The sequence below is a fragment of the Lacticaseibacillus thailandensis DSM 22698 = JCM 13996 genome (assembly GCF_001312865.1).
Taxonomy (GTDB): domain Bacteria; phylum Bacillota; class Bacilli; order Lactobacillales; family Lactobacillaceae; genus Lacticaseibacillus; species Lacticaseibacillus thailandensis.
The window spans coordinates 1-57671 of the sequence record NZ_BBER01000002.1 but is presented as its reverse complement, the minus strand read 5'-3'; the positions used below and the strand labels follow the sequence as shown (position 1 = coordinate 57671).

The following is a 57671-nucleotide window of genomic DNA, read 5'->3' as shown; positions in this document are numbered from 1 at the left end:
CGTATAAGTCACTTCACCCCAAAGGCCAAAACCCGGCCTTTCGGGTAAAGCGCCTTATACTATCGCTTTTACCCGCGCGGCTCCACTCTCTTCTATTCTATCCTCATTTTGTCCCCAAACTATGCCTGAGTGCTTAAGAAGCGGTAACATTCTCCTCGCCTGCACGCGGGTGTACTCCCCACGTGTTCAACAGCGCATCCACTGCCGCCCGCGCCTGGTCCCAATCATCGTTCACCACCACGTGCGCCTTGCCTACTAATTCTGGCGGCAAGGCCAAATCACGTTCAAACTCCGCGCTTGCAATGCGCTGATTGATCATCTGCACGTCATCACCACGTTGCTGTAGCCGCCTTGCCAGCACCGATGGGTCCGTAATCGTCATGAAAATCGGTTCCACCCGGTACTTACGGACGCGCTGGACGTACGTAATCGCGCCCGCCGTATCCAACACAATTGAGGCTACATCGGCTTGTGCAAAAGCACGGTCCAAGCCTTCAAAGGAAGAACCGTATTGATACCCCGCGTAGTGCACGTGTTCAATGAAATGGTTCTGCCCAAAACTCGCGTCATCTTCAAAGTAATAGTCACGCCCATCAACCTCACCGGTCCGTTGTGGCCGCGTGGTGTGCGTAATGATGCGGTCAATACCGTACCGCGCCCGCAAATAGTGCTGGACGGACGTCTTACCGGTCCCCGTTGCTCCTGTGATAACTAGTAAGCGTTTGGTTGTCGCCATTATTTCTGTACCTCCACGTCTGTTACACACAATCATACCACAGGCACCGCGGCGCTTGACCGGCAGTTCTGTGGGACCTGACCACGCGCAACCAGGTCTGGCGCCCGGGGTTCGCTACACGCAAAAATAGCGTTGTGTAACCGACAATTGGTTACGCAACGCTATTTGCCGTGACAACTACCGTGAACTCTCGATAGCCGTATAGTTTGAAGAAGATTCTCAATTACAATATTTGTTGCCGCCTAGATGCGACGACCAAAGCTTGGCCGGAAAGCACTGATGCTCGTGTACTTGACCGACTGGCCTTCAGTAGGTGCGTGGATGAACATCCCGTTACCAACGTAGATACCCACGTGGTAAGCAGAACCAACACCACCCCAGAATACCAGGTCGCCAGCCTGCAGGTTAGATACACTGACGTAGGTACCAACCGTGCTCTGTGCCTGCGAAGTCCGTGGCAGGCTGATACCTGCCTCAGCGGCAGCGTACTGAACCAAGCCGGAGCAGTCAAACCCTGCTGGTGAGGAACCGCCCCAGACGTATGGCGTGCCTAGGTAACGAGCCGCGTTGCTGATCAAGCTACCACCACTAACGGATGGCGTGGATGAAGTTGTAGCGGCCGTGCTGGTACTGGATGAGCTCGATGCGCTGCTGCTGGACTTGGTATCCGTTGTTGCATCGCTGCTGGTGCTGTTGCTACTGCTAGTAGTCTTAGCAACGGTAGCCGTTGCCTTGCTGTCCTTGGAGTCGCTGGCCTTAGCGGCGGTAGCAACGGCCTTCGCCGTAGCCTTAGCCCCGGACTTCGCCGCGTCGGCTTCAAGACTAGCCAAAGCGGACTGGTTATCCTTCAGTTCGGTGTTCAAACTGTCGGCAGCCTTTTGGGCACTGTCCTTCAAGGTCGTCAGGTTCTTCTGGTCTGCAACCAACTTATCCTTGGTTGCTTCCAACGTCGCCTTCTTGTTCTGCTGTTCCTGCTTCAGGTTAGCCAGGTTGCTTTCAGCATTCTTAACGTCGTTCATAGCATCGGCGTTAGCCTTGCTCAACTTGCCCACCGTCAAACCACGGTCGATCAAGTCGGAAATGCTGTCACTGTTCAGGATGAAGTCGGCGTAGACGTTACCAGTGACGGTGTCGCCGGATTCCTTCTGCAGTGACTTCAACTGGGCCCGCATCGTCGCTTTACGTGCAGCGACTTCCTTCTGTGCGGTCGCAATCTTGGTGTCGTAACTCTTGATTGCGTTGGTGGTATCAGTAATCTTGTTGTTGGCATCCTTGATGGCCACGGTCTTGTTGGCCACCTGGTTGTCTAAACTAGCTACTTTAGACTGTGCTGACTGTAACTCAGCCAGCAGCTTGGCGTTACTGGACTTCTTGGCGGTAATATCGGCGCTATCCGCAGCATGAACATTGGATGCTTCCCCAAAAGCAGTAGTTGCTAGCAGGAACGCCGCAGCGATTGTTGCAATTGTAATTGACTTCTTCAAACCAGTTCACTCCGTCCCTAATGTCTTCTTCTTCTTTAAGAATCTGTAATGAAGTATAGGCTCAAAGTATTACAGGGTTGTTACGAACGTGCAATATCCACGTTACGATTCGTTACCATCTGCAACATTTCAAGGAAGTAACCGCTTACGGGTTGAACGCTTGTTCCCCACTTTTGGTCCGTTTTCGTCATACCGGCTTAATGTTTTCTTAGCCCAATCACCACAAATCCATCACACTCACTCGTTATAGTATTAACCATCAGCACGAGGCACTAGAGCAGTGGCGTAGCTTGAAGGCCATACCATTCGCCGTTCTCATTGCTGAGTAACCGGTGACCGGCAACCGTACCAATCAACCACTCACCGGTTTGAATTAACGCTAATCGAAGATGACAAAGCAAAGGGGCCACACGCCGTCGCGTGTTGCCCCTATTTGTTACGTAACATTACTGTGTCCACTAATCACCAATGTGGACGAGGAAGTATTTGCGCTTGCCCCGCCGGATGATGACGAACCGCCCATCAAAGTGCGCAGCCGGATCCACCGTGAAGTCCACATCCTGGATGCGGTCCCCATTGACGTAGATGGCCCCGTTGTTAATATCCTCACGTGCTTGGCGCCGCGACTTTTCAATGTGGGTCACGTCGACCAGGAACTCCACCAGGTTGGTGGGGGTGGCTGGTGCCGTCGCACTTGGCATGTGCTCAAAGCCCTGCGCGATTTCGTCAGCGGTTAAGTCTGCCACGTCACCGGAGAATAGTGCCCGGGAAATGTTCTCGGCTTCAACCACGGCGTCGTGGCCGTGGACAAATTCCGTGACCTCTTCCGCCAACCGCCGCTGGGCTGCCCGCTTTTCTGGGTGGTCCTTAGTGGCCTGGACTAGGTCAGCAATTTCGTCTTTGGACAAGAAGGTGAAGAACTTGAGGAACTTCTCCACGTCGGCGTCATCCTGGTTGAACCAAAACTGGTAGAACTCGTATGGCGACGTCTTCTTCGGGTCGAGCCAAACGGCACCGCCGGCCGACTTACCAAACTTCGTCCCGTCACTCTTGAGCATCAGTGGGTTGGTCAGACCAAACGCCTTGGCATCCTGGCCTTCCAGCCGGTGAATCAAGTCGATCCCGGCCGTAATGTTTCCCCACTGGTCGGCACCACCAATTTGCAGGTGCACACCGTGATCACGGTACAAAGTCAGGAAGTCCACGGACTGCAAAATTTGGTACGTGAACTCAGTGTAGCTAATGCCGCTTTCGAGCCGGCTGGCCACCACCTCTTTGTTCAGCATGTTGTTGACGCTGAATAGCTTGCCATAATCACGCAGAAAGTCGAGCAGGGAAATTTTGCTCAGCCAATCGTAGTTATTCACGATGGTGAAGTTCTCCGTTCCAAACAGTTTGACCATCTGGGCGGTCAATTTCTTTTCGTTTTCGTGGATCACGTCCATCGTCTGCAGTACGCGCTCACTGTTACGCCCGGACGGGTCCCCAATGGCGCCAGTCCCGCCACCAATAACGATGACGGGGTGGTGTCCAAATTGCTGGAACCGCTTCAGAATCATGAACGGAATCAGGTGGCCCACGTGGAGCGAATCCCCCGTGGGGTCGGTGCCGCAATAAACCCCGATGTGTTCGTGCGCGGTAATTTCACGCAGTCCCTGCTCATCAGTCATCTGGTTCAGCGCCCCGCGCCAAGCCAACTCATCAATAATGTTATCTGCATCTGCCATGCTCTTATTTCCTCCCTAACCTGATGACGACCATGTACCTAGTCCCCGCGCAGTGAGCTCTATCACAACGAGATTCTCCCCACAACAGCTACCGCGTATACCACTTGCACCAAAGGCCGAACCCCCGGCTTGTAGCTCAAGTACCTCATGCGTACCTTTAACCGGGGGGTTGCACTCCCGACAAAAAAAAGTCCCGCAGCGCTCTTCACGCTACGGGACGGACATGCCGCGGTACCACCCAGCTTGTACGGTCTTCACCGTACCTCTCTGCAGTGATAATGGTCTGCGCCACGGACACTGATTGTGAGTGTAATTCGTCATCACGGTCGCACCGGCTCGCAGCCCCCGCCGGCTTTCTGAAGGTTATCCGTGACCACTACTAGGTTCACTGGTCGTCATTTATTGGGCCCATTGTAACACACCGCTACTGGACCGTCTACGCTATTGGTGCCGCCACGCACATACCACGTTAGCGGGTCACCACGCGCACCGTGCGGATATTGTCGTTTGCAGAAATATCATCGATCAAGTCCACGTAATTGGCTTTGCGTGGAATCTCGATACGGTAGATGTTCTTGTAAACCGCCTCACCGTTTGTGCGTTCGGTGCTGAACGCCGTCGCCAGCACGTTGACTTTGTGCTCGCTAAAGTAAGACTTCACGAACTCCTGCGTCTCGGCCTTATTGACATACTTCACTTCCAGCCGCCGAATGGGCGGGGTAATGCGGAACGCGCGCTTGAGGAAGGCCAGGACAACAATCACAAAGACAGCACTAATCACCGCGATCGTGTAGTAACCCATCCCGATGGCAATCCCGAGTCCCGCAACGGCCCACAGAGATGCCGCGGTGGTCAGACCCGAAATGTTATGCCGCGTGACGATGATGGTCCCAGCACCCAGGAACCCGATCCCACTAACGACCTGGCAAACCAACCGTGCCGGGTCGGCCCGGATGACTGAAAAAAATGTCCTTGTTGTGCAGGGCAAAGTTGATGGCTTGAGCAGCAATCTCCTGCTGGATCATGGCAATCACGCAGGCCCCTAAACAAACCAAAATGTGCGTCCGGATCCCGGCCGGGTGACTATTGTGCTCCCGGTTGGACCCGATAATTCCGGCAACGACCGTGGCCATGGCCAACCGGATAATGATCCGGGTAATATCAACTGAATATGCAGACATAATGTCCTCCTCAAAAATTTTAATCTATGTCTTGAAACGTCTTACTCGACAGTTGCAGAAGTTCCCCCAGCAACTGGTTAAAACGGGTTAGTTCGGCCGGCGTGTAATGGCTCGCCACTTGTAAAGCCGCCTGGTGCAACCGCTCGTCCAGCAAGCCTTTCAAACGCGCCAACTCCGCCCCGTTGGTGGTGAGACGCAATTGCCACTCCTTGGCATTATCGGGCATGCGTTCACGAATCAACAGCTCGTTGTCAGCTAACCGTGAAACTGCCCGACTCGCCGTGGCTTGCGACGTCCCCACTAGCATCGGCAACTTTTTTTTGCGGTAGCGGTTGGTGCTGGCCGACCGCCGCCACGATACGAATATCACGTGTCCGTAAGTGCGGTAACAGCGCTTGTACCGCCGCGTTATGTGTTTGCTGCGCGACCCACCGCCGTTCCAGGTCGTCGGTGCCATCGCGCGCAATAAATTGGTTCAAATAGTCCAAAATGTCATCGATCAAGGATACCCCTCCATTTTAATGCACGTGAATAAATATTGACAAACCGTTTACACGGTATATACTACAATTTGTATTCAGGTGAATCAATATCAAAAAAACAGTCAATCCCACGTTAGTGGAGGTAAATGTTCGTGACTAAAAAAAATTGCTATTATCAGTGGCTCCAACCGACCGGGACGCGTTGCCCCCGCCGCCTCCGCGTGGTTGCAACAACAGTTGGCCACAGCGCACGTGGCAGCCGACATTATCGACTTGGCCCAGGTCAACCTGCCCTTTTTACCCGAGGCTGAGCCCCCAGCAGAGGGTCATTACACGCACGCCAGTACGCGTAATTTTGCCCACCTCATCGACCAGTACGCCGGCTTCGTGCTCGTCTTTGGCCAGTACAACTGGGGTTACCCAGCCGTCCTGAAAAACGCGCTGGACACCGTCTATGCGGAATGGCGGGGTAAGCCCGTCGCAACCCTGATCTACGGTAACCACACCATGCAAGCGGACATCGCCATCCGCCTGGTCATCAACGGCCTGCGCATGCGCCAACTGGCCACGAACATTGCGACTCCCGTCCCTGCCAGTAACGACGCGACGACGGTGGCGGCGACCCTCGACCCCTTTGCGGAGCTCGTGCCACCCATGGCCGCTGAATTTGCGGCGCTAATTTAGTGGCCGCACCATGTTGAACCAGACCTCGCCGGCATGGCTCGACGCCGACACCCCCTCGTTGACAAAGCCGTTGCGCACATAAAACGGCACCAGGCGTTGTAGGCAGGTAAGCGTGATGGCCACGCGTCCTTGCTGCCGGGCAGTCGTGGCCAAGTGTGCCAGTAACGCGCTGCCGAGACCCTGACCGCGATTCTCCGGGCGGACCGCCAAACTTAACACGGTCTGGTATGCCTCCCCTGGCTGGTTGGGCTCGCTGTGTGCATACAGGTCATCGGTGAGATACCGCGTTGCACTGGCAGGACCGACCACGTAGCCGGCAACCGCACCGTCCGGGTCCTGCGCAACGATAAACGTTTCGGGATAAGCCGCAATGCGCGCTGCCATTGCACGCGGCGTGGCGGCCTCCGCGGGAGTAAAACCGGCACGTTCAGTGGCCATGATATCGGAAAGTTGGGACAGAACTGCCGGTGCAAAGGTGTATGTCATTGGAAGCCTCCATATGTTTTAACGGATCCTGCGGCTGGACTACCTTACGCTATCACTTTTACCCACGGGGTTTCGCTCTGGTTCGTCAAGCTACACGGGGCAAAAACCTCTGTGTAACCAACCCTGGCAATGAAGCCAAAACCCCGCTTCATCACCAGAGTCCGTTACACGCCGGTTTTTGGGCGCCCCGCGTCGCTCTGGTTTTCTTCGTCGAGCTACACCTCGCAAAAGCTACCGCGTAACGCACTCCAACCCCAGGGCCAAACCCGGGCCCTGCGGCCGGAGCACCTTACGCTATCGCTTTTACCCGCGGGGTTCCGCTCTGGTTTTAAAAACGCCCGCCCGTGCCAGTGCCACCTTCCCGGTGCGCGCCGTCACGAGTGGGCGATTGTTGTTCATTTACTTCGTCGCCTGCGACCAGTTGGCTACCGCCTCTGCCACCGGTGTGTCACCCGCGTGCATGGTGATCACCTGGCCAAAGGTGTTGTGTTGCTCCAACACGGCTGCTAGTACGGCTGCCACGTCCGGAATGGCGTTCTGGCCGCCATCCGTCACGCCCAATGTCACCCGACCCGTTGCCGGCGTTTCGGTCAACGTACCCGGCTGGATGATCGTGTAGTCCAGCTGGGTGTTCCGCATCAACCAGTTATCAGCGACAAACTTGGCCACGTTATAATCTGCCAACGAGGCTAACGACGTAATGCCCGCCCACTTCTCTGGCTGCGTAGCAAACAAGGAACTGAGCATGACGTACCGCTTGACGCCAGCTTGCTCAGCCGCCTGCATCGACTTGATCGCCCCAAACTCTTCCACTTGAAGCAAGTCACGCCCACGTGAACCCGCCACAAAGTAGACGGCATCGTACCCAGTAAGGATGGTCGCCATCGTGGCGGGAGCCGCGGTCAAATCAAACGCCACCGGGGTCGCCAAATCGCCCTGCTTGAACTTGCTGGGAGTGTGCACCCCAGCGGTGACCGTGTGACCCGCTTGGGTCAACGCGGTAATCAGATCCTGGCCCACACGACCAGTTGCACCAATGACAAATACTTTCATGATTGGTCCTCCTTATGGCTAGTGTTACGCGTCGCCCGCACGAGCAACATCGTAATCCACGAGCCCGAAATCAATGCCACCATCACCCACGTGATTGGCGGCCAAAAATTCGCTAATCCAATGTCCACCACGCCGGCGGCCATGAACACAAGCCGGTGGCGGTTAACGCGCACAAAGTCGTCCCGCTGGTAACCGGGTCGCATCTGACGTGCCACCCGGGCGGCCAACGTGTACAATGCCATCACCGTGACGATATACAAAATCGCGTACGCCACACTCGGAGCGGCCGCCATCGGGTAGCGGTCAAACCACTCCGTCATCAGTGGCAATAACGAGATCGGTAGTAACACCAACGCGTTGTGCCACAAATCGATGGGCGTCACCGTCCGCATATGCACCACAATATTGTGGTGACTGACCCAAAAGCTGGTGACCAGTACGTAGCTGATCAGGTACGCCACCAGCGCGGTCAGGTGTTGCGACGTAAATAGGTCAGACCATTGGCTCCCAGCCGGCACCGCCAATTCCAGTACCATAATGGTAATGATGATTGAAAACATGCCGTCGCTGAAAGCCTCTAAGCGTCCCTTCGTCATGGCCCATACCACCTTTGTTGACACGTTAATCCTTAAATTCCATCATCAATAACTTGATGACCAATTCGGCCGGCACTTCCTGATCAAACTTAACGTTCAACCGCTTCTGCCCGGCCGTATAACCAGCAGCCTTAATGTCCTTAACTAACGCCGCTGGCACGTCCTGACTGAGGAGCAAGCTTACGTGCCCGGAATAAGCCGCAATGCTGGCACGTTGGGTGGCCGTTGTGAAGAAGGGTTGCCCCCACTTCAACGACTCCGTCACGTCCGGCACCACCTCGTGAATCGTGCGCCGCAACCGCGCCAATAGTGGCTGAGCGGCAGGCACCTGGTGCCCGATGTAGTCATCCACATCACGATAAACCGGCTTCTTTGGCATCACTATCACCCCAATTAACCGTCAATAATCCTATTGTTTAGAATAATTCTGGAAACCAGATCCGCATTTCGCGATCCGCACTCTCAACGCTGTCCGAGCTGTGGACCACGTTGCGAATCGGGCCCTCGCCCCAGTTACGACCAAAGTCGCCGCGGATGGTGCCTAGCGGGGCTTCATCCGGCTTGGTGTTCCCAGCCATCCGGCGGAACTGGGCCACGATGTTATTGCCGCTCGCAATAATGGCCACCAACGGCTTTTCCATCATGTACTCCTCCATCGCCGGGTAGTACGGCTTGCCCACGTGGGCGGCATAGTGCTGGGCCAACAATTCCGGTGTGGCTTGAATGACCTTCAGCGCGGTGATTGTGTACTGCCGCCGTTCCAGACGCGTGATCACTTCGCCAATGTGACCCGCCGCAACACCGTCGGGTTTCACTAAAATTAACGTCCGTTCTTCTGCCATAATCACTTCTCCGTTCTCTCTTTGGCCACTACGTTCAGGAACGGGCACCCGCAAACTAACATATTAACGGGCACCAACTGTTCCTCCTACTTGCTACTCGTTACGTCCCAATTATGCAGAAGATTGGCCGCGATATCAACCTTAACGCGCTTAATCCGCGCCGGTATCAGCGGTCCCCACCAGCGACCATACTTTGCTGTTAGTATGATTGTCCCTTATAATGTAAATAAGCTAATTGATATATATGTACAAAGGAGGAACCTATTTGTACCAAGCGGTAGTATTCTTTGATTTAGACGGCACCTTATTACAAGACGACAAGAGCTTAGCGGACGACACCATTAAGGCCATCGCCCGACTCCGCGCTAACAACGTATTACCAGTGGTGGCCACCGGCCGCAACATCTTTGAAGTCCAATACGTTTTGGACCAAACTGGGATCGACTCCATCGTCAGCGCCAATGGTAGTTACGTGCAGTACGAGGGCCGAAAGCTCCACGTGGAAACCATCCCCGTCCCGCTGATCGAACAGTTTAACGCCTTCGTCCGGGAGCAGGGCGACCTGGTCGGCTGGTACAACAACACTGGCTTTGCCCTAAGTGGTGCCAATGCCGCCACCCGTGAAAATTACCAGCTACTGCACCTGGACGCGCACGTCGACCCCACCTGGTACCAACACCACCAGGTCAACTTCATGTTTGTGTTCAACTTTGACAAGGAACGGCTGTACCAGCAGCACTTCGCCGGCCAACTCAGCCTCGTTCGCAATAACCCGCGCGGCCTCGATACCATGCTGACCGGGGTCTCCAAGCAAACCGGAATCAACCACTTCCTCGACGAAACGGGGCTGCAGGGGTTACCCACCTACGCGTTCGGCGACCAACTAAACGACCTGGAGATGCTGTCAATGGTCGACCACCCCGTCGTCATGGGTAACGGCAACGACCAGGACAAAGCCCTGGCCGAATACGTCACCTCGACCAACATGAACCACGGAATTTCCCAAGGCCTGAGCCATTTTGGGCTAATTTGATTTGGCCCCAATGGTCAACCACGCAATAAAAAAAGTCACCGTTAGTCGCGGTGACTTTTTTTTATGGCGCGTCACTTACGCATTCGTTTGTGCGACTGCGAGCAACGCCACCTGATTCAAATAATTGACTGGTTGGTCATAGTGGGGATTAAACAGCGTATCCACGTATGCCAAGTCCTCAATTGTATTGCCGTTCTGAATGGCTAACGACACGGTGTTGGCCGTCTGACTAATGTCATGAGCACAGAGTAATTGTGCCCCGAGCACACGATGGTCGTCGACGTTGTACACCAACTTAATGGTGATTTGTGCGTTCGGCTGCATAAATACGGGACGGTAGTTGTCCCGGTAGATGACGGATGCGGCGTGCACTCCCGCCGCCGCGGCCGCGTGGCTCGTTAAGCCCGTGGTTGCCAGCGTTTCGCTAAACAGCCGCAACGCCGTGGTGCCCTGCGTCCCGGGATATTTTTGCACGTGTCCAAACGCATTACGTCCGGCGATGCGCCCCTGCCGTTCAGCGTTGGTCGCCAACGGAATGTAGTCTAACTTGCCGGTGGGATTAAAGCGCACGGCACACGTATCCCCCGCTGCCAGGATATCGGGATTCGACGTTTCCAGCCAGTCGTTGGTGATGATGGCCCCACGTGCATCCAGTTTGACCTGTCCCCGCAGCAACTCAGTGTTCGGCACGAAGCCGGCGCACACGATAACCAACCCGGCGTGAAAGTCAGCCCCATTGGTGTGAATAAGCACCTGGTCGTGGTCATCATCGGATTCAAAGCTGTCCACACGGGTGTTCAGCTGTAGGTCTACCCCGTGTTCCTGCAAGTTCCGCTCCACCTGCGCTGATAACTCCTCGTCAATGTAGCGGTTCAATAGCTGGTTGTGTGCCTGTAACAGCGTGACCGCGTGGTCGGTATTTGCGTAGGCCTCGGCCAACTCCACCCCGACGTACCCACCACCAACGATGTAGACGTGGTGGTGATTTTGGGCGGAATCAAAGATGGCCTGGGCCTGCCGTGCGTCTTTGCACATCAACACCCGGGTGTCATCAACGCCCATCACCGGCGGCACGACCACGTTGGACCCCGTCGTCATAATCAGCTTGTCGTAGGTATCGGTGAACACCTCGGTGGTCCGCAGATTTTGGATCGTTAACGTATGCTTGTCGCTATCGATGCGAAGCACATCATGCTTGTCGCGTACGTCGATGCCCTCAGTCCGCAAATGGGCCGGATTTTCATAAAACATCTCGTCCAGGTTCTTAACTTCGCCACCTAGGTACAGTGCGACCCCGCAGGACAGAAATGACACGTTGTCATCCCGCTCGTACACGACGACCTCCGCCTCCGGATGATCATGCGCACGGCCTTCGCCGCCGCCACCCCGGCGTGGGTACACCCCACTACCACAATCTTCATAGCCTCTTCCTCCAGTAACTAATCTTGCGTTAATTGTTTTATTGATCCGGATCACTCACGTCTAGTTTGAGCAACTTGGGCTTGCCATAGAAATAGCCCTGCCGCAACGTGACCCGCAGCGCGTCGACGAGTGCATCATCGTGAGCATTCTCTACGCCCTCGAGGATAAATCGCAATCCACGCTGGTAGGCAAAGTCGCGCCAAAACTTGACCTGCGCGCGCATCTTGGGGTCATCCAACCCCACATTAAAGTTCTGCAGGGCAAACTTGATCTCACTCGCGTACGGCACCAGCTGCAACACGTGGTCCAGCTGGTTCTCGCCGCTACCCACGTCGTCGAGGCAGATCTGCATGCCCCGGTTCACGTACGCCGTCAGCATGGGCCGCATCTGCGCAATCGTAATTGGTGCGTCTGCCAGTTCCTCCGTTAACTCGATGTTGAGTCGGAGGGGCCGCAGGTAGTTTTGTGCCCGCATCAATGAATGGTTGATTTCCTCATTCAGCAGCTGGGTGCGGTTGAGGTTCACCGAGACCGACCCAATTTTCAGGGCTAACTTAGACGTAGTTGCGACCAGCACGGACGCAATCGTATGCGGCGGAATGGACGCAAACGAGTGCGGCGGCCGCCAGCCATCGCTTGTATACTGCTTCATCAACAGTTCATAACCAATCAGGGTGTGATTGATTTTATTCAACTGTGGTTGGATAAAGTAGCGGTACATGCGTATCCTCCCATTCACAAAGTAGGCTCCACCCGGTCGGTAAGAATAGTACCGCCCGCGCATACCAATTCTCCCTCATTTTACCCCAACCGGGGCGGCCCCGCTGAATAATAACGTGCCTGTGCGCGTGCACGGTGGCCGGGCGTTGGGGTTGATCACAGTCCTTAATGTGACTAGCGGCCTTGGCACGCAAGCACGGTGGCCCGTAATTTGAGCCAAAACGACAAACACCCGCCCTGCCAGGACCGCCACGTCACGTCTGGTCACTAACAAAAAAAGTGCCTGACGTTGCGCTCAAAGCACTATGGTCACGCCTGGTATGCTAATTATCCCTCTGGCGGGCACTAAAAAGCCCGCCGCGCTCATCACCCTGACCACCAAGAATGGCGACGCGGGACAAACATCAACGGGCTACTATTTTCATATTAATTGGATAATTAAACAACCAGCCGGCGGGACTACAGGTCAAAATCCGCCGCAATGGTTAGCGGGTGCGGCCGACCAAAGTAATAGCCTTGCACGATTTGGGGCTGAAACTCCCGCACCAGCGGCAAATCGGCTGGTGTTTCAATGCCCTCTAAGGCAAAGAAGTGGCCGGCCTGCTGCGCGCGTCCCACCCAGTAGGCCACCTGTGCACGAACTTCTTCAAGGGTCAGTGTCCCACGCACGTTTTGCAGTGCGTACTTATACTCATCCACGTAAGGGTCGAGGGCATCCACTAACTCCGGTAGGTTGGCACCCGTACCCACATCGTCGATACATACCTGGATACCGAGCTCTTGGTACGCCTTAGCCGCATCAACTAACGCTTAATGTGTCACCGTGTTAGCACCCGTGCCCAGCCGTTCCGTCAACTCGACGATCAACCGCGGACCACCTTTGCGCTGACAGACACCGAGCTGCGTGTAGTATTCGGGGTCAGCAAATTGTTCTTCATCCAGGTTCAACGACACTAACAATAAGTCGGACGGCATGCCGGCAAAAGTTGCCCCCAGCAGGTCATCCAACGCACTTACCTTAAACTGCCCAAAATCAGACGGGAGGTACCACTCCCCGTCACGTTGACTCCGCTCGCGTAAAAAAAAGCTCGTAGCCCGCCAACTTGCCGTCGCTAGCCGTAAACTTTGCTTGCCCCCAAAACCTGATCATTACTAAACCTCGATCCGCATGTGCTCACAGCACACTGATTAATATTCCGCTAGCCAGCGCTAACAAACCACTACCGATACGAATGATTCGATAAATTTAATAAGACCCAACCAGCATACTACTTGGACACCCTAATTGGAACCAACCTGCATAAGAATAACCAGTACTCACCATAGATGCACCCATAAGTGTCCGTTTCACGGCTAGCATTATGCATTAATCCGAATTAAAAAAACGGTTACCGGCCACCATGAAAGTGGCCGGTAACCGTTGTAATCACGTATGCAAACGCCAAATTAAGCGTAGACCGTTCGCTAATAGCTGGCAACGGGCTGGCGCATCGCGTGACGGATGTTGGCCAGTGACAGTTGCTCCGTGCTCGTAAAGTTGATGTCAGCAGCAGACAGTACCTGCGGATCACCGATCCCAATCGAGGTCTCCCCGGCAGCGTTAATGCCCGCCACGCCAGCGGCCGCATCCTCAACCCCGATGCATACTTGCGGATCGAGGTTGATCAATGCCGCGGCTTTGGTAAAGATCTCGGGATCAGGCTTACCGTGCTTAAGCGTACTCGGGTCCACCACGTTGTGGAAGTACCGGGCAATGCCAGGTGCTCCAGGACGGTTGGCGCGTTCTTGGACGCCGAGGCAATCGCCATCCGGTACTCATGGTTATACAGGTCCCGCAGAAAGTCGCTGACACCCGGCAGAATGTCCGCCGGCGTCAACTGTTCGACCAGCCGCAAGTATTCCTTGTTCTTGGCAGTCGCTAGCTCCTGTTTCTGAGCGTCGGTGAAATCATGTTCACGGTTGCCCGCCTGCAGAATCAGCTCGAGTGATTCCATCCGGCTGATGCCCTTCAGGCTATCCTGCAACTTTTGCGACCACGGGGTGCCGACCTGCTCGGCAATGTGCCGCCAAGCCTGCGAGTGGAGCCGCGCCGTATCGGTGATCACTCCATCCAGATCAAAGACAAACCCTTGAATATCATTAAAGTTGGTCATTATCACAACACTCCTTTACTTAATAGTCAATCGTTTGAACCACAGCCGCCGTTAACGACACGTCCTGACCGCACACCTGAATGGTCGTTGCCCGGTCGGCGCGCACGTGTACGAGGTGGTGGGTGATGCGGAACGCGAGCCGGACCCCGCGGACATCCAGCGCAAAGCGGAGTTCACGCCACCGCTGGGGCAAGTGCGGGTTCACCGTCACCTGCGGACCGAGAACGTTGACGCCGCCATACGTACTGGTAACCACGTTGATGGTGGCGCCCATCACACCGAGATGGATGCCCTCGCGGTCGTCCCACCCTGAATATCGTAGTAATCGGAGAACAATGCCTGCCGGAACAGCTGCCAGGACTGGTCATAATTGCCATCCTGCTCGTTCAAGGCCGCGTACACAATGCGCGACAAAGTCGACCCGTGCGTCGTCCGGTTAAGGTAGTACTGCAAATTGTGCGTGAAGTAGCCCACGGGTAAGTGGTAACCCAGCCCCTGAATGAGGTGCTCCACGTCATCGTGGTTCAAGACGTAGTACGCCATCAACGCGTCGGCCTGCTTGGCGACCTGGTACGCGTCGGGCGTCTTACCTTCAGACTTGAGGATCCGGTCCAATCGTGCAATATCGCCATACTGCTTGCGGTACTGGTCAAAGTCCAAGCGCGGCAGGTCAAAGTAGCCCTGGAATTGGCCGATAATACCGTCGTCATTAATGTCCAGGTTTAGGTGGGCGGCAATATCGGTTAACCGGGCTGTATCCTGGTCCCGCCAACCGGCTTTGGCCGCGGCCTGCTGGACCACCTTTGCTGGCAGCTGTTTGGTCAGCTGCGTTAACGTCTGGAATAACCACGCCACCATCATGTTGGTGTACGCGTTGTTGCTTAGGCCACCCAGCTTACTGTTCGGATACTGCTCGTGAAATTCGTCGGGGCCCATGACACCGTTGATGTCGTACCGGCCCGTGGCCTCGTCGCGCGTGGCCATGCCTAACCAGAAGCGCGCAACCGACAACATAATTTCCAAACCGTACCGGTGCATGACGTCGTGATCACCCGTCAAGTGGTCATACAACCACACGTCATAGGCCACGGACAGTGATACGTGCCGTTGCCGGCGACTATTGTCGGGATCCCACTGGTTCGTCAGCGGGTTGAGGTGCACGGACTGCGCCTGCTCATCCCCATACATCGCCGACTGCCACGGAAACATCGCGCCGTGCTGGCCGACCGACTCGGCGTACTGCCGGGCTGCATCCAGCCGCCGATACCGGTACATGATCATCGCCCGAGCAATTGCCGGGTAGTGCTCCGCGTAGAACGGGAAGCAGAACATTTCGTCCCAGAACACGTGGCCACGGTAAGCTTCACCGTGTAGTCCCCGCGCCCCGGTCGAGGCGTCAAGGTGTCCAGCACCCAGGGCGGCGCCGGCAACTAGCAGGTGGAACACGTTGACCCGCAACAACTTCTGGCTGGTAATGTCGCCGGTCACGACCACGTCGGCCCGCCGCCAGGTGTCGGCAAAGAAGTCTTGGGTCATCGCAGCCGTGTTATCAAAGCTGCCAGCCTGTAACTCGGCATTAACGCGGTCCGTTAACGCTGTGTCAGTCTCCTCACCATCATGGTCGGTAACCACAGCCACCAATTTATCGATCGTGTATGTCTGTCCGGCATGCACCGTCAGGTTAACGGTCTGCCGCACCGCCGTCGAGGTCTGCGTGCCGCGGACCGCCGCCGTGAGGTCGCGGTCAGGACTGGTAATTTGACTACCAATAGCAAAATGCACCTGAGAGTGACGGGTGTGGCCCGTGAGTACCGCGTTGTTGTGGTCCGTCGTGGTGGCATCCACCGCCACGTGGCGTTGATCAAACTGGTTATAACGGTCCACGTTGCGGTTCTGCACGTTGCCATCAATGGCCGCGTAGACCTGCAATGAACCATCAAAATTAAGTGGGGTCACCGCGTAACGAATGGCGAGCCGGTGGTAATGACGCATATCCGCAACTTTGGTCGTCGTCACCACCAGCTGGTGCCCCGTCGCGAGGCTGATCAGCATAGTCGTTTGCAACTGACCCGTCCGTAAATTAAGGCTCCGATAAATATCACGAATATCGGCCCGCCGAATTTGGAACGGGTTGCCGTGATCCACTCCCAGTGACAAGTATTGCACGTTAGGCAGGTTGACTAGGTCTTCGTTGACCACGTCCCGCCCGTTAATGTTGGTCGTATTCTGGTTATAGACCCCCGCAACGTAAAACCCGGGGTAATTATCCGCATCGGCCGTAGCTTCCACGTAGGCCCCGCGCAGGCCGTAATAACCGTTCCCAACCGTCAGCATCGCTTCCTGGCCATAGTTACGCTTACCGGTATACTCACCGTAGTAGTCCAGGTGCCAGCTGGCGTAAGTCGTTTTGTCGGCTACCGCGGTCTCCAGGCCCCGCTGCTTTACCGTAGGCCGGGCCACCACGGGCACGTTGAACATGTTGGTCAGGGCCAAGCCAATATCAATACGCTGGTGGTTCAGGCCGACCACCGTATCGGAAAACGTGTAACTGAGTGGGTTATCAATAATAATGACGTCAAAGTGGATTCCGGCCATCTTAATCCGGAGGTTCTCCAAGTTAGCGCCAATTGACTGCTCCGGGTTGTACTTGATGACAATGGGTGGTTCGGTGTCCGTTTGATCCTTCGCTGGATAACGCACCTCCAGGCTGTCATCATCAACTTTCACCGCAATTGGTACCATGCAATTCCTCCTTAATTTTCAATTTGGTGGACACCCCTAATCAGGCGACACCCTTTTAACTATAGGATAATGCTTTTAAATATGATAATCAAATTTATAGATTTGTTGCGTGTTTGAACAAAAATGGCGGTGGGTGTGTTGGCGCGTGTGCGTCGCAGCTCCCGCCACGGGTCACACCTAGATACCGGAATCACACCGACCACACATCGTGAATAAAACGGTACAGCTGCAAAGAAAAAAGGTGGTCACCCCGTTGAGGGATAACCACCTGGTAGGGGCCAAATAGCCCCGCTCTGAATATGAATATTATTGCTACTATGATTGCTGCTGTGGCTGACGCCAGCCCGCAATATCATCCGGGCTGAAGTCGTACGTGAGGGGCCGCCCGTACGCTTGCTCGTACGCCGCCACCTTCTGCTGGTAATCCTGCTGCATCATCTGCTCGCTGTTCATGCGCACACTTAATGCCGGGTCGGGATAAATCAGCGGCAATACGTGCTCCACATACCGCACCTGGTTGAACTCATCGTTATCGGGACGCCCCACATCCTGAATCTCGACGAAGCAGGACACAATTGGGACCCCTAACCGGGCGGCATAATAATACGCCCCCCGCTTTACCGGACGCGGCTTGCGGTAATTAAACCACATTTCCTGCTCAGAATACATCAACACCAGTTGCCCTGCGGCCATGACCCGACCCAAGGTGTCCGGAAAGATTCGCGCCATGTACTGGGTACTGGGGCTAATGGGGATGGTATCCGCGTAGTTCATCAGGAATCCCAACGCGCCCGGAAAATCCAGGTTCGTGGCCTGGCTCACGATGAACATCCGTCGGTGGAGTGCCTTTTGTACCAGCCGTCGCTCGACCAAATTTTCGAGGGGGTTAAAGTGGTTGCTGGTAATGATGGCCCCACCACGTAAACGCCGTAAGTGGTCCATCCCCGTGTAGTGCGTGTGCCGGTTAACAATCCGCGCCGCCACGTTCATTGCGCCACGAGCCACCAAGTTATTCAACCGGTAGTCCAAGCGGTCGTGCCGTGCAATTGCGCGTTCAGCAATCGCCACCTGTGCCGCCGTGGTCATCTGGGGATCGCCCACCTCGACTTTAGCGTTAAACTCCCCCGCCTTGACGCGCCGCTGGATGTTGGCGATTACCGCCTCTTTGTTTCCACCAATAATCATAGGCGTACCTGGACGCCGCGCGCCGCCGTCCGCTTAAAGTTGTCCGGACTGGCCACTAAGACAGTGGCTTTATCCACCAAGGCCTCCGCATTGGCATCATCCGTGGCGACATCGTCCTGGGTGTAGTTGCGCTTGGCCAGGGCCACTTCATCCGCATAACCAGAGTCTGGGACGTACTGCCAGAAGAAATCAGCGTACATCACGTGGTCATAGTGCCACGGCTTGGCAAACAAGTTGAAGTGAATTACGTGGGGCCGCGCCAGGTCCTGGTTCATGGTCGGGAGGGTCGGCATCGTGTTCCAGGTCTGGTCCAACCGCAAGATGTGGTCGTGCACCATTGCGTTGATGTAATCCTGGTCGGGTGCAATCGTGTCAAAGTCGTACTGTTGCAGTAACGCCAGGAACCGGTCGCCTAGATTGCAGGCACGCAGAGCGTCCAGGTCCATCAACAACACCCCGGAATTGATGTAACTTTGCATCGGCACGCCGACCGCGTCCTCGACGTACGCGACGGTCACGGGCGAGTCGGCTAAGTAGGTGTCCATACAACCCCCGAGGTAGTTACCCTGGAGATCCAACCGGTATAAACGCGCCACGTCGGTCGTGACCACGAGGTCGGCGTCCAGATAGATACCCTTGTGGTATTCCGGAAACATGTCGGCAATGAACAGCCGGAAAAAAAATGGTCAGCGTGTGGTAATCGCACCGCAATTGGGAGTGGTCATTAGCCATTCGCTGGGCAAAGGCGGCGCTCATCTGGACGATGCGCACGTGGACGTTGTCCGTCGCCAACGCTGCCAACCGCTGCTGATGCGGTGTGGATAGGTGGTCATGCAAAATAATGGCTTCATACTGTTGTTGCGGGTCACTGTTTTGGATGATCGAGGTCAACGTGACCGCCAGGTACGGTGCGTAGCGGTCATCAACAGCGAAGAATAACGGAATTGTGGTTGTCATTAATTTTTATCCTTTAATTGGGGTTCCAAACGGTCGTATTCGTCCAGCAAGTCGTCATATTCATGCAACTTCAACTGGTCGTGAACAGCCGTTACCTGCCACGGCTTGACCGTCAGGGTGTGCACCCACGGCCAGAGCCGAAAACTCGTGGTGAAGTGCTGGAAGACCGTGTCGGCGTGCAACCGCCGTTGGTCGTTGAACCGCCGCGGCATGATGCGGGCAGCTGTGACCAAACGGTTCAAAGCCGACTGGTCCGGCATGAACATTTGCGTGGTGACGCATAGCCGCCGCGCCCGTTCAAACAGCCCCGTCCGGCGAATTTCTTTGAGGTTCAGTAACAACACCCCAGAATTCAGGTAGTCAAACCGCAAACCATGATTGTGGAAAAACCACCGGCCGTAGTAATCCAATACGCCAGCCAGTTCGATACCGGCCATATCCTGGTGGTAAAATTCACCGCAATCACGCCGACAAACCACGTCGGTATCTAAGTACAACAGACGGTCCGGCATGTCTGGCACCTGGTCTACAAAGAGGCGCAACATACAATTTGGTGTAAAGATGGTATCCATGTTCGCTAGTGGCGGTTCCATGTTAAACAGCGCCGTCACATCATGCTTAGTGACTGTATTGGCGGAGTTGACTCGCCGCATTTGGCGTCGCACCACCGCGACCGTGTCATCACTCAAGGGCTGGTACTCCTTGGTGCCCACGGTAATATGGGCCGTTAAAACGTGCACGTGCAACGGTTCCCGCACGTTGTGCAATAGTGATAACACCGAAATTAGTAGGCCATCCGCCATTTTGGCATCACCGCAATATAGGACATCCATGCTAACTCCTCCTTTGGTAAGTGATGTAACTATAGGTACTAGCAGCACTCCGCTGCCGCATTTGTTGCGTGACTAACTCCGCCAACTGCGCTTGTTGCGCCTTACGAGTCAGGGTCGCATCCGGCCGCAGGGGACCATCCACAAACACGGTGATCCGCGGACGTCGCTCCAGCGCCGACGTTGATAGGTCACGGTCATGGTGTACACCGGCTTCCCGGTGGCCACCGGGTAGTGAAACGCGGCCTCACCAAACGGCCGGATGCCCGTATAGTAGGGCCACACATGGGCCTCCGGAAAAATCGTCACGTACCGTCCTGCTTGCACTGCTTACCCCACGGCGTGGTTAAACCGCGCCAATCCATGTAAATCATCGGGTAGCGGTAACGCCCCGGCCCACGGCAGGATGTGCCCCAACACCGGGATGCCCAGGTTAGCGGCACTCACAATGGCCGCAAAACCGCGCGGGCGGCCCGCCAACAGCGCGAGGAACGGGTCCCCGACCGGCTGGGTGTGGTTGGCGTACAGGAAGTAGCTTCCGGCCCCGCCTGACGCAACGCTCCCCGGTTGACCCACCGAACGTGCCACATACCGTGGGTCAACACGGCCCCGAACAGCCGGGCCGCCGCGGTGACTACCCGTCGGCGGACCTGCCACCATTTACTGGGGTGTTCCCACTGGTAGTCCGCCGTCACACGTTCCTGTTGGTGGGCGCTGGTCACGAAATCATCCGTGAAGTGATCATAATACCGAATCATTCGGGCCACCATGAGCACCCCCTCGTCGCGTATCCGGTCAACCGTCGCCAGCCGGTACATCTAGCCTGCTCTTTATTTTGTCATTATAAGGGTATCGCGCAGTCCACACAAATGCCCGTACCAGTGGGAACGCTAACAACGTCACCTTTTACGGGATAATCGACATTTTGTTCTTAATTGTGGCGCACTTAATCTAATCGATCACCATGTGGACCCGGTTACGTAACTCTGGCAACACCTGCGTGCTGAACCATGGGTGGTGCTTAACCCAGGCCTGGTTCCGCGGTGACGGGTGCACAATAGGCAAAACATCCGGCAAGTAGTCGGCGTAATGCGCGACCGTCGCCGTCAACGTGCGCTGAGCCCGTTGCCCGAGGTACCACTGTTGCGCATAACTACCGATCAGCACCGTTAACTGCACGGCGGGCAGCTGCGCCATCAGCTGTGGCAACCACTTATCCGCAAACCCTTTACGGGGCGGCAGATCGCCACCCTGACCCTTACCGGGAAAGTAAAAGTCCAGTGGTAACACCGCAAAGTTATGCGGATCATAGAACTGGTCTCGGGTGACGTCCATCCAGGTCCGCAAACGGTCACCGCTGGGATCATTGAAAAACAGGCGGGTATCCTGAGCCTGCCGTCCCGGTGCCTGGCTGATCAGTAAGATGCGGGCCTCAGGTGGGCAACGTACAGCGGGGCAATTCCCGCTGCCGTATACGCAGCGTTTTGCGGATCTGCATGATGGCCGCCCGTAACTGCTCCTGCGGCGTCCGTTGCCGGGTATCTGCGCGCATCGTGACACGCCATTGGACCCGTTTGTTCCATTTAATTGCTGGCCGCATTACAAATTCTCCTCTGCGTGGGGTGCTAACCGTAACGCCACGTGCTCGTCGTCAACCCGGGCCACTACGTCGTGCTGCGGATCATTCTCAAGATGTCCTAACCAGACATCGGCGTGATCACCATGCTGCTCCACGCTCATCTCACCCCGGTACAACATCCGCTTCAGCACCTCCATGTCGTCAAAATGGCGTTGGGCCTCAGCGGCGGCATGCGCCAACGTGAAGCCCTCATCCATCTTGGTTTTAATATACACGATGGCGGCTACGCTGCCGTATGGGTAACGTTTATTCTGGCCCTCGCCGTGACGAATGGAACGGATATAGCCCTTACGTTCCCAATACCGAATCTGAGCCGGCGTTACCCCACTGACCCGACAGGTTTCCCCGATACCCATTGAAAAATCAAAGGACCGCATTTTCTTAACAAAGTTTGCCATTTGCTCCATTTACGTGACTCCGTTCATTGACTTTCTGAAAATCAAGTTGTAACATTTAATATCGTAATTGTAACACAATATGATAAACGTGTCGCAAAATAAATCAAAAGCTGGGGAAGCGTAATGAACAGTATTACCGATAACAACGGACGCAAAATCAACGTCGCCCTCCTGGTGGCCACGCTGATTGTCGGCGTCTTCACCACCGTTTTAAACCAAACCATTCTCAGTACGGCCTTCCCGACTTTGATGAAGGCCTTCAGTATTTCCACTGCCACCGTGCAGTGGCTGACCACTGGTTTCATGATGGTTAACGGGATCATGATTCCCGTGACCGCCTACTTAACTTCAAAGGTGCCTACACAGCGCCTCTACCTGATTGCCATGAGTACATTCCTCTTAGGAACCATCGTGGCCTTCACCGCCCCGAGCTTTGCCTTCTTATTGGCGGGCCGGCTCATTCAGGCCGTCGGGGTCGGAATCACGATGCCGCTGCTACAAAACATCATGCTGACGATCTTCCCGCCCAACAAACGTGGGGCGGCCATGGGGGTCGCCGGAATCGCCATCGGGGTGGCACCAGCCATTGGCCCGACGCTGTCCGGGTTTGTCATTGACAACTTTGGCTGGCGGACGCTCTTCGGTATGTTAATTCCTATCACCATTGCCGTTATTATTGCAGCCTTTTTCTTCATGCGCGACGTATTACCACAACGCAACCCACACCTCGACGTGCTGTCGCTAATCGAATCGACCATCGGTTTTGGCGCGCTGCTGTACGGCTTCTCGGAAGTTGGTGACAAGGGCTGGGGTTCACCGTTCGTTTACGGAAGTATCCTGGTTGGCATCCTCGTCATCGCCCTCTTTGCCTACCGGCAGCTACACATGGACGTACCGTTCCTGGAGCTACGCGTCTTCAAGTCCCACATTTTCACCCTATCTACCGTGCTGGCTTCGATTGCGAACATGGCCATGGTGGGGGCCGAAATGGTTATCCCGCTGTACCTGCAAATTATTCACGGCAAGTCGGCGCTTGAATCCGGGTTGACCTTACTGCCTGGGGCGTTGATGATGGCCGTGATGAGCCCAATTACCGGGACCATCTTTGACCGTATCGGGGCTAAGCGCCTCGCCAGATGGGGCTGTTCACGCTGGCCGTTGCTACCGTCCCGTACGCCTTCGTGACCGCGACCACACCATCCATCTACATCACGGTACTCTACGCCGTCCGGATGTTTGGGATCTCCATGACGATGATGCCACTGACCACCAACGGGATGAACGCACTGAGCCAGGACCTAGTTGGGCACGGGACCGCCGTGAACAACACACTCCGGCAAATTGCTAGTTCCATCACCACGGCGATCATGGTGTCCGTTCTGACCAACGTTACCAATCAGCACAGTCCCGTACACGCGTTCCTCAAAGCCGACCCACTGGCTTACAAACACAGTTACTTCAACGCCACCCTGGACGGCTACCACGCTGCCTTCTGGATTGCCGTGGGCTTCAGTACCCTAGGTTGGCTCCTCGCATTCTTCCTCAACAAGAAGATGAGCTCGGCTGACATCATCGACGAAAGTTCCCACTCAGCAAAGGAGGCCGCATAATGATTCTGTGGATTTTAGTCATTAGTACCATTCTGTTGTTCATCTCCTTTGTGACGCTGCGTAGCTCCTGGTACCGAGTCCTATTCGTCGCCATTACCGGCGTCTTGATGGTTGGCTCCGTGTGGGCCATCCACGAAAACGACGAAGACCACTTAGGGATGAAGCGGGTCACCACGACCACCAGTCAGGTAATCTACTCGGCTTCACCAAGCAAGGCGCTGTCGTTGTTGTTGCACCAGGACATCGGTACTAACGGCAAGCACAGCGTGTACATCTACAAAACCGCGTCTGGCAGCAAAGCCAAAACCCACCACACCAAAGCTGACTACGACGTCTACAACCGGGTCACAACCACCCAACAGGACGTCGCCCAGTTGCAAGTCACCAGGCACGAGTGGGTGTACAAGAACGACTTTGCTAAGTTAATGTTTAACGATTTGAACAACCATCAACTAATCAAACAGACCAACACGTTCAAGATTCCAACTACTTGGTATGATCTGACGACCAGCCAAGCCAAGCAACTAGCCCAGCAGCTCAAAAAGGCTCAGCACCAGTCTGCGGCCCAAAAGGCGCAACTGCAAGCCGCAATTAAGCAGCAGGTTGCCGCGGCTGTGGCCAAGAATCCGAGCATGACCCAAGCGCAGCAACAAGCACTGGTCAAGCAGCTGACGGCCAAGTACCAACAAGCCGCAATTGCCAAGGCGGTCAAGGCCGTGCAGGAAAAGTAACACCACATTTAGATAGTATGTAAAGAGAGCTCTCGCAGCGTGACTGCGGGAGCTCTTTGTTGCGGTTGTCAGAGTTGCTCGGTTGGAGCACAAAGGTACGCGGGGATGGGTTCAACGTTTGGTGGATGTCGGGCTCGAAGCGCTAAAGCCGGAGAAGCGGGATCTGTTATGGTTCTCGGGCTGACTGCCCATTGCTATCGGACTACAGTCTTTCGGCTGAGCTTCGCGCAGCCTCCGAGTGGCAGACTCTGAGCGCTAAAGCGAGGGAGGCTGTATCTATTACGCTGCTCGGACTGACTGCCCATTGCTATCGGACTACAGTCTCTCGGCTGAGCTTCGCGCAGTCTCCGAGTGGCAGGCTCTAAGCGCTAAAGCGAGGGAGGCTGTATCTGTTACGCCACTCGTTCTGACTGCCCATTGCTATCGGACTACAGTCTCTCGGCTGAGCTTCGCGCAGCCTCCGAGTGGTAGGCTCTAAGCGCTAAAGCGCTAAGAGCCTGCGCAAAAAAAATAGAACCCGGGCACTTCTCAAGACCCAGGCTCTAAGTTAAGGATGCTGCATACACGGTTAGTAACATATGATATTCTGTGATACTTACACCTCTAAACAAATTTTATTCAACTGGTTGGAACTTCCTGCGTGCTAACTTCCGTTGACCTCAAATACTTGGTTTTCGTTTGATCACTACAGGATCCGTTTACTTAACGGTCGTCACCACGTTGGTAATGCTGCTGGTAAAACACTTTGGAACAAACCGGATAAAACGTTTTGCTGACTATGCTTCATACACCCCTCTCGGTGATGAATGGTCATCTACAACTGTTACCTCAAACTACTGTTGGCATCGGAATCAAGTCCCCTCTTGACCGCGACCAGCTTGCCACTGCAATTACTACTGGTCGTTGACATGGTACCAAGTCTCGGTACTAAACACGTACTGGTTTCTCTGGTTTCGATCTGTAACACTAGAGGTACAAGTAACTATGGTGCTCGTCGTGCTCTTCATGACTTCCTTCGCAAAGATGCCTTCACGATCCTGATAGCGGCGTCGTTACGCTTCACTCCGTAACTTTACCTCAACAGCTTAACTTATCTACCAGCCGCTACGCTTCACACGCTTGCCGTGACACATTCAACCCTCATCGGGTCGCGGTTCTACTGACTATTCTGCTCTACCTGTTAAATGCTCATCGTGGTGCTACCTACTACCGACTTCTTCACGTCTGTTTCAGGCTACCACTCCGCGCCGCCATCCGTTTGGCAATTAAATAACCACCTCACTTCACGAAACCATGGTGCACAACATTCGATTTCTGCCCGGTACCACTTGCCACAGGTTACCGGACTATGAGAAGTTGGACTTGGCTAACCCTGTATGGGAACCGCCTCCTTAACTACACTCATAGTATATCCTGCCGCCTACGATTTTGCAAGCGCTAACAAAAATATTTTTGATATTATTTTTGGCCCCATTAAATTACAAAATTACCAGGCTGTCTGGACAATTATCGTCACTGGCATGACTGCATAATCTCCGGGCTTCGTGCTGCGGCCCTAACCGAATTGAACGACAGCCACCCCGGCGGCGCCACTGCGCGGACACAAAAAAAAGGTGGCACGTAGCCACCCATTAAACAAAAATACGCAAATTATTCAGCTAACTGCCAAGCACGTAACCGGTGCGCCGCAATCGTTAACGACACGACTGCATCCGGCGACAAGAGTGCCTTGACCTGATCGTGCGCACCCGTACCAAGCACCGCGCCAATGACTTCCAGACCAAACTTGATGATCTCCAGGTCCTTCTTGGCGGAGTATTGCCCATCCACCAGCGGCGTCTCGTGATTATAGGTAAAGTGCACCTTGTCGCCACTAATCGAACCATCCACGTGGTTGACCATGATCCGGTCATCAATGTTCATCAACGGGGTGTTATCCCCGAGCAGGCTCAACTTGTGGTCAGACTCGCTGTCTGAGTACGCCTCTTGGTTCAGCTCCGGATAACTTGCCGCTGGGTTCTGCAAAACGTCGAGGTAATCAACGGCTTCGTTGATTGCATCCGCGTTTAGTACCATTTCTTTGGCCAGTAACTTATCGGTATCGGCCTCCAGTTGGTCGGCCAGTGCCGTCACGCTAAATTGATCCATGTTTGTCCTCCGTAAATGCACTATATCTGCGTGTATTGTACCACACGTAGAATGCCCGGCCCAAACGCCCATTACCCTGTCGTCACTTACGGGTGGCCGCTTACTCGTGAGGGGCCGGCGTTTGGGGGGTCAAAACGCTCATTAAACCTACCGTCACCAAAATAATGAGCCCGCCGACTACTTCCCAAAAATCCAGTTGCAAGTGCATGAACAATACCCCCGCAACAACGGCCCCCAATGGTTCAAAGGCGTCGAGCAACCCGACCACCGTAGGCGCGATGTAGCGCAGGCTGATCAGATACATCGCGTAGGCAAAAATGGTCCCAAAGACAAGCACAAACGCGTACGCCACCCACATCCAGTGGGTGAGTTGCGGCGCATCCGTCCAAAACGGGCGGTAAGCCGTCAGGCCTAGCCCGCCCAGAAGCATCGACCACGCGGATACCGCAATACCCGAATAATGAGCCAGCAGCCAACGGGGAATCAGCGTGTAACCCGCTGCCGCTACGGCCGCAAGCAGTCCCCACCACAACGCGCGTGGGGAAATGGCCAGCTGCGTGATCTGACCCTTGGTCACTACCAGCAGCGTGCCCAGCATCGCTAGCCCAATGGTCACGAAGTCCGCCCGGCGCGGCCAGGTTCGCGTGCTAACAGCCACCCAGGCCAAAATCAGGATGGGCGCTAAGTACTGCATGATGGTGGCCGTGGCCGCGTTCGACACCGCCACGGTTTGGAAGTAGATCAGCTGCATGGTAACCATTCCGAAAATAGTAAACAGTAGCAGGTGCACCACGGCTTTACGGCTATGCCAGACGGCCATCAGGGCGTGCCGGTCGCGCACCAAACAATAGAGGCCTAACACCAGACCGCCAAACAACATTTTGCTACCAATCAGCCACAATAGATCCACGTGGTGCAGAAATAAATACTGACTGCACGGTCCCGACACGCCCCACAGGCACGCCGCGCCGCCGGCCAGAAACATTCCCCACAGCCTCTGTCGTTGCATAACCAAGCCCCCATTTATAGACCTGATTATACGCTGACGCGCGGAGACACGCACTCAGCCGCTGGTGTCAACGCGATTATCGATCACACCGGCACCCTGTAGATAATTGTGGATGAGCACGGGCCCCACAAAGGTGAAACCGCGCTGTTTCAAATCCCGGCTCACAGTCTCGGCCAGCGCCGACCGTCGCGGTAGGTCGTGGTAGTCCTGCCAGTGGCCCACCTGCTGGCAGCCACCGGTAAAGTGCCACACGTAAGCGTCCAGACTGCCCCACTCCGCAATCAACCGTTGCGTCGCCTGGGCGTTGGTAATAACCGCCGTCACTTTGCGACGGTTGCGCATAATACGTTCGTCCTGTAATAAGCGTTCAACGTCCGCCGTGCCGAACGCGGCAATCCGGTCCACGTCCATATCTGCAAAGGCGGCATTGATGCCCGCCCGTTTACGCAGGGCTAGTTGCCAGCTTAAGCCGGCCGCCATAATTTCCAGTACTAGAAGCTCAAACAAGTACCGGTCGTCGTGACTTGCCACACCCCATTCCGATGCGTAGTACTGGCGCAATTCTGGCGAGCGGTTGGGCCAAAAGTCTGGGGCGGCGGCTAAGGTTGCTTGATCCATAATTGTTTCCTCCGTTAACGTAATGATGACAGAAGGTAATTTCGCGGCCTGGCGGTCGCAAACTACGTGGACAGGCTCTTATTGGCCCAATGTAAAACCCGGGTCCGCAACGGGAGGTTGTGGACCGGGTGGGTTGGGCGCAAAATATTGCTACGAAAAAGTTCCAGCCACAAGACCAACACGTGGCCTGGTAACTGGAACCCTTATCGCAATCCTTTTCTAAACGGCGGTGTCGCTACTAGCTTGGGTGCGCCTTTGACGATCAGCACATCGCATGGGGCCGTACGGTTAACGTACTCCGTCACACTACCGACCAGCATGCGCTCAAACGCATTCAGACCCGTAGCGCCAATAATAATGATGTCCGACTTGTATTCGTGGGGGAAGTCCGTGGCAATGACGTTCTTCGGGTTACCAAAACGCACGTGAATGTGTACGTCGTTGACGCCCTCATCCTTGGCACGTGCTTCCAGGCCCTCAAGGTACTCTTGCGCGTCCTGGGTCAGCTGGTAAATGGCGTCACCAGAAATCATGCCGCCATAGCTACCAATGAACTGCTTGGTATCGAGGACGTTGAGGATATCCATCCGAGCGTGGTTGGCAACGGCCACCTTGAGTGCCTTTTGAAAGGCTAGGTCGGCCTCTTGGGATCCGTCCACCGGAACTAATAAGCGTTTGTATTCTTGTTCCATTCCAATCACTCCCTACTTGTTTGTACCTTAAGCATACGGCGGCTACCGCACAAAAACAAGAGAAACCGCTTCATTTACTCATTAAATTGTAGCGCTGTCATCATATTCCACCAGCGTCCCCGCCCCATATTACGGCGCGTTACGGTCCGCATTACATAACAAAGGGAGTCGCCATTGTTGGCCGCTCCCTCACTAATATACTTAGTCTTCGCCGTGGGTCGTCTGGACCAAATCTTCGACAAATACTTCTGGGTACTTGTGCTCGATGTAAACTTGGTGCCAAACCATGAAGGTCAGGACCGTCCACACCTTCCGGGAATTGTCCGCCTTCCCGGCACGGTGGTCCGCCAGTAACTGCCGGACGTAATCCTTGTTGAGGTACTCGTCCACCTGGGCCTCATTGATAATGTTGTCCGCCCAGTCCGCCAGTTCGTTCTTCAACCAGAACCGAATTGGTACAGGGAACCCGAGCTTCCGCCGGTACAATACGTTGTCGGGGGTGAAGCTCTCCGCTGCCTTGCGCAAAATATACTTCGTGGTACCGTGCGCCACGCGCAAGTTTGCCGGAATCGTACGGGCAAACTTGAAGACTTCCTTATCGATAAACGGGGTCCGCAACTCCAGGCTGGCGGCCATAGACGTACGGTCCGCGTTCAGTAACAGGTCGCCCACCAGCCAGGTGTGCATATCGATATCCTGCATCCGCGTGATTGGGTCCAGCTGCGCGTTACGGTTGTAGAGGTCGCGCGTCACTTCGGTGTACGGGTAGTCCGGGTTGTAGTGTTGCAACAGCTGGCTCTTCTCGGCCTCGCTGAAGATCTTGGCGTTACCCACAAACCGCTTCTCCAACGGCGTGGTCCCACGTTCCAAGAAGCTCTTACCCTTCATCCCCGTCGGCATCATGTGCGATACCCCACGCAGCACATGGTTCACCGGCTGTGGCATGTGGTTGAACATGCGTAGGGAGTTCGGCTCGTTGTAGATGGTGTAACCGCCAAAGAACTCGTCGGCCCCCTCACCGGTTAGTGCGACTTTGCAGTACCGACGCGCCAGGCGGGTCAAGAAGTACTGCGGCACGGCCGCCGGGTCCGCCAACGGGTCGTCCATTGCGTACACAAACCGCGGGAAGGCCTTGGCGAATTCTTCGGGCGTGATCACCTCACTGATGTTTTCCACGTCCAGGCGCTGCGCCGTTTCCTTGGCCACATCAATTTCGTTGTAGCCTTCACGCTCAAAACCAACGGAGAAGGTCTTGATCTTGGGACTTAGTTCCCGGGCCAGGGCAACGATAATGGACGAATCCACCCCGCCAGAAAGGAAGGAACCCACCGTGACGTCCGCGCGCATGTGCTTCGCCACACTATCACGCAGGACCGCGGCCAAGTCCCGCGCGACTTTGTCCTCATCGGTCATCGTCTGGGGAGCAAAGGTCGGGTTGAAGTACTGGGTCACCGTGAACGGCTCACCCGGCTTCTTGGTGAAGTAGTGGCCGGCTCCAGCTTGTGCATCGATGGCGTCAAGCTCTCGGGATCCGGTACGTACTGGTAGGTCATGTAGTCCTGGAGCGCCTGGTCGTTGATTGACCGGTCGTCCAACAGGCTGATCAGCGCCTTCTTTTCCGACGCCAGGTAGACGTTGCCGTCATCAGCCTCAGAGTAAAACAACGGCTTGATCCCAAAGTTGTCGCGGGCCCCGTAAACTTCGTGGGTCTGCGTGTCTATCAACATAAAGGCAAACATACCGCGAAGCTTGGACGCAGCTTCCACCCCGTACTTCTGGTACATGCCCAAAATGACTTCCGTATCGCTGTCAGTGCTGAACGTCTGGCCATCCGCCTTGAGCTCATCGCGCAGCTCAATGTAGTTGTAGATTTCACCGTTGAAAACGATCCAGTAACGCTTGTTATCGTGGGACAGTGGCTGACCACCGTGGCTCAGGTCGATGATGCTCAGACGCCGAAACCCTAGGGTGATATCGTCATCCTGGTAGTAACCCTCATCATCCGGCCCGCGGTGGGTCAAAACTTTAGTCATGTGCTTCACATCAGACAGTTGCACCGGGGTGCCGTCCTGATGAATAACGCCAACAAACCCACACATATTCGTTCAGCTCCTCATTTACTATTGATCACATTTATTTACCGTTAACGTTCTGGGCCGGGGCCGCGCATCAACGTACACGATGCGGGCCCGAGGCATAAATATTTGCGGCCCAATACCTTAGAAATAGTACAAGAAAGCCCAGGCAAACGCAAGGTTTAGGGCCGGGCTCCGGCCGGGCGTTAGCACAATCGTAACTTCTGACTGCTCACCAATGACTGCTCACCAAAAAAAAGTGGCGCCCAGCAAGAGCACCACCAATTGCACGCAATTAAACGGACGCGCCGCCGCCCCCGCTGGAGCCGCCACCAAAGCCGCCACCACCGAAGCCACCGGGGCCGCCCCAGCCACCGACGTTGCGGTTGCGGTCGTTGCCACTCATGCCTAGCAGCCACAGCAACCAGAGCCACGGCCAACCATGACCACTGCCGCCGGAGCCGCCATGACCGCCGCCAAACAGGATGCCCAAGATAATGATCATGGCCAGCAACACAAAGACGATCTTCATGACCAGGTTAAACGTCCCGTCACTGTCTTGGTGCACCTGCTCCTGGGGCACCGCGGTTTGGGTGCCGTTGGCGCTCACGGTCTTGTAGCCGTAATGCTTGCTGACGACACGGGCTACACCTTTGAACACGGCCCGCAGTCCCCGGTTCACGTTGGCGGGGTCACTCGACTTCAGGTCGGTCAGGTGCGCTTGGAGCAGGTTGGCCGACTTGGCGTCGGTCATGTAGCCTCCATGCCGTAGCCAACCTCAATGTGGACGTTGTTCTTGCCGCCGTTCTTGGCAAAGAGGATCAATATCCCGTTATCCTTGCCCTTTTGGCCAATGCCCACTTCTGGAACAGGTCGGGGGCGTAGCTATCAATGTCGTCCCCGCCAGTACTCTTAATGGCCGCGAGTACCACTTGTGGCCGGGCTTTGGTGGTCTGGTAATACTCGTTTTGCTTGGTGACCAGCGTCTCCGTCTGGCTGTCCAGCAGCCCAATACCGTCATAGTAATCAGTATCTGGCCGCGCCGGTAACGTAGCGGCATGGGCCGCCGTCGTCCCAAACGTCACGACCGCCAGAAACAGCGCAAAGGTGGCGACCGCCGCCTCCCAGAGTTTGCGCATGCGCACGCACCTACTTTCCGCTGGTACTGCTACTATCAGTGTCCAAATCTACTGACGGCGTGCTGTTCATGGCCTTACTGTCGGCCTTGAAGTACGCTTCGTGCCTTTGCCCATCATGTTCGCAATGATGTTCTTCGGGAACGTCACGATCTTATTGTTGTACGCCTGCACATCCTGGTTATACCGGCGACGCTCCACGCTGATACGGTTCTGGGAGCCTCGAGCTCGCTCATCAGGGTGCTGACCTGCTTGTTACTATTCAATGTCGGGTAGTTTTCGCGGATGACCGAGATCAAGGTACCAACGCTACTGGTCATTTCGGCCGTCGCGTTGGCTTTGTCCTTGGTGGTATCGGCCTTAGCGTAGTCTTTGCGCGCATCCGCGATGGCGCCAAAGACCTTTTGTTCCTGCTGCATGCTGCCCTTGACCGAGCTGACCAGGTTAGGAATCAAGTCATACTGGCGCTGGGTCACGTTTTCGACCTGGCTCCACTGCTCCGTCACCTGTTGGTCCGCCTTCACGATCGAGTTGTACGCACTGATCCCAAAGATGGCTAAAATTACGACGACCGCCGCCACAATGATCCCGGCGATGGCACCCCCACTGAGCTTCTTCATGTCCATTCTCCTTTGTGTGGCTGGTCGCAACCAGCCCTTTGATTAGTTATATTGTACCCTGTCCAGCCAGAAAATACTCGGTCCTAAGGCTGAGTTCAAGCGTTTGTTAAATCGCGAGCATTTCTTAACCGTTTTTGCCCGTGGACCATGCTACAATAACGTTACAAGGACATGTTGCCGTGCACAAGCGCGTGGACAGCGTCTGGAGGAGGATAACCATGATGAAGAAGAAGCAATTACTCACATTGGGCATTGCCGCTTTGCTAGTACTGAGCGGCTGTGGTGCCAAGCAGCATGATGACAGTCAAGCCAGCAGCAGTAGTCGCACCAGTACGCAACAGGTTACCAAAGTCGCGTACCAGAACCTCGGCGCAAAGCAGCGTAAGCAACTGCGGTTCCGCTTCCAGGCCAAGAGCGACGGCGGTAGTGACACGCTGTATAACGTCAACGCACGCATCACGAACAAGACGAAGCACGCCGTCACCTTTAACCGGGCCAAATTCTTCATCGACCGCACGGCGGATGGCGACAAGATCAAGTCCGCGGCTACTGGTCGGGTAACGGTCCAACCGGGCAAGCACGTAGACCTCAAGGAGTTATTTATTGACGTCAACGTCAGCGTCTTCCGTAGTGCGGGCACGTTCTACTACCTGAATAAACACTTCCCATTGGCCTACACCTACCACGCCCACCAGGGGAACGGCTCCACGTCCAACAGTCTGCAGGACAACGAGGCCAAAGCCGTCCAAAGTCAGGCCGCCAGCAATACGAGTTCCAGTAGCAGTGCGGTAGCCACCAGCACCAGCACCACGGCCAACAGCGCTAGTGCGAACTCTGGCAGCACCAACACCACAACTGGCACGAATAGTAGCAATGGCAGTACCGGGAGTACCAAGAGTGACGGTACCACCAGCAACCAAACCAGCGGGACTAACTTGACGCAAGCACAGCTCCAAGCGTGGGCCTTCAAGCACACCGCCGCCAACTACAACTTTAACGTCACGCCAAACGACTTCACCTTCACCTTCGGCACCAACAGCGACGGTGAAGCCACGGTCACTGTGGCCGAGAACCACAGCTCCAGCAACATGCAGGCGCACAACGCCGACCCGAACACCAACCCGACCGTTGCTAGTTACACGGTCAACGCACAGGGTGAGTTGGTCAACAACTACACCCAGCAGGTCGTCGCTTCATCATATGGTAACTAACTACAAATTTAACGGCCGTGACCACCCGTAATTACGGGTGGCCACGGCTTTTTGTATGTCCACATCGGGGCAACGCATGAAGCGGAAAGCATAAAAAGCGTGGTCACCGTTCGGTGCAACCACGCTCATTGACAAACCAAGTGATTGAAGCAAAACTGCGTGTAGAAAAAAAGTTTAAGGGTGAGACATTTATTTTGAGCTTGCTTCACCGCCACTCAGTATCAGCCCCGTCGCTAGTACCGTCGCCATAAGTTGCTGGCCAACGGTACTGGGTATTACCGGGTTGGTTCATGGGCACCACTCCTTTGGCAACAGACAGGTGCTGATGTTGCACCGCCTGTCGCTATGCAACCTAACACTTACACCGTTAATCGATCATAAAGCAACCATGCACGAATGCGATAACCCCCATCGCCCTCGTGACTTTGCGCAACTGCGGGGGATTGCTACCATCATCCCCTTGAGTTAATAGTAGCAAGACCGGGAAACGGTTGCAATAATTATTTGCGTGAGGGTTGGATAAGGTGGAACTAATGAACGTGGTGCGATGACGTGGGCACAGTACTTGTCCATGCGCAAAAAGCACCGTGAGCAAAGCCACTCACGGTGCTTACTGTCTATGCTCCTACTTCAACACGGCTTCCAGGGCAGCCGCAATCAACCCACCAGACAGGGGACCAAGGATTGGTACCCAGGCGTACGTCCAGTTGGCAGTGCCCTTGTTCGGCACCGGCAAAATGGCGTAGGCCAGGCGTGGCGCAAAATCACGCGCCGGGTTGATTGCAAACCCGGTAGTCCCACCGAGCGTTTGCCCAACTACAACGATCAGCAGGCCCACAATCAATGGCTTCAACCCGGTAGTGAAGTTACCTAGGTTCAGTAACACAAAGACGAAGAAGAAGGTCGCAATCGTTTCGCTCAGGTAGTTAAATAACGGGTTATTGATGGCCGGTCCGGTCGCGAAGATACCGACCGAATTACCGTCATCCGTGCCCCGCCGTGCTGACTTAAAGTGCGGGTAGTACTGAATGATGACGATGACGGCACCAACAAAGGCCCCCAGAAATTGGCCCAAGAGGTAACCACCAACTTGCGGCCACGGAAAGAAGCCAAAAGCCGCAAACCCAATCGTCACCGCGGGGTTCAAGTGCCCTTGGGACCCAAACTGCCCAGCGACATAGACCCCGAACGTTACCGCTAAGCCCCAAGCCAACGCGATGAACGTCCAGTTTTGATGACGGGCATAATTACCCTTTAGATTAGTAGCAGCACCACTACCAACCCCAAACACAATTAGTACCATGGTACCCAGAAATTCACCCAAGAATCCGCTCATGGCACCCGCTCCTCATTTAATCTTCAGTGGTTGTAACTGTGCCTCAATCGCGGCCAAGTCCACCCCAGCACCAATGAGCGTCGCCGCACTGTATGCTCCTTCGATTAGCGCCACGTCGTAAACGTGCACCGGTTTATCGGCCAGCTCAACGGCCATGTCCAGGTTCATTTTGGCGCTCCCTAAATCGTAAAATGCCAGCAACTCATCGGCGGTGTTCGCGTCGATGGCCGCGCTTATTTTGCTCATGCTACTGCCGATACCATCATCGTCCGTACCACCGGCAAAGGTGATGGGCACGTTGGGCGCAGCTGCTGGGCCAACGTGGCCACACCACGGGCAATGTCGGCAACGTGTGACGCAATGACAATGCCATAGGTCATGCAAACACCCCCGTTGCAATCAGCGCCGTGAACAAGTAACCACTAGAAACGCTACCGGGGTCGAGGTGACCAACCGACCGTTCACCCAGGTACGAGGCACGACCTTTGCGTGCAACCATATCCTTGGTACTGTTGACTGCGTCATCCACTACCGTTTGGGTCAAGCTACCCGCCTTCACGGCCTCAACGACCGGCGTCCATACGTCAACCAAAGTCTTATCGCCAGGAGCCGCACCACCACGCTTACGAATGCCGGCTAAAGCCGCATCCAGCAGGTGACCCAAATCAGCATCCTGGTCACCTAACTTAGCCATTTCCAGGAAGGCCGTACCATACAGTGGGCCCGATGCGCCACCAACTTTGCTGATCAGCGCCATCGCCACAGCTTTGAAGAGGTCCTTCAACCCCGCAAAATCTTGGCCATCAATCGCGGCCTGCACGGCGGTCAACCCGCGGGCCATATTGCTGCCATGGTCACCGTCACCAATTGGCGTGTCCAACTCACTTAAATAGTCCTTGTGTGCCGCAATCGCAGCCGCAAACCCATCTAACCATTGCTGTGCTGTCGTTACCGTTAATTTTGTCATCATGAGGCCCCCTTACCAAGCAATCGTTTCTACTGGATAGTTCAAGTAATCCAACCACTGTGGATCAGCTAGTTCAAAGATTGTCAGGGAAATCCCCGCCATGTCGATCGAGGTCATGTAATTGCCAATCTTGGTAAACGCCGGCTTGATCCCGCGGTCACCCAAATTATTGAGCAAGTCGTGCGTGAAAATATACTGTTCCATCAATGGGGTTGCACCCATGCCGTTGACCAAAACAGCGTACTGTTTATCGGCAGTCAGGTGTTGCTCATCATCAATTTTGCCCACTAGTTCCGCGACCAACGCTTTGGATGGTTGCAACTTTTCCCGCCGGTAGCCAGGCTCGCTGTGGATGCCCACACCATACTCAATTTCGTCGTCTGCCAATTCGAACCCGGGCTTGCCCACTTCGGGCACGGTCGCAGCCGATAAGGCAACAGCAATCGTTTTGATGTTTGGCAGCACTTTTTGAGCCAACGCATCGAGTTCATCCAACGTGGCCCCCTGGTCCGCAGCCGCGCCAAGAATTTTGTGCATGAAGACCGTGCCGGCAACCCCGCGCCGTCCTTGTGTGTACAGGCTATCCTTGACGGCAATGTCGTCATCCACAACAATCGACTTCACCGGAATGTCGTCCAGTTCCGCCATGTCCTTCGCCATGTCAAAATTCATCACGTCGCCGGAGTAATTTTTAACGACTAGAAAGACACCACTGCCGGTGTTAACGGCCTTAATCGCCGCATAAATTTGGTCGGGCGTGGGGGACGTAAATACTTGCCCGGCAACCGCGCCACTGAGCATACCTTTGCCCACATAGCCTGGGTGCGCCGGTTCGTGACCACTACCACCGCCGCTCACGATGCCAACTTTACCCTGCATCGACGCCTTGTTGCTGCGGATGATGGCACCCGTGTTAGGAATACGCTCCACATACTGGGGATACCCGCGGACCAAGCCATCGAGCATTTCGTCGACTACGTTAGCTGGATCATTAATGATTTTCTTCATCAATTTCGTCTCCCTTTTTGTATTATTCGTACTTATTTTATATTGTAAGCGGATACATTAACAGGGACAGAAAGCGTAATGTGTCCGTTTTCAGGATTGACCAACCCTTGCAGTATAATCGGAGTATCGATTACTGATCACGGAGGCACAACCATGCAAATTCTAAATGACCCCAGCAACGCTTTAACCGAGATGCGCGACGGTATCACGTGGGCACACCCGCAGCTAATGGCCGTACCGGCAACGCACGGGTTTATTGACCGCGCCTTTGTGGATACCACCGTTCCCGTCTTTGCTGGTGGGGGTAGTGGCCATGACCCCGCACACTGGGGGTACGTGGGGACAGGCATGTTAACGGGTGCCATCATGGGTGACTTCTTCATGCCACCCACCGCCAAAGAGATCATCAAGGTCGTACACGCAGCCACCAAGCAGCACCGGGCATTTTTCATCGTAAAAAAAATTTTGTGCAGGATGTCACCCAGTTCACCGCAGCCCGGGATGAATTGCGTCAAGCCGGCTGGCATGTGGGTATGGCTATCGTGCGCGATGACGTGTCCGTCGCCGGGACCGACTTCCAACAACGGCGGCGTGGCGTTGCCGGCACTGTGTTGGTACATAAAATCATCGGGGCAGCAGCCGCGCAGGGGATGTCGGTGGACAAACTGCAGCGGCTGGCTGACCAGTTGCTGCCGGAAATCAAAACAATTGGCTTCTCTTCGAGCGGCGCAGTCATCCCCGGACACAGCAACCCCTCCTTCAAATTACCCGAAAACACCATTTCGTACGGCGTGGGCATTCACGGAGAGCCGGGGTACCACGAAGAGCCATTCCAATCTTCGGAAATGCTGGCCCACGAGTTGGTGAATAAGCTCCAAATCAACTTCCACTGGCGTGCAGATGACCACTTTGCCGTGTTAGTAGATTCCCTCGGGGGTACGACCGCGATGGAGACCCTCGTATTTGCCAACGACGTGCGCCAATTACTCTCTCTGGCGGGTGTGCACGTTGATTTCGCCAAAGTGGGTACCTTTCTCAGCTCCAACGGCATGCACGGCCTATCACTCTCATTGTTGCACCTGGTGGATCCGTCATGGTTGCAGTTACTGCAAGCACCAGTGCAGACGCCTAGTTGGCCGCAAGCGTAGGAGGCTGTGATGACTTACATTACGCGCAAAAAAATAGCCGTAGCGTTCACCAGGGTCCTGGTGCGCGACGGCTTTGAGCATACGGCAATTTCTACCATTATGCGGGCGGCGGGTTTACGTCGACAAACATTTTACGAATACTTCGACGACAAATTTGCGGTGGCAGAATGGATCATCGAAGACACCCTCCGCGATACCATCGACCAAAACTTTGACTACCTGCGCTGGGAGGACATCCTCGACCTGACCGGTTACGAATTGGACGCCAAAAAGATTATCTTCCGCCAATTGGCTGAGCAACGTGAAATCAACTTTGTGGGTCGACTAGCCACCCACTTGGAGCAACTGGTGCGGCATGTGGAACCGACCAATGGTGGGAATGGCAGCACCCCCGTCTCCGCCGCACTGCTACACACCCTGTGCATGGGCGTGGCCGCCGAGTGGAACCGCCAGATCCTCGGCATAACAACCGTGGACTATGAGGTGGTAGTGGCGGCGACGGTGCAGGCGGTACAAGAATTGGGGCAAAGGGCCACATAGATGTGGTTGTACTCAACGGCGGCTAGCTCACAGTAAGCAAAACATAAATAGGATTATTGTGAATACAAGGTACGGCTAATTGGCAATTCAAATGACAAGCAAAGTGATATTAGCGGGTCGGTTAGCGCTTGCCAAATGCAAAATTACGATTCTAATACAAAAAAAATTAAGGGAGAGTATGAAGTCAGTTAACCTAGGCACTGCAAGCAATCAAGATCTGATTGAATTGGGTAGATCATTTAACATTAAATACAATATGGCGGGGATGCTGGGTGATAAGGCAACACTGAAAAGCACATTCAAACAGTACCGGAAGATGGATGCGAGGATACCAGATAAAAACTGGTATCCTCGTTCCAGTATCAAGGTCAAGAATCAGCTTCAGGATGCATTTTATATTATCCTAAGCAATGGGTTGATTATGTCATGGATAACAACTAATGGTTCTTGGCCCGCGTTAAGAGCTGAAGCTTTTTCAGTCCCGGGCTGGCTGATATTAAGGGACAGCACTACCTTAGAGGAGCTAGCCCAGGCGAGGACATTAGTATTTATGTGAATGGTGAGCGACAGACTACGCCCTTTCACGAAATCGGCACATGATTGATAGCTTTATTTCTGACTTGGTTCGCATTGAAAAACAGTTTATAGGGCGCCATACGAAAGACGAAACCCCTGAACAAATTTCTGACTTATTTCCTAATTTTGGCTAAAGGCCAAACGAATTCACTAAAAAAAAGATAAATTCATTAATCCCTATATTGACAAAGACCATCCTAACGCAACAGAGGTATTATCAATGGGCCTCGAGAGTATTTTCGAGCCCGATGACGGGCGGTTAACGAGTTACATTAACGGCCGGGGTGTATACTAAAATTACAGAGTACCCGGAGTATCTTGACCTGATTATCGGCATAATTCTAAAGGGGTGATGGACATGATTAATGAGGATTACATTACACAAATTAATCTCATTAAGCGGGCTTACGAGGACCACTTTGGTGCGCCATTTCCGGAACGAATTATTGGCTGGTGGGATCCATTGCACATTGAGCAACATCCGGACGAGCTAGAACAGGGCGTTAAGGACATGACTCGTGATGTAAATGAAGCAATCGACTCTAACACCCCAATTCCTGAGCTTACAGCAGAGGAATGGAGCAAAATTATCCCCTAAATTATAAACATTAAATTCTTTGACCCTCAGTCTTAAGACTGGGGCTTTTTCTATGCCATTCAACCTATGCCGCGGACGCTAAAGAACGGCGTGAGACTGGTCTCCCATGACTGCATATTCGAGGAGGCCCACAAAATGGACAACGAGACAGACACAGAAGCACAAACAGGGACAACTGAATCTACCGAAGCTGATGAACATACCGATGACGCGACTAAGGCCGGTGCACAGACCGAAGCTGATGAGTCCCAATCCACTAGTACGGCGGATGGAGTTGTCAAAAAGCTGCAAAAGCGCAGGATTACCCCCGTCCTGCGGGGAACACACTAAAGCATCCTTACCAGCAACTACCATGCCAGGATTACCCCCGCACCTGCGGGGAACACCTCTACGTGTACAATGGCAAGCACGAAAAAGAGGGATTACCCCCGCACCTGCGGGGAACACGGATTAATAAAACTCTGCACCGTACTATTTAGAGGATTACCCCCGCACCTGCGGGGAACACCAACGTTTTCTTGAATATTACTTTCACGAATGAGGATTACCCCCGCACCTGCGGGGAACACTAGATGTTGTTGTGACCTTTAAATTTATAGGCGGGATTACCCCCGCACCTGCGGGGAACACGATTTAATTAAAGACATTACTAATCAATATATAGGATTACCCCCGCACCTGCGGGGAACACATAACACCTCTTTTCTTGGCAAAGGATTGGGCAGGATTACCCCCGCACCTGCGGGGAACACATGGCAATGACGACCCGTTTACGCAAGATTTAAGGATTACCCCCGCACCTGCGGGGAACACAGTTTTGGTGCTATTAATGGAGCTGGATTTTTAGGATTACCCCCGCACCTGCGGGGAACACACGCGGTGACGTTGGGCAACACCAACAACACTAGGATTACCCCCGCACCTGCGGGGAACACGTGCTCACCTGATGGTTGAAGCACAGTTTGCCAGGATTACCCCCGCACCTGCGGGGAACACCGTGGTTGGTCGTCCATATAAAAATGAATCTGAGGATTACCCCCGCACCTGCGGGGAACACGGGTAGACCACGGAATGCCTTATCTGCAAGAAGGGATTAACCCCGCACCTGCGGGGAACACTGGGATACGCGTTCACTAGATTACTACCCTGGGGGATTACCCCCGCACCTGCGGGGAACACTCCATCGCGAATATCCTGTTCACGTGACTCGCGGGATTACCCCCGCACCTGCGGGGAACACAATACGCCATTGCCAGCATGTACAAAAACCACAGGATTACCCCCGCACCTGCGGGGAACACATCGAGAGTAAAACAAAAAGGGCAAAACGTTGAGGATTACCCCCGCACCTGCGGGGAACACTGTCGTGCTTAGATTGCTTCCCGGGCCTCGTCGGGATTACCCCCGCACCTGCGGGGAACACAGACGGTCACCGTCGGCCGTTTTCTGGACGTTGGGATTACCCCCGCACCTGCGGGGAACACCGCCATTTCCATCTTCCGCTCGTAAGGGCTGTAGGATTACCCCCGCACCTGCGGGGAACACGAACGTAATTCCGCCTCGTCGTCCAAATCTTTGGGATTACCCCCGCACCTGCGGGGAACACCAGTTTGGGCTTTACTTAATTTGTAGTTATCTAGGATTACCCCCGCACCTGCGGGGAACACTCTCTTTGGGCATTTAGCTTATAGCAAAAGTAAGGATTACCCCCGCACCTGCGGGGAACACACTGGGAAGACGACACCGAAGACGATGATCTGTGGATTACCCCCGCACCTGCGGGGAACACAATATTGTTGATGAGGCTCAGGGCCAGCCGGTGGGATTACCCCCGCACCTGCGGGGAACACCAGTCGACAGTTACAACCACTGCATTGACGCAGGGATTACCCCCGCACCTGCGGGGAACACTACAGCGAGCTGCACACGACGTCAAAATCGCCAGGATTACCCCCGCACCTGCGGGGAACACTTTAACGGCATTTCGGTTCGTGGGCGTTCGTCGGGATTACCCCCGCACCTGCGGGGAACACTACCAAACATGCTTTTCAAAGCCGCGTTCAGTGGGATTACCCCCGCACCTGCGGGGAACACTGAGCACAGCTTTAAGATTATTGGGCACAACAAGGATTACCCCCGCACCTGCGGGGAACACCTTGATGGCGTACGTCTTCTGCGTCTCCGTTAGGGATTACCCCCGCACCTGCGGGGAACACTCTGGGTGTTCGTCCAAGTCGATGCTGTCGTCGGGATTACCCCCGCACCTGCGGGGAACACTGGGACGTTTGTCCTTAATGTATTTACCAGACAGGATTACCCCCGCACCTGCGGGGAACACTCCGATTTCTACTTAAACGATCCGAGTGCTTCGGGATTACCCCCGCACCTGCGGGGAACACAGGCGCGGGACGACGCGGCCAGTGCATATAACAGGATTACCCCCGCACCTGCGGGGAACACATCGACCTTCACGTGAACAAAAGCGCTGGGGTGGATTACCCCCGCACCTGCGGGGAACACTTGCTGAAAGGCGGTGTATAACATGACCGAGGATTACCCCCGCACCTGCGGGGAACACAACTTGTATTAGTAGATGGCGTTGAGTACGTAGGGATTACCCCCGCACCTGCGGGGAACACCCGTAATACTTGCTAGGGTGACTTCGGTTTCAGGGATTACCCCCGCACCTGCGGGGAACACAACCACTGCCACGGCCAAGAACCATTTAGCAAAGGATTACCCCCGCACCTGCGGGGAACACATCCGCAAGTTCAGCGTTGTGTGCGGTAATGGGATTACCCCCGCACCTGCGGGGAACACAGTTTGGCATGGCCGATGAGCGTAACACGGTCGGGATTACCCCCGCACCTGCGGGGAACACTTACAGCGGCGACAACGATATTCACTACTGGTAGGATTACCCCCGCACCTGCGGGGAACACTCCACTCGACTGCTTTTAGCTGTGTTTGAGCGGGGATTACCCCCGCACCTGCGGGGAACACCGGTGGAGTTCGCTGGACTTAGCCGGACGAGCGGGATTACCCCCGCACCTGCGGGGAACACTTCACGCAAGATTTAATTGATAACGAGGCTTAAGGATTACCCCCGCACCTGCGGGGAACACCACTAAATCCACCATGGGCACCACCTAGCATCAGGATTACCCCCGCACCTGCGGGGAACACATGGGCGACCTCGTGGGGTACTTTTATGACCTGGGATTACCCCCGCACCTGCGGGGAACACAGATGGTGACGGTCACCAAGGCGACCCGGCACAGGATTACCCCCGCACCTGCGGGGAACACCCGGCGCTGTACAACTTAATCCAATAATCAGCAGGATTACCCCCGCACCTGCGGGGAACACCCAGACTTTTGACCTGTGCCTGTAGGGCCTTGAGGATTACCCCCGCACCTGCGGGGAACACACAAAAACCCGGCTTATGCGGGGAACATGTAAAGGATTACCCCCGCACCTGCGGGGAACACAAAGTGTTGTCTGCTGGTCGGTAGGGTGTTATAGGATTACCCCCGCACCTGCGGGGAACACTTAGCGTGCTGATACTGGCCATCCCCTTTGGGGGGATTACCCCCGCACCTGCGGGGAACACATCAAATAGTTGACTAGCTCGTGCTTCTCTAAAGGATTACCCCCGCACCTGCGGGGAACACACATCACCGGTCTGGCAGCGACCATCACCAAAAGGATTACCCCCGCACCTGCGGGGAACACTTTTAAATGGCCAAGGCGACCAACAGTCGTCCAGGATTACCCCCGCACCTGCGGGGAACACACAAAAAGGGATTGGTGCTCGGGGCCATTTCGAGGATTACCCCCGCACCTGCGGGGAACACTGACTATGCCGGTGGACGTGTGTCACTGGTTGGGGATTACCCCCGCACCTGCGGGGAACACCGGAAACATACTGCTTGTTGGCACTTTGCAAAAGGATTACCCCCGCACCTGCGGGGAACACCACACGAACCAAGACAGAGGTTGAATGTGGTAGGGATTACCCCCGCACCTGCGGGGAACACCCTTGCCCGGTTGCCAACGCGTAGCGCTTAGGGGATTACCCCCGCACCTGCGGGGAACACGGGTTGACCTCACCAAGTCGGCTGTCACGTCGGGGATTACCCCCGCACCTGCGGGGAACACAGTAAATAAATCCCATAGTCTCAGCCTTTTCAAAAGACGCTTACACCTTTTTTTTATGAGTTGCAATGCCAACTGCAAAGTTGCCCGCGCATCTGACGTTGAATTATGCGGGTGCTCGTTTGTAATTTGATAAGTCTCCAGCACCGTACTGAGACGATAATTATCCATGAACCTATTAGCCTTTTTAACTAGCGGTAAAAGATCAATCATCCGATTTTTAATCGCGGGCTGGTCCACATCGTGAGCAGCAGCCAAGAGAAACCCGTCATCAAAATTAACGTTGTAGCCCACAATGGGCCAATTGCTAACAAACTCACGTAAGCCGGTCATCGCTTCAGCTAACGGAACACCTTGCGTTATCAAGTCTGCACTGGTTATTCCCGTTAACCGTGAGATGCCTTCGGGAATTCCACGGTTAACGTTAATGAGACATTTAAACGCACCAGTTTCATTTTGCCCATCACTCTTAAGCGCACCAATCGAGATAATCTGGTCATCACTGACGCTAAGACCCGTAGTCTCAACGTCCAGTGATACGAATGGCATCACCCTTTTGCTTTGTATGGGTTTCTTCTGTGCGCGTCGACTGAACTTAGCGGCGCGCCTATATTTAGCAGCATTGCTAAACCCCAGCCCCACCGGCGAACCCTTGGTGACAAGATGCATCATTAAAGGTATGCCGTCATAGTCTACCACCTCATAGTCAGTACGAGAGGTCTTAAACTGATAACCTAATTCGTTAGCTGCAGAGTAAACCATGGTCGCCTGACCACTACCAATGTTTTCCTGCACACGATCCCAAAGTTTGTCCCGGATACGTGCACTAACACTACCGACAAACACGCCCGTCTGAATCTCTTGAAACCACTTGGTTAGGTCTCCTCTTAATGAACGCGGCACCTTGGTTAAGGTGATCACAATCATGCAGTATCACCACCATCAAATTCACGGTAGGACACGCCAAACTTCTGCAGACCCAGGCGGTCATCCCACAAGTTAACAATGTCAGCATCGACCGGCTGTTCATCATCACCTAGCAATGTCTTTAGATCTTTCACCATACGGACCATCAATTTGCCATCCGCGAAAGCATTGCGCACGGCTAACCTTGTCCGGCGACCCAAATCGTCCTGGTTGTCGTCGTCATCCCCATACTCCGCGGTAACCGCAAACGCAATGGGAATCGTGACCTCCGCCTTATACAAATCGGCAAAGTCGTACACAAAAGCCAAGTCGTGCCCCGTGTGCACAAAGCCCAAACCGGGCGAAGCACCCAAGGCCACAATCACGCTATAACACAAACCATACAAAGCAGAGTGGGCTGCAGTTAACGCACGATTAATTGGTGACCCCGCCTCATAGTTATCATGATCATACTCGCGTCTAGTCCATGGTACCTTGGTTAATTGCGATTGTTCACGATAGATTCTGCGAACACGCGCACCTTCCTTACCGCGTAATTCCTGCATGGTTAGACCAGATACATCCGTATCGGGAAACCGCATCTGGTACATTTTGCGGGCAACTGCCACCCGCGACTTTACATTAGAGACTAGTTTGGCCTGCGCCTCCAGTAACTTTGATGAGTGGTTCAATGCGCGCCCGTGAGCATACTCACGCACGCCACGCTCACCTACCCAAATCACACTCAGGCCCGAATCACCGATTAATTCCATCGCACGATGGGTAACGTCGACGCCAGGTCCAAGCATCAACACACTGATCATGGCGGCGGGTACAAACACTGTGCCCCGGTTATCTGTAACCACAATCGCACTATCTTGCCGATTAATCTTGGCATGCTCAAGGTATAGAAAGCTAATGCGGTCACGGACCCGACCTAGTTCTGATAGCTCAGGCTTCTTTGCGCCTGGTAACTTGGCCATTATTTCACCGGGATAACCGTCATGAGGCCCATGCCATACGCCTTTTCACGGCCCAAACCGTTGGTGAGTGTCTGCTTAAACTTATCTAAATCGGTAATTGTCAGTACGCCTTCATAGGTCACACGCCGCACCCGCACCACGTGCATCCCCTTGTGCCGTAAAATGGGCTGGTCACGACTAACCAAATTAAATGCTAGACGGTTGAGTTCTTTGTCGACATCCTTTGCCCCATCCGCCACGATTGCGGGTGCACTGGATTCATTAATACGGAACCCCGCTTCCGGTGCGCGTTGCACTAACCATTCCATTTGGTGGCGAACAGTGACGTGTGGATAAACGCGACCCCGCTGCCCTTCTTGCGGAACGGAGTGTGTGGGATTAGCGGTGAGCCTAAAGTTTAATGTCTCGCCCAGCGATAGGCCCTGCAAAAACAAATCGTAGTCCTTGCTAGCTGCGGTCCCCGGCACACCATATTCCTCGAGCTGTTCCAGGTCAGGTTTATCCGCGCTCAAAACTAGTAAGTATTGCTTCCCACCCAGTTGGTCGATACGCCAAAGGTGACGTAAACGAACGTGCCCGCTAATCTCATTAGGAAAACTTTGCTCAACCCAATTATGGTAGGCACCTAGGTGGGTTAAATCCTTAATCTTGCGTCGATTATTAGTATCAATTTGTACTCTTGAGAGATACATAGCTACTCCCCTTTCTAACCCAACGCGCCAAACGCATCGTGCTAGTCTCAGTACCTCTGTCTTGGTAATAAGGATTATCAACCTCAACAGCGGTCTGCTTCACCGCGCGGAAATTAAAGCTCCGGTGCCGCTGATCAAATGATTCAACGTTATCGGCAACCATCCACTCGCGCTGGCCCTCAATAAGGCCAGCGTCAGCAATGATATCCAACCGAATTTGCCGCTGACGTTGTTTCCTTAACTGGTACCATGCCGCCGCTTGCCATTCCAGGCCCTGCAAGACTGTTAAGGGGTTACCCTCATCATACTGGTGGGTCGTCAACACACCCGCCGGCACATTGGCCTTCCGCCCCAAATACAGCTGAAACTTGGGGTGGTGTAGCGCATGTTCTAGGCGGTCAATCAGTTGGTCATCCGCACTAACGGCCACCACAAAAACGGCATCCTGTAAGTAAGTCCGGTAAGTCAACTTACGGCTGTTACGCTTCCACTCGACCGTGTGCAAGTCCGTCAGGGGCTCGCCCGGTTGGTCCACGCGTACTGCAAACCGCACTTTGTTCAGCTCGTTGATGCGTGCATCATCCCGGTGATAACCCAAAGCTGCGGCCAACAAGCCGACGATAGCACTCTTGCGTGGGTAATCCGTACTGGTCCGCCGCGTAAACGCCGCTTCATCCCCGTACGATTGCAATGGCCCACGTAAATTAATCGTTAGTGTCTTCATCGCCAATCACCTCGCTCAACTTGTTGGTGACTTGATCCAATAAATCGTTGATGTTGGTAGCCTGGTCGTCCAACTGTGAATCTACCTGACTCAAAACCACAGTCATCACGGTTGATCAACCATTTTAGCGGCATCATCAAACCCTTGCTCCAGTTTCTCCACTGACTTACGTACATAACCGTTCTTGGATTCCACTGGTTGTTCGAAGGCAGATACCAGGTTGACCGGCGTATCGTCCCGTACCGTTACCAGAATGTAGCTAGGTAAGGTCTTGTTCGCAAAGGTGTTCTGCTTACCCGTTGGCATCGATAGTGCAAAACTCTTGATAAACTCCCGCACACCGGTGAGGGCTGATTCAGCACCAAGATTTTGTGCCAACTCCTCAACGTTTACGTTAGCGTAACGGTACAGGGTCGACGAATTGTACTCAACCGTCCCCAACATTGCCGCGCCCGTAGCGTCGTCCTTTTGCAGATCATCCAAAGCGGTATAGTAATCAAATTCCGGCTGCACTGCGTGAGTCGAAATGGCATGTGCCACCTGAGCGGATGCCTCAACGTTTAGTTCCGGATTATCTGCCACCATCCGGCCAAAAAGTGCTAAGTCCAGTGACTGATTGCCGTTAAAGACTGCCTTAAGTTCCTTTTTGTCCAAAGTCTCATGCGACAGTGCATACTCAGCTATCTTATTGACTTGGCCCCGGCTAACAAGCATTAAGGCCCCAGTCTGGCCATTCTTCACTTTAATCCCGGCGGTCTTCAAAACGTCATTAGCTAGTCCTTCGGCACCATCCTGATCCAGTTCTGGATTCTTGGCAGCAATAGCATCAGTGAGTAGCTGCAAAACTTCTTTGGTACGAATACCTTCTACCTGCGCCCCAGAATGATTGAATTCGTGCCGCATTGCCCGTTTCCAGCTTTGGGAGGACACACGGGCACGCACAACGCCACCATACAGCGCCGTCTTTGGGGCCCCGGTATCATCGCGGTTAATGTTGGAAGAAGGAACAGTCTGCAATACGTGAACATCTACATACAAGTTTTTAGTCATTGTTAGCTACCTCTTTCTCATCGCTATTTGCCTTTACTACACTACCAAAATATGATTGACCCCAATGCAAATGGACCCGGTTAGCGCTTTCAAAGCTAAACTGAAATGCGTAGATATCGCTGGCCAGATCAGCATAATCAATGCGGGGGTGATCCAGCGTCGATTTAATAATTGCGTTCAGCCCCGTGAGCGAGTGGATTAGCCCTTCCACACTGGTCGTGCTCAGAGCCACCCGCACCCGCCGATCCAAGGCGACTTGTGCATCCGGATTTTGCCGCATCCGCGCCAGGCATTCAAAGAAACGCTGTCCACGCTGGTGCTCATTCTCCGCATAATGTGACCCAAACACACTTGGCACCTTGTCTCCACGTCCAGTGGCACCTTGCTGCATTTGCGCGTACAACTTAACGGCCGTAAAAATAGCCACCTCAGCATAAGTTGGCACACCATTATGACTTAACTGGTTGCTACTCATGTATTGCATTATGATGGGCCAAGCCACCTGTGCCTGCGGACTATTTAGTGTAGGAGCACTACGTAACCCAGCAAGTGCGGCACGGTTAATTGCGCCATCATTATACAGAGCAGTAATAATCCTGCTGGTCGGCCCAGCAACTTTATCTACCATCATCCATCACCCTTCCTTCAAACGTTTGTTAACTGAATACACTAAAGAATTAAAGGCCAAAAAGATATTATCGACACGCTCACCTTTGTCCCCAGAAACGACGGTACCGCTAATGTCACGCGGCGATGGCGCGGCTGAAAACGCTCTAGCACTATCAATAACAAGGTCGCGTAACTGCGCCTGCCACTGGGCAATCTTTCCTTCACGATCATCATTTGGTCGGAGGCTGGCCAACCAGTTTTTAAACGGCTCATTCAGGCGGCTATAGAACTTGGCTCCCTCAGCGTTGGCTAAATTAGTATCATCAAAACCACGGATACGACTGACCCGATTAATAAAACGCCAGTAAAAGCGTCCAAGGTCTTGGGTCAAGTTGATTTGATCCTCAATACGCACTGGCCACCGTATTGCACCAACCGTATCAAACAGTACTCCGGCGTCGATAGTAATATCGTCCGTCACTTCGGCTGCTGGCGATTGGGAGGTGGCGTTGCCATCACTGACGACCGCTACTGCTTGCAGCGTTACCATCTTGTTCGTAGGAATTAGTTCTTTTTCCTGCAACTGCTGGAGCCACGTCACCACCCCCGGCTGATGTCCGTCACCCTTCTTTTCACGATTGGTATCCACGTACCGCCCAAAGTGCCGCCACATGGCCACATCCATGTTCTCCTTACGCAGCCGTTCTGGCCTAAATTCAGGCGGCTTGGCCTTGGGGTCGTAACGCCACGTGGTCATTGGCTCTACAAACAGGTTGGCCGGGTTGAACGGGGGTATTCCAGCACTAAATATGGTCGGCACCCCATCATCATCCCACTCGATGTGCAATAACCGGGACCATGCAGTGTATAATTCTGCGATATTGTCAGGTGGTATCTGCCGTTTGCGCTCTTGAATGTAGTTGCTCGTTTCACCAAACTCCCAAACTGGGCGCTGAGCGTGATATTCATCATCAACATCATCTTTATTTACCAGGACTAGGTTCAGCATCAACGTTTCAAACAAAGAATTGCCACGTGCATACACCGGATTTAACCGGTATAGCCAGCCCATTCCCACCGAAAATTTGTCATCGGTCTCAATTTTGGTTTTGTCAGTGACGCCGGTGTAGTTTTGATACATAATGATCCACCGCACTAGCTCCGGCAAATCCAATTGATTTTTGAATTCGTCCGTCTTGGGTGCAAACAAAGCCGGCGAATTATTACTTTCCGAGATAGTCCGGTTAATCTGCTTGATGGCTACCGTTCCCGAACCTGTTGCCACGCGCTTTTTGGCTGGCACAAAACGGTCATACTCCTCAGCTGTCACCTGATAAAAAGCGTGTGGGCCGAAGAAGTCAAATCGGTCAGCATAACGTTGCAAGTATTTGGACACTGCTTCGGAGAAGTGACCGGCAGAATATAGCTCACTCCACGTTGTCACTAAATCGTCACTGTCAAAGTCATCTATAAGGGTAGCCTGCAATGTTTGTTCGTCTACTTCAAGCCAATCGTAAGCCTCATCGTCAGCATTAAAGCGTGAATAAACCGTTTGTAAAATAGCCAGTAGTAACCGCAAAACCGCCAAATCCTGCGCGGCGGTCTCACCACCAAGTTGTTGGTAATCTTGCGCATGCGCAAACAGGTCAGTTAGCGATACCGTTTTAATAGTGCCTGACTGATCCGTGATCACTTTGATCCACGGATCAGTCACCAAATTGAAATGTCGCTCATTCATCCATGGTCCTCCTCCTTTGAATAACTTAATCCGTATTGCCGGGAATACGTTAGTTGATACTCCCCAAGACTAGCTTGGTAATTCTCATCTAGCACCACGGCCAATTCACCTTTGAGCCACTTGCTGTCAGCCCACTCGGGGAATTGACTACGCGTACTCAATTCCAAATTTTTGATTGCCTTGTCCACGTCGTAAGTAACCCCATGTGGTAACCTAATCACTTGTTCCGCAACTTGGCTGTCCCGACAATCTGACAACAAACGACCATCCAGTAGCCCCACTCCTTGCTCAGTCCTGCGTAGTAAAATCACCTCCAGCGTTGGCTGAATATCACGTACTGCAGCTTGGGCTTTCTGTTCATCCGTATCCGTACCAGTCGCAGCATGGCCTAGCCAACCAAGCAGGTCCTTACTTGCTTTGGGCTTATCGAGAAGAAAAACGTGTGCTTTCTTTCGCTCAAGGAGCAAGTTGTCATCCATTTGTTTCTTGGCTTCTTCCAATCCATCAATTTCAGGATCAACCTCGTCGTCATAAACTAACTGCACCAGCCGCGAGATATCTCCAGGTATATTTAGCTGGTCTGGCAGGTAATAGTCCGTCTTCATCAGTAAGTAGCGGCCATAAATACCTTCGTTTGCCTTGCCAAACTCCGATTCGTCATCATCCTCCTTACCGTAATTAACAACTAATTTAGGCTTTATTAAACCAGCTGGCCGGGTACGCACATGCCGATGTAAGCGCCCCACCCGCTGTAATAATAGGTCTATCGGCGCAATATCGCTATACAAAATATCAAAGTCAATATCAAGTGACTGCTCCAGCACTTGGTACCCACAACGACAAGCTTGTGCGGCCGCTGGTCATCTTTGCCAATACTACGTTGCAACGTGTCTTCAAGTTTCACCCGGTCTGGAGCCAGGAAGGCGGAATGCAGGGTAATGACCGGAACGTGCGGTGCCAGCAGTTGCGCAACCGTTTGCGCTCTGCTGACCGTGTTAACAATCACACCCGCAATACCACCAGCATCGATTGCGTTCAGAATTGACTCAACCAGCGCCTCATCATCCCCGTCAAACCGTTGCACATCAACCAGTTGCGGTTGCTGATCCGACTGACTGGCAAATTCAGTGACTTGATGGATACGCGGACCGTCCATAATGGTCACTAGCGGATAAGCCTCAGATTTTTGCCAATTCTGTGGTGCGACATCTTGTAACCGTAATAGGTTCCGATGATACTTGCCCCTGTAATAGGCCGCCAGCAAGGCATTGCGCCGTTGCTTGGGCAAAGTAGCAGACAACATCACCACCGGTACGTGGTACGCACCAAGCCACTCCAACGCACGCGCAAGATATTGGCTCATGTAGGCGTCATATGCATGGATCTCATCGATAATAACGACCTTTTTGCTTAGTCCTAGATGCCGCAACATCAAGTGTTTCTGCTTCAGTGCCATCAGCAACAAGTGATCAACAGTCCCAACATCCACTTCATCCAGGATGGTCTTCTTGCCACTAAACCAGCTGTTGACCACGGCAGCCTCATCATCGCGTGCGGCCTCAGCATCATTATCAACCGCCACCGCATCTGGCAAGCTAGTGAACGCCGGGTTAAACGCCGCTTTCCCGTGCATTAAATGCATCGATATTTTGCCGGCATCCTCTGGTTGCACTTGGTTAAGCCAGTCCTCAACACGCGTGAACATCGCGTTTGCCGTTGCTTGGGTTGGTAGACCAAAGAACAAACCGTTGCGACCAGACTTATAGGCTAATTGTTCCGCCGCCAATAAGGCAATCTCGGTTTTACCCAGGCCCATTGGTGCCTCAATGATCACCGCTCCAGGATCGACCGTATCCGCAATTGCTTTCGTCACTGCCGCTTGTACCGGCCGTGCATGAAAACCCCAACGCTCGAAATAAGGGTCAGTCGCCAAGCTAACTTGGTGTGGTTCCAGCTCATCACTGACATACCAGTTGTTGAACGCACGGTTAGCGCGTTCATCTTCGTCGATATCATCAATAGTTTGGTCCAGTTGAATAAGCGGAAATAGTGGCCGACTAGGATCATTACCTAACATTTCACTAGAAGCTAACCAGTCAGCCATCACCAGCAGGCCCGACAACAGCACTGCCTGAGGTTCCGTGACTACCGGAATATCTTCAACCGTGTCATAGCCACAGCGTTGTAGGGCAAAGGCGAAAAGTTCTGCCTGCACATCTTGCCAAGCTTTTGCTGATTAGCATCATTATCGTGTTGCCAATAATTAGCGGTGTATTCAATAATATTCGACTTTTCTTTGGTATCACACGGCTTCCCGTGGTGGGCCCCAATGATAGCTGCAACGGAAATAGGTACCCCAAACCGTTCGAGAAGCGCTTGACCAGCTAGCGCATGTGGGGAACGGCCTCTAGCAGTAATATTGGCATCAGTTACGTCATGAAAGCCCGCAAACTCGAGTTGTTCAACCAATTCAGCGTCTAACGATGGACTAGCCACATATGATTCCTTGGTCTGAAATGCCGTGGTCGCTTTGCCAAAATCGTGAATGAAACCGACGAATTGTACTAACTGTTGGGCTTCTTCATCGGACAACTCTCCCCTTATCGATGTTCGTTGTCCCTCACTTAACCATGTATTGAAGAGCATGTTAATCGTTCGACGAGTGTCTTCAAGGTGAGTCAGTAGCGGTAACCAGAGGGGCTGATTATCAACCTCCGTCTTTTTGGCCCACAACGATTTAACAGCTGTACTGAGATTTTTTTACCTGATCGTCCAATTTGTGCCTCCTTTGTACATCGTGCCACCGTGCTCCGATAACAACAATAAGACGTGACTCACCCCCGCAATAGTGCGGGGAACAACTTCAATAAAAAGGATTATAACTGGAGCACCCTTGCTTCCGCGAGGAACAATATTTTTCTAACGTTATAATCCTACAGCCAACTTTTTCTACGCACTAAAGAATACGCTTTCACGAAGAATAATACAACACTAAATTGGATAAATTTTCTGACTGTGGACTAAATTTTTTTCAGCGTAAAAACGTCCAGGCCAATTATGAAGTGCCCTACAATTGTTAGACAAGCAGTCTAATGATTGCGGGGCTTTTCTTATGACTAAATACAGTAGTGATTTCAAAGCCAGGGTTGTTTCTCAGTATCTTGAAGGTGGTATAAGCTATCGCGACATTTGCACAGAGTTTGGAGTGCCTTCTAAGATGACTGTCCAAACATGGGGCAACCAAGCTAGGGATCACGGTATCGATACTCTGAAAGTTAAGCGCACAAGGATAGACTACTCTCAAACATTCAAGATTGCCGTGGTATAGTATGTGCAGACGCATCAAGTAAGTCGTGGGAAAACAGCGGCTCACTTTAGCATCTCTCCCAGTCAGGTCAATTCCTGGTGTTGTATTGTGAGAGATCAAGGAGTGGCTGGCTTGCGCACTACACGCAAAGGAAGGCCAGTCATGAGTAAGCACAAGAAGATCAAACCAGTCAAGAAACTTGAACCAACACAGGAGGAGTAGTATCAACAGGAGATTTTAGAACTTAAAGCCAAGCTTCACGAGGCTGAACTGGACCGTGATATTTTAAAAGCACTCGCGACCCTGACGAAGAACTCACCGAAGCACTCTTAACAAAAGTGAAGGCGGGCATCGTTACTTCGTTAAGGTCGCGCTACAGTCTCCCAGAATTACTCAAGCAAATCAAGTTATCTAGGGCAATGTACTATGACCGGCTCAAGCGTAATAAGAAGGTCGATAAGTACGCAGAGCTTAAACGGTTCATTAAACAACACTTCTATGGCTCTAAGGAGACGTATGGATATCGTCGTATCCATGATGAGGCAATAAAGCACGGCTTACACTATGCCGAGGAAACCATTCGCCGCCTCATGAGTGATATGGGATTGAAGGTCACGCTTTACTCGAAGCATACTGCCAAGTACCACTCTTACAAAGGCAAAGTCGCCAAGATCACGCCCAACATCTTGAAACAACAATTCGCCGCGAAACAGCCGCTCACTGTCCTTCACACCGATGTGACACAAGTTCGTCTCTATAATGGCGAATGAAGTTATATCTTAGCCATTACTGACGAAGCCAGTCGTGAAGTACTGGCCACTATCGTCAGTTCATCACCCAATAAGGCAATGATCAAAGCAACACCTGAAGGACATGGGGGATCGTTCAAAGTATGTCGCGCAAAGGCAACTGCCATAACAACGCACCTATTGAAAGCTTCTTTAGCCTGATGAAGCGTGAATGCTTGAACCGCTATCGCATCGATGACCTGACTAACTTGAGAAAGCTGGTGAACGGTTACGTTGACTGGTTCAACAATGTCAGGGTCTCTAGAAACAAAAATGGCTTGACCCCGGTTGAGTATCGGGAACAAGCATGATTGCTTAATTCAAAATCTAAATTGTCTAACTTTTCTATTGCACTTCATTAAGGTCTGAACGTTCCTAAATAGCTCCTCAACTAAAGCAACACCCACCATCACAGTATCGTGATTTCTCCACGGTAGGTAGCCCCTAAAGTAAAATTCAGCAGATCACGTGCTAAATAAATTAGCGCGCTTTTTTTTAATTTCCGCTAATAGTAGGAAAATTCCGGAAGGTTTCTTTCTGCCTGAGGTCAATCAACATCGAGTGGTATCTTTTATATCCAGCCATGGTTAACTCTGTAATCATTGAAAAACCAGTTGGACGAAGTAAGTTGCCTTCGCACTTAGGGAGAAGACATGTAATTTTCTATCACGCTGGTATCTGTGTGCACATGCATCTTTCTGGGTCCTCCAGTTCACAGCCACGGAACAATAGCAGCATTCCTAATTTTAGCCCTACAAAGAACTACCCCCCCCCCGCATATGCGGGGAACACTTACCACCGACCTGCTCGATTTTCGACCCCATGGGATTACCCCCGCATACGCGGGGAACACGTGTGTAATGTAGTGTGCGCTGTTTGTGACATGGGATTACCCCCGCATACGCGGGGAACACAAGTACGCGGGGAACACACTAAACAAATCCCGTCACTGTAGCATTTAAAAAAACGACCAATGGCATTTTTACATGATTTACACCCCCGTCATTATATCGTAAATAATTACTGAATGACATATGCGTAGTTTCCCTAATCGCGTAAACTGGTGGATAAGAATATCCAAAAAGTCCCCCCCGATCCAGTTTCCCAGATCGTGGGGACTAATCATCTCAACGGGCATAGTGCCCGCCGAGCCGAACCATTATTATTAACTTTATGCCCGCTTCTTCAAGGAAGTGCCGGCAAAACCGAACAGGGCACCCATGACGGCAACCACACCGAGCGCAGAAGCAACGACATTGTTGTCGTCACCCGTGCTTGGGTATGCCTTAGCGGCGGCCTTCTGGCCATGCGGCTCATTGGAGCGGCCGTAGTTGCGGCAGCCTTGGTGTCAGCAGCAGTGGTCTTAGTGGCCAATGCCTTTGGCTCTGGGGTCGTGGTCTTGGCAGCTGTACCCGTGGTCTTGTTGGTGTCAGTCGTTGCCTTCTGCGCACCAGTAGTCTTCTGTGCACCATTCGCAGTAGTAGTCGAAGTCTCAGTAGTGGCGAACTTGTCCGCCAGCGCCTGGTCTTCCTGCTTCCTAAATTCGTTGAACGTCTCGCTAGCCGTGTCGGCGTTCTTCTTGGCCTGCTGTTCAGCAGCTAAGGCCTTAAAGTGCTCCGTAGCACCGGCCGTGAAGCCTTCAGAAAAGGCGTTCTTGTACGCCTCGGACTTACCGTCCAGGCTTGGCAATACCGCGCCGGTTTCACCATACTAGTAGCCAGCCTTTTCACTGGCAACTTTATCAGCCAGGTCCTGATCTTCTTGCTTCTTGAAGTCGTTGAACGTCTCGTTAGCTTCATCAGCACGCTGCTGGGCCAAGCCAGGAGCAGCCAAAGCTTCTTCGTGCACTGCAGCGCCCTTGGTGAAGCCTTCAGAGAAGGCGTTCTTGTACGCTTCAGACTTGCCTTCTAGGCTTGGCAAAGTTGCGCCGGTTTCACCGTACTGGTAACCAGCCTTTTCACCGGCAACTTTGTCAGCTAGGTTCTGGTCTTCCTGCTGCTTGTAGTCGTTGAAGGTCTGGTTGGCTTCGTCAGCACGCTGCTGGGCCAATGCTGGAGCGGCCAAAGCCTTGGCGTGCTCGGCAGCACCCTTAGTGAAGCTTCAGAGAATGCGTTCTTGTAAGCGTCGGACTTACCGTCCAAGCTTGGCAAAGTTGCACCCGTTTCACCGTACTGGGAACCAGCCTTTTCACCAGCAACTTTGTCGGCCAGGTTCTGGTCTTCCTGCTGCTTGTAGTCGTTGAACGACGTGTTCGTCTTCACGGATGGGTCGGAGACGGTCGCACCACCAAAACGAGTGTTGTTCTTCTCCGCTGCGGCTTCGTTAGCCTTGGTTTCCTGCTGC

51 protein-coding genes, 15 pseudogenes and 1 CRISPR repeat array are annotated in these 57671 nt (G+C 53.6%); of the genes and pseudogenes, 15 read left to right on the top strand and 51 right to left on the bottom strand.

Annotated elements, in window-relative coordinates:
* Positions 1 to 133: 133 nt before the first annotated feature.
* The 7 genes from JCM13996_RS03805 to JCM13996_RS03780 all read right to left on the bottom strand — a co-directional run bounded on the left by JCM13996_RS03805 (position 134) and on the right by JCM13996_RS03780 (position 5631).
* Positions 134 to 736, bottom strand: coding sequence for a guanylate kinase (locus JCM13996_RS03805; RefSeq protein WP_054749767.1), 603 nt, complete (start codon positions 734 to 736; stop codon positions 134 to 136).
* A gap of 242 nt (positions 737 to 978) precedes the next feature.
* Complete coding sequence (locus JCM13996_RS03800; protein WP_054749765.1) at positions 979 to 2220, bottom strand: C40 family peptidase; 1242 nt, start codon at positions 2218 to 2220, stop codon at positions 979 to 981.
* 458 nt (positions 2221 to 2678) lie between these two features.
* Complete coding sequence (tyrS, locus tag JCM13996_RS03795; protein WP_054749763.1) at positions 2679 to 3947, bottom strand: tyrosine--tRNA ligase; 1269 nt, start codon at positions 3945 to 3947, stop codon at positions 2679 to 2681.
* Between the two features lie 469 nt (positions 3948 to 4416).
* Positions 4417 to 4881 carry an MgtC/SapB family protein gene (locus JCM13996_RS03790; protein WP_369395687.1) on the bottom strand — a complete coding sequence of 155 codons (465 nt, stop codon included), beginning with the start codon at positions 4879 to 4881 and terminating at the stop codon, positions 4417 to 4419.
* Positions 4862 to 5128, bottom strand: a complete 267-nt coding sequence (locus tag JCM13996_RS12825; RefSeq protein ID WP_369395686.1) for an MgtC/SapB family protein — start codon at positions 5126 to 5128, stop codon at positions 4862 to 4864. Before JCM13996_RS12825 ends, JCM13996_RS03790 begins: the two co-directional genes overlap by 20 nt.
* A 19-nt stretch (positions 5129 to 5147) precedes the next feature.
* A complete protein-coding gene (locus JCM13996_RS10820; RefSeq protein ID WP_156321854.1) occupies positions 5148 to 5429 on the bottom strand; it encodes a helix-turn-helix domain-containing protein in 282 nt (93 codons plus the stop codon).
* Positions 5380 to 5631, bottom strand: a complete 252-nt coding sequence (locus tag JCM13996_RS03780) for a hypothetical protein (RefSeq protein WP_054749759.1) — start codon at positions 5629 to 5631, stop codon at positions 5380 to 5382. The genes JCM13996_RS10820 and JCM13996_RS03780 overlap by 50 nt, the downstream gene beginning before the upstream one ends.
* Positions 5632 to 5775: 144 nt before the next feature.
* Here JCM13996_RS03780 and JCM13996_RS03775 point away from each other — a divergent pair, with 144 nt between their 5' ends.
* Positions 5776 to 6294, top strand: coding sequence for an NADPH-dependent FMN reductase (locus tag JCM13996_RS03775; RefSeq protein ID WP_082383798.1), 519 nt, complete (start codon positions 5776 to 5778; stop codon positions 6292 to 6294).
* Here the strand turns inward: JCM13996_RS03775 and JCM13996_RS03770 are convergent.
* The 5 genes from JCM13996_RS03770 to ndk form a co-directional block, all read right to left on the bottom strand.
* Positions 6286 to 6780, bottom strand: a complete 495-nt coding sequence (locus JCM13996_RS03770) for a GNAT family N-acetyltransferase (RefSeq protein ID WP_054749755.1) — start codon at positions 6778 to 6780, stop codon at positions 6286 to 6288. The genes JCM13996_RS03775 and JCM13996_RS03770 overlap by 9 nt on opposite strands.
* 399 nt (positions 6781 to 7179) lie before the next feature.
* Entirely contained in the window at positions 7180 to 7833 is a 654-nt protein-coding gene (locus tag JCM13996_RS03765; RefSeq protein ID WP_082383797.1) for an SDR family oxidoreductase, read from the bottom strand.
* Entirely contained in the window at positions 7830 to 8429 is a 600-nt protein-coding gene (locus JCM13996_RS03760; RefSeq protein WP_054749751.1) for a TMEM175 family protein, read from the bottom strand. The genes JCM13996_RS03765 and JCM13996_RS03760 overlap by 4 nt, the downstream gene beginning before the upstream one ends.
* 25 nt (positions 8430 to 8454) lie before the next feature.
* Positions 8455 to 8808, bottom strand: coding sequence for a DUF1801 domain-containing protein (locus tag JCM13996_RS03755; protein WP_054749749.1), 354 nt, complete (start codon positions 8806 to 8808; stop codon positions 8455 to 8457).
* Positions 8809 to 8845: 37 nt separating this feature from the next.
* Positions 8846 to 9271 (bottom strand): nucleoside-diphosphate kinase, encoded by a 426-nt coding sequence (gene ndk, locus JCM13996_RS03750; protein ID WP_054749747.1) that lies wholly within the window; start codon positions 9269 to 9271, stop codon positions 8846 to 8848.
* Positions 9272 to 9536: 265 nt separating this feature from the next.
* Between ndk and JCM13996_RS03745 the strand changes: the two genes are divergently transcribed.
* A complete protein-coding gene (locus tag JCM13996_RS03745) occupies positions 9537 to 10304 on the top strand; it encodes a Cof-type HAD-IIB family hydrolase (RefSeq protein WP_054749745.1) in 768 nt (255 codons plus the stop codon).
* Between the two features lie 75 nt (positions 10305 to 10379).
* Here JCM13996_RS03745 and JCM13996_RS03740 read toward each other — a convergent pair whose 3' ends face one another.
* The 14 genes and pseudogenes from JCM13996_RS03740 to JCM13996_RS03680 all read right to left on the bottom strand — a co-directional run bounded on the left by JCM13996_RS03740 (position 10380) and on the right by JCM13996_RS03680 (position 22359).
* A complete protein-coding gene (locus tag JCM13996_RS03740) occupies positions 10380 to 11705 on the bottom strand; it encodes an FAD-dependent oxidoreductase (RefSeq protein WP_369395685.1) in 1326 nt (441 codons plus the stop codon).
* A 58-nt stretch (positions 11706 to 11763) separates the two neighbouring features.
* Positions 11764 to 12447 (bottom strand): EAL domain-containing protein, encoded by a 684-nt coding sequence (locus tag JCM13996_RS03735; RefSeq protein ID WP_054749743.1) that lies wholly within the window; start codon positions 12445 to 12447, stop codon positions 11764 to 11766.
* A 458-nt stretch (positions 12448 to 12905) separates the two neighbouring features.
* A pseudogene (locus JCM13996_RS03730) lies at positions 12906 to 13232 on the bottom strand (EAL domain-containing protein); the annotation flags it as partial.
* Between the two features lie 24 nt (positions 13233 to 13256).
* On the bottom strand, positions 13257 to 13454 hold the full coding sequence (locus tag JCM13996_RS03725) for a hypothetical protein (RefSeq protein WP_054749740.1): 198 nt from the start codon (positions 13452 to 13454) through the stop codon (positions 13257 to 13259).
* Positions 13455 to 13910: 456 nt separating this feature from the next.
* A pseudogene (gene pgmB, locus JCM13996_RS03720) lies at positions 13911 to 14599 on the bottom strand (beta-phosphoglucomutase).
* A gap of 19 nt (positions 14600 to 14618) precedes the next feature.
* Positions 14619 to 17341: pseudogene (locus tag JCM13996_RS03715) on the bottom strand (glycoside hydrolase family 65 protein).
* 315 nt (positions 17342 to 17656) lie between these two features.
* Positions 17657 to 18526 (bottom strand): lysophospholipid acyltransferase family protein, encoded by an 870-nt coding sequence (locus tag JCM13996_RS03710; RefSeq protein WP_054749738.1) that lies wholly within the window; start codon positions 18524 to 18526, stop codon positions 17657 to 17659.
* Positions 18523 to 19182, bottom strand: coding sequence for a glycosyltransferase (locus JCM13996_RS03705; protein WP_054749736.1), 660 nt, complete (start codon positions 19180 to 19182; stop codon positions 18523 to 18525). The genes JCM13996_RS03710 and JCM13996_RS03705 overlap by 4 nt, the downstream gene beginning before the upstream one ends.
* Positions 19088 to 19483: a glycosyltransferase family protein gene (locus tag JCM13996_RS10815; protein ID WP_156321853.1), complete on the bottom strand. Its 396-nt coding sequence runs from the start codon at positions 19481 to 19483 to the stop codon at positions 19088 to 19090. Before JCM13996_RS10815 ends, JCM13996_RS03705 begins: the two co-directional genes overlap by 95 nt.
* A complete protein-coding gene (locus JCM13996_RS03700; protein ID WP_054749734.1) occupies positions 19483 to 20316 on the bottom strand; it encodes a glycosyltransferase in 834 nt (277 codons plus the stop codon). Before JCM13996_RS03700 ends, JCM13996_RS10815 begins: the two co-directional genes overlap by 1 nt.
* 1 nt (position 20317) lies before the next feature.
* On the bottom strand, positions 20318 to 20458 hold the full coding sequence (locus JCM13996_RS10810) for a hypothetical protein (protein WP_156321852.1): 141 nt from the start codon (positions 20456 to 20458) through the stop codon (positions 20318 to 20320).
* 298 nt (positions 20459 to 20756) lie between these two features.
* Positions 20757 to 21131 carry a hypothetical protein gene (locus tag JCM13996_RS03690; RefSeq protein ID WP_054749730.1) on the bottom strand — a complete coding sequence of 125 codons (375 nt, stop codon included), beginning with the start codon at positions 21129 to 21131 and terminating at the stop codon, positions 20757 to 20759.
* A 133-nt stretch (positions 21132 to 21264) separates the two neighbouring features.
* A pseudogene (locus JCM13996_RS03685) lies at positions 21265 to 21896 on the bottom strand (uracil-DNA glycosylase family protein).
* A gap of 16 nt (positions 21897 to 21912) precedes the next feature.
* Positions 21913 to 22359: a MerR family transcriptional regulator gene (locus JCM13996_RS03680; protein WP_054749729.1), complete on the bottom strand. Its 447-nt coding sequence runs from the start codon at positions 22357 to 22359 to the stop codon at positions 21913 to 21915.
* Between the two features lie 114 nt (positions 22360 to 22473).
* Between JCM13996_RS03680 and JCM13996_RS03675 the strand changes: the two are divergent.
* Both JCM13996_RS03675 and JCM13996_RS03670 read left to right on the top strand, forming a co-directional pair.
* Positions 22474 to 23960, top strand: a pseudogene (locus JCM13996_RS03675) (MDR family MFS transporter).
* Positions 23960 to 24691 (top strand): DUF4811 domain-containing protein, encoded by a 732-nt coding sequence (locus tag JCM13996_RS03670; protein WP_054749727.1) that lies wholly within the window; start codon positions 23960 to 23962, stop codon positions 24689 to 24691. The pseudogene JCM13996_RS03675 and the gene JCM13996_RS03670 overlap by 1 nt, the downstream one beginning before the upstream one ends.
* Before the next feature lie 1650 nt (positions 24692 to 26341).
* Here the strand turns inward: JCM13996_RS03670 and JCM13996_RS03665 are convergent.
* From JCM13996_RS03665 to JCM13996_RS03630, 8 genes and pseudogenes are all read right to left on the bottom strand, one after another.
* Positions 26342 to 26839 carry a hypothetical protein gene (locus JCM13996_RS03665; RefSeq protein ID WP_054749725.1) on the bottom strand — a complete coding sequence of 166 codons (498 nt, stop codon included), beginning with the start codon at positions 26837 to 26839 and terminating at the stop codon, positions 26342 to 26344.
* A 100-nt stretch (positions 26840 to 26939) separates the two neighbouring features.
* Positions 26940 to 27848, bottom strand: a complete 909-nt coding sequence (locus tag JCM13996_RS03660) for a DMT family transporter (RefSeq protein ID WP_054749723.1) — start codon at positions 27846 to 27848, stop codon at positions 26940 to 26942.
* Between the two features lie 54 nt (positions 27849 to 27902).
* Positions 27903 to 28466 carry a DNA-3-methyladenine glycosylase I gene (locus JCM13996_RS03655; protein ID WP_054749722.1) on the bottom strand — a complete coding sequence of 188 codons (564 nt, stop codon included), beginning with the start codon at positions 28464 to 28466 and terminating at the stop codon, positions 27903 to 27905.
* A 203-nt stretch (positions 28467 to 28669) separates the two neighbouring features.
* On the bottom strand, positions 28670 to 29158 hold the full coding sequence (locus JCM13996_RS03650; RefSeq protein WP_054749720.1) for a universal stress protein: 489 nt from the start codon (positions 29156 to 29158) through the stop codon (positions 28670 to 28672).
* 201 nt (positions 29159 to 29359) lie between these two features.
* Positions 29360 to 31257 (bottom strand): annotated as a pseudogene (asnB, locus tag JCM13996_RS03645) (asparagine synthase (glutamine-hydrolyzing)).
* Positions 31258 to 31528: 271 nt separating this feature from the next.
* Positions 31529 to 31987, bottom strand: coding sequence for a hypothetical protein (locus JCM13996_RS03640; RefSeq protein ID WP_054749718.1), 459 nt, complete (start codon positions 31985 to 31987; stop codon positions 31529 to 31531).
* Positions 31984 to 32372, bottom strand: a pseudogene (locus JCM13996_RS10805) (TPM domain-containing protein). Before JCM13996_RS10805 ends, JCM13996_RS03640 begins: the two are co-directional and overlap by 4 nt.
* Positions 32373 to 32438: 66 nt before the next feature.
* Positions 32439 to 32989, bottom strand: a pseudogene (locus JCM13996_RS03630) (LemA family protein).
* A gap of 218 nt (positions 32990 to 33207) precedes the next feature.
* On the opposite strand from JCM13996_RS03630, the gene JCM13996_RS03625 reads away from it, so the two are divergent.
* Positions 33208 to 34200, top strand: a complete 993-nt coding sequence (locus JCM13996_RS03625; RefSeq protein ID WP_054749714.1) for a hypothetical protein — start codon at positions 33208 to 33210, stop codon at positions 34198 to 34200.
* Positions 34201 to 34825: 625 nt separating this feature from the next.
* On the opposite strand, the gene JCM13996_RS03620 is transcribed toward JCM13996_RS03625, so the two are convergent.
* From JCM13996_RS03620 to dhaK, 4 genes and pseudogenes are all read right to left on the bottom strand, one after another.
* Positions 34826 to 35536, bottom strand: coding sequence for an MIP/aquaporin family protein (locus JCM13996_RS03620; RefSeq protein WP_054749712.1), 711 nt, complete (start codon positions 35534 to 35536; stop codon positions 34826 to 34828).
* A gap of 12 nt (positions 35537 to 35548) precedes the next feature.
* Positions 35549 to 35916, bottom strand: a pseudogene (gene dhaM, locus JCM13996_RS03615) (dihydroxyacetone kinase phosphoryl donor subunit DhaM).
* Positions 35913 to 36503: a dihydroxyacetone kinase subunit DhaL gene (dhaL, locus tag JCM13996_RS03610; RefSeq protein WP_054749710.1), complete on the bottom strand. Its 591-nt coding sequence runs from the start codon at positions 36501 to 36503 to the stop codon at positions 35913 to 35915. Before dhaL ends, dhaM begins: the two are co-directional and overlap by 4 nt.
* 12 nt (positions 36504 to 36515) lie before the next feature.
* A complete protein-coding gene (gene dhaK, locus JCM13996_RS03605) occupies positions 36516 to 37511 on the bottom strand; it encodes a dihydroxyacetone kinase subunit DhaK (protein ID WP_054749708.1) in 996 nt (331 codons plus the stop codon).
* Positions 37512 to 37589: 78 nt separating this feature from the next.
* Here dhaK and JCM13996_RS12820 point away from each other — a divergent pair.
* From JCM13996_RS12820 to JCM13996_RS13115, 6 genes and pseudogenes are all read left to right on the top strand, one after another.
* A pseudogene (locus JCM13996_RS12820) lies at positions 37590 to 37910 on the top strand (dihydroxyacetone kinase subunit DhaK); the annotation flags it as partial.
* A gap of 68 nt (positions 37911 to 37978) precedes the next feature.
* Positions 37979 to 38659 (top strand): dihydroxyacetone kinase subunit DhaK, encoded by a 681-nt coding sequence (locus JCM13996_RS03600; protein ID WP_263848856.1) that lies wholly within the window; start codon positions 37979 to 37981, stop codon positions 38657 to 38659.
* Positions 38660 to 38668: 9 nt separating this feature from the next.
* The gene (locus JCM13996_RS03595; RefSeq protein WP_054749706.1) at positions 38669 to 39199 is read left to right on the top strand and encodes a TetR family transcriptional regulator; all 531 of its coding nucleotides are present in this window, start codon (positions 38669 to 38671) and stop codon (positions 39197 to 39199) included.
* A 79-nt stretch (positions 39200 to 39278) separates the two neighbouring features.
* Positions 39279 to 39755, top strand: a complete 477-nt coding sequence (locus JCM13996_RS03590; protein WP_054749704.1) for a hypothetical protein — start codon at positions 39279 to 39281, stop codon at positions 39753 to 39755.
* 378 nt (positions 39756 to 40133) lie between these two features.
* A complete protein-coding gene (locus JCM13996_RS03585) occupies positions 40134 to 40373 on the top strand; it encodes a hypothetical protein (RefSeq protein WP_054749702.1) in 240 nt (79 codons plus the stop codon).
* A 135-nt stretch (positions 40374 to 40508) separates the two neighbouring features.
* Positions 40509 to 40703 (top strand): hypothetical protein, encoded by a 195-nt coding sequence (locus tag JCM13996_RS13115; protein WP_162205173.1) that lies wholly within the window; start codon positions 40509 to 40511, stop codon positions 40701 to 40703.
* A 28-nt stretch (positions 40704 to 40731) separates the two neighbouring features.
* Positions 40732 to 44534: direct repeats of the CRISPR family, unit length 28 nt; unit sequence GGATTACCCCCGCACCTGCGGGGAACAC.
* An 81-nt stretch (positions 44535 to 44615) separates the two neighbouring features.
* Here JCM13996_RS13115 and cas2e read toward each other — a convergent pair.
* From cas2e to JCM13996_RS12805, 10 genes and pseudogenes are all read right to left on the bottom strand, one after another.
* Positions 44616 to 45458 (bottom strand): annotated as a pseudogene (cas2e, locus tag JCM13996_RS03580) (type I-E CRISPR-associated endoribonuclease Cas2e); the annotation flags it as partial.
* On the bottom strand, positions 45455 to 46420 hold the full coding sequence (cas1e, locus tag JCM13996_RS03575; protein ID WP_054749700.1) for a type I-E CRISPR-associated endonuclease Cas1e: 966 nt from the start codon (positions 46418 to 46420) through the stop codon (positions 45455 to 45457). The gene cas1e and the pseudogene cas2e, both read right to left, overlap by 4 nt.
* Positions 46420 to 47112, bottom strand: a complete 693-nt coding sequence (cas6e, locus tag JCM13996_RS03570; RefSeq protein WP_054749698.1) for a type I-E CRISPR-associated protein Cas6/Cse3/CasE — start codon at positions 47110 to 47112, stop codon at positions 46420 to 46422. The genes cas1e and cas6e overlap by 1 nt, the downstream gene beginning before the upstream one ends.
* On the bottom strand, positions 47087 to 47836 hold the full coding sequence (gene cas5e, locus JCM13996_RS03565; protein ID WP_054749696.1) for a type I-E CRISPR-associated protein Cas5/CasD: 750 nt from the start codon (positions 47834 to 47836) through the stop codon (positions 47087 to 47089). The genes cas6e and cas5e overlap by 26 nt, the downstream gene beginning before the upstream one ends.
* A pseudogene (gene cas7e / locus JCM13996_RS03560) lies at positions 47817 to 48886 on the bottom strand (type I-E CRISPR-associated protein Cas7/Cse4/CasC). The gene cas5e and the pseudogene cas7e overlap by 20 nt, the downstream one beginning before the upstream one ends.
* Positions 48879 to 49517 carry a type I-E CRISPR-associated protein Cse2/CasB gene (gene casB, locus JCM13996_RS03555; protein WP_054749694.1) on the bottom strand — a complete coding sequence of 213 codons (639 nt, stop codon included), beginning with the start codon at positions 49515 to 49517 and terminating at the stop codon, positions 48879 to 48881. The pseudogene cas7e and the gene casB overlap by 8 nt, the downstream one beginning before the upstream one ends.
* A gap of 3 nt (positions 49518 to 49520) precedes the next feature.
* The gene (locus JCM13996_RS03550) at positions 49521 to 51233 is read right to left on the bottom strand and encodes a type I-E CRISPR-associated protein Cse1/CasA (RefSeq protein ID WP_054749693.1); all 1713 of its coding nucleotides are present in this window, start codon (positions 51231 to 51233) and stop codon (positions 49521 to 49523) included.
* Positions 51230 to 51508: pseudogene (locus JCM13996_RS13110) on the bottom strand (CRISPR-associated helicase/endonuclease Cas3); the annotation flags it as partial. The pseudogene JCM13996_RS13110 and the gene JCM13996_RS03550, both read right to left, overlap by 4 nt.
* A 507-nt stretch (positions 51509 to 52015) precedes the next feature.
* A pseudogene (gene cas3, locus JCM13996_RS12810) lies at positions 52016 to 53448 on the bottom strand (CRISPR-associated helicase Cas3'); the annotation flags it as partial.
* On the bottom strand, positions 53379 to 53966 hold the full coding sequence (locus JCM13996_RS12805) for a CRISPR-associated endonuclease Cas3'' (RefSeq protein ID WP_369395681.1): 588 nt from the start codon (positions 53964 to 53966) through the stop codon (positions 53379 to 53381). The gene JCM13996_RS12805 and the pseudogene cas3, both read right to left, overlap by 70 nt.
* 379 nt (positions 53967 to 54345) lie before the next feature.
* Here JCM13996_RS12805 and JCM13996_RS12800 point away from each other — a divergent pair, with 379 nt between their 5' ends.
* From JCM13996_RS12800 to JCM13996_RS12790, 4 genes are all read left to right on the top strand, one after another.
* Positions 54346 to 54561 carry a helix-turn-helix domain-containing protein gene (locus JCM13996_RS12800; protein WP_156639619.1) on the top strand — a complete coding sequence of 72 codons (216 nt, stop codon included), beginning with the start codon at positions 54346 to 54348 and terminating at the stop codon, positions 54559 to 54561.
* Between the two features lie 3 nt (positions 54562 to 54564).
* Positions 54565 to 54762: a helix-turn-helix domain-containing protein gene (locus JCM13996_RS12795; protein ID WP_156321850.1), complete on the top strand. Its 198-nt coding sequence runs from the start codon at positions 54565 to 54567 to the stop codon at positions 54760 to 54762.
* A 116-nt stretch (positions 54763 to 54878) separates the two neighbouring features.
* Positions 54879 to 55310, top strand: a complete 432-nt coding sequence (locus JCM13996_RS10790; RefSeq protein ID WP_156321849.1) for an IS3 family transposase — start codon at positions 54879 to 54881, stop codon at positions 55308 to 55310.
* 110 nt (positions 55311 to 55420) lie between these two features.
* Positions 55421 to 55639, top strand: coding sequence for an IS3 family transposase (locus JCM13996_RS12790; RefSeq protein ID WP_369395693.1), 219 nt, complete (start codon positions 55421 to 55423; stop codon positions 55637 to 55639).
* A gap of 860 nt (positions 55640 to 56499) precedes the next feature.
* Here JCM13996_RS12790 and JCM13996_RS12785 read toward each other — a convergent pair.
* The 3 genes and pseudogenes from JCM13996_RS12785 to JCM13996_RS11105 all read right to left on the bottom strand — a co-directional run.
* Positions 56500 to 56577, bottom strand: a pseudogene (locus tag JCM13996_RS12785) (hypothetical protein); the annotation flags it as partial.
* 461 nt (positions 56578 to 57038) lie between these two features.
* Complete coding sequence (locus JCM13996_RS03525; protein WP_156321847.1) at positions 57039 to 57377, bottom strand: hypothetical protein; 339 nt, start codon at positions 57375 to 57377, stop codon at positions 57039 to 57041.
* On the bottom strand, positions 57305 to 57671 hold a 367-nt coding region (locus JCM13996_RS11105), incomplete at its 5' end, for a hypothetical protein (RefSeq protein WP_162205175.1). The genes JCM13996_RS03525 and JCM13996_RS11105, both read right to left, overlap by 73 nt.

Excerpts from the sequence above, each read along its gene's own strand:
- JCM13996_RS03690 (WP_054749730.1), bottom strand. The coding sequence starts at position 21,131 with ATGTACCGGCTGGCGACGGTTGACCGGATACGCGACGAGGGGGTGCTC.
- JCM13996_RS03550 (WP_054749693.1), bottom strand. The coding sequence starts at position 51,233 with ATGAATGAGCGACATTTCAATTTGGTGACTGATCCGTGGATCAAAGTG.
- JCM13996_RS03755 (WP_054749749.1), bottom strand. The coding sequence starts at position 8,808 with ATGCCAAAGAAGCCGGTTTATCGTGATGTGGATGACTACATCGGGCAC.
- JCM13996_RS03650 (WP_054749720.1), bottom strand. The coding sequence starts at position 29,158 with ATGGAACAAGAATACAAACGCTTATTAGTTCCGGTGGACGGATCCCAA.
- dhaL (WP_054749710.1), bottom strand. The coding sequence starts at position 36,503 with ATGACAAAATTAACGGTAACGACAGCACAGCAATGGTTAGATGGGTTT.
- dhaK (WP_054749708.1), bottom strand. The coding sequence starts at position 37,511 with ATGAAGAAAATCATTAATGATCCAGCTAACGTAGTCGACGAAATGCTC.
- cas6e (WP_054749698.1), bottom strand. The coding sequence starts at position 47,112 with ATGTATCTCTCAAGAGTACAAATTGATACTAATAATCGACGCAAGATT.
- JCM13996_RS12800 (WP_156639619.1), top strand. The coding sequence starts at position 54,346 with ATGACTAAATACAGTAGTGATTTCAAAGCCAGGGTTGTTTCTCAGTAT.
- JCM13996_RS03680 (WP_054749729.1), bottom strand. The coding sequence starts at position 22,359 with ATGGAGCAAATGGCAAACTTTGTTAAGAAAATGCGGTCCTTTGATTTT.
- JCM13996_RS03765 (WP_082383797.1), bottom strand. The coding sequence starts at position 7,833 with ATGAAAGTATTTGTCATTGGTGCAACTGGTCGTGTGGGCCAGGATCTG.
- JCM13996_RS03770 (WP_054749755.1), bottom strand. The coding sequence starts at position 6,780 with ATGACATACACCTTTGCACCGGCAGTTCTGTCCCAACTTTCCGATATC.
- JCM13996_RS03620 (WP_054749712.1), bottom strand. The coding sequence starts at position 35,536 with ATGAGCGGATTCTTGGGTGAATTTCTGGGTACCATGGTACTAATTGTG.
- JCM13996_RS03670 (WP_054749727.1), top strand. The coding sequence starts at position 23,960 with ATGATTCTGTGGATTTTAGTCATTAGTACCATTCTGTTGTTCATCTCC.
- JCM13996_RS03660 (WP_054749723.1), bottom strand. The coding sequence starts at position 27,848 with ATGCAACGACAGAGGCTGTGGGGAATGTTTCTGGCCGGCGGCGCGGCG.
- tyrS (WP_054749763.1), bottom strand. The coding sequence starts at position 3,947 with ATGGCAGATGCAGATAACATTATTGATGAGTTGGCTTGGCGCGGGGCG.
- JCM13996_RS03735 (WP_054749743.1), bottom strand. The coding sequence starts at position 12,447 with ATGTACCGCTACTTTATCCAACCACAGTTGAATAAAATCAATCACACC.
- JCM13996_RS03705 (WP_054749736.1), bottom strand. The coding sequence starts at position 19,182 with ATGTTTCCGGAATACCACAAGGGTATCTATCTGGACGCCGACCTCGTG.
- cas1e (WP_054749700.1), bottom strand. The coding sequence starts at position 46,420 with ATGGCCAAGTTACCAGGCGCAAAGAAGCCTGAGCTATCAGAACTAGGT.
- JCM13996_RS03625 (WP_054749714.1), top strand. The coding sequence starts at position 33,208 with ATGATGAAGAAGAAGCAATTACTCACATTGGGCATTGCCGCTTTGCTA.
- JCM13996_RS03805 (WP_054749767.1), bottom strand. The coding sequence starts at position 736 with ATGGCGACAACCAAACGCTTACTAGTTATCACAGGAGCAACGGGGACC.
- JCM13996_RS03760 (WP_054749751.1), bottom strand. The coding sequence starts at position 8,429 with ATGACGAAGGGACGCTTAGAGGCTTTCAGCGACGGCATGTTTTCAATC.
- JCM13996_RS03665 (WP_054749725.1), bottom strand. The coding sequence starts at position 26,839 with ATGGATCAATTTAGCGTGACGGCACTGGCCGACCAACTGGAGGCCGAT.
- JCM13996_RS12825 (WP_369395686.1), bottom strand. The coding sequence starts at position 5,128 with ATGTCTGCATATTCAGTTGATATTACCCGGATCATTATCCGGTTGGCC.
- ndk (WP_054749747.1), bottom strand. The coding sequence starts at position 9,271 with ATGGCAGAAGAACGGACGTTAATTTTAGTGAAACCCGACGGTGTTGCG.
- JCM13996_RS13115 (WP_162205173.1), top strand. The coding sequence starts at position 40,509 with ATGGACAACGAGACAGACACAGAAGCACAAACAGGGACAACTGAATCT.
- JCM13996_RS03710 (WP_054749738.1), bottom strand. The coding sequence starts at position 18,526 with ATGATTATTGGTGGAAACAAAGAGGCGGTAATCGCCAACATCCAGCGG.
- casB (WP_054749694.1), bottom strand. The coding sequence starts at position 49,517 with ATGATGGTAGATAAAGTTGCTGGGCCGACCAGCAGGATTATTACTGCT.
- cas5e (WP_054749696.1), bottom strand. The coding sequence starts at position 47,836 with ATGAAGACACTAACGATTAATTTACGTGGGCCATTGCAATCGTACGGG.
- JCM13996_RS03655 (WP_054749722.1), bottom strand. The coding sequence starts at position 28,466 with ATGGATCAAGCAACCTTAGCCGCCGCCCCAGACTTTTGGCCCAACCGC.
- JCM13996_RS10815 (WP_156321853.1), bottom strand. The coding sequence starts at position 19,483 with ATGACAACCACAATTCCGTTATTCTTCGCTGTTGATGACCGCTACGCA.
- JCM13996_RS03640 (WP_054749718.1), bottom strand. The coding sequence starts at position 31,987 with ATGACCGACGCCAAGTCGGCCAACCTGCTCCAAGCGCACCTGACCGAC.
- JCM13996_RS03595 (WP_054749706.1), top strand. The coding sequence starts at position 38,669 with ATGACTTACATTACGCGCAAAAAAATAGCCGTAGCGTTCACCAGGGTC.
- JCM13996_RS03585 (WP_054749702.1), top strand. The coding sequence starts at position 40,134 with ATGATTAATGAGGATTACATTACACAAATTAATCTCATTAAGCGGGCT.
- JCM13996_RS03700 (WP_054749734.1), bottom strand. The coding sequence starts at position 20,316 with ATGGATGTCCTATATTGCGGTGATGCCAAAATGGCGGATGGCCTACTA.